This window comes from Sphingomonas sp. RS2018, from assembly GCF_054489605.1.
In genome coordinates, this window is the sequence record NZ_JBTMWL010000005.1 from 1 (window position 1) to 57,193 (window position 57,193).

Here is a 57,193-nt window from a genome sequence, read left to right on the forward strand (position 1 = left end):
GGCAGGCCTTACACGCATCGCGCTGTGGCTGCGATCCTATCGGTCGAATTCGAACGAACCGACCGCGTCATCGCGACGGTGCCGCGAGTTCGGCGCCCAGCAATTCGCCTTCGATCCATGCCAGGCGTAGATGCTGAAGCGCGATCGACAGATCGACACGACGCTGTTCGACGATATCGAGCGTGACCTTATACGCCGCGAGATCGTCGATCTGTCGCTTGATCTCCGACGACAGCGCTTCAAGCCCCGCCACACGCTGAGCCGGGAGAAGTCGATCCCATAGCCCGGAGCGCAGCCTGAACGGGTCGAGGCCGAGACCGGCGGCGCGACGGACGTCGCAAATCCACGTGTCGAGTTTGACGACGCCGTTTCGCGTCAAGGTCAGCGTGCTGGTCCGACGCCCGGCGATCTCTGTCGCGGCCGCGATAAACCCGTGCGCGGTGAGGCGGCGGATCGCCGGATATACCGCGCCCGCGCTGCCGCTCCATTCCAGCGATGGCGATGTCTGAAACGCCCTGCGAACCTGGAACGCCGTTCCCGCACCGCGATGATGGATTTCGGACAGGATCGCGCCTTCGAGTTCGGTCAAGACACCTTCGGGTTCCTCCATTTGACTCCAACGCATAAATTAGTACTAATCGTACTATTGCAGGTGTGGGAGCACATCATGTCACATTCGCCGTGCGATGCCAGCAGGGCCGCAAGCCGACGTTCGTTTCTGACCGCGGCGGCCGGGGCTCCGGTGGTGCTCTCTTCATGGTCGGCTCATGCCCGCGAACCCGTCGCTGACGGTCACTGGGGTGTCGACCTCGACGCCATTAGCCGGACCGTCGCGCCCGGCGATGCCTTCTTCGATTACGTCAACGAGGGCTGGCTTCGTACGACTCAGCGTCCCGCCGGCTACGGGGAGTATGGCGAGATGAACGCCATGTTCCTGCGCACCGAGACTGCGGTGAGAGCCATCATCCAGCGCGACCCGACAGGAAACGGCGACCGCAAGATCGCGAACCTCTATGCCAGCTTCCTCGACACGGCTGCGATCGAACGCGGCGGCCTTACGCCGATCCGGCCGGACTTGAGCGCCATTGCGGCCATCCGGAATCATGCCGACGTGGCGCGGTTCATGGCTCGACCGATGTCTCACAGTATCGTCGGCAGCTACGTCTTCCTCGATGCCGCCGATACGCGCCGCAGCCTGCTCCATCTCGACCAGCAAGTGCTTGGCGCACGGATCGTGGGGCTTCCTACACCAGCCCATTACACCGCCGCGGACGGCGACTATCCCGCGCTGCGCGACGCCTATCGCTCGCATATCGTCAGGTTGCTCGGCATGGCGGCGATGCCGGACGGGGCGCGTCGCGCCGATCGTATCGTGGCGCTCGAAGCCCGGTTGGCAGCCGTCCAGTGGAACGGCGAGCAGTTGCGCGATCGCCGGCTGAACTATCATCCGATGCCTCGCACAGAGCTCCGGCGATACGCGCCGGGCTTCGACTGGGACGCGTTCCTGGTGGCGGTCGGTTTCGCGGCGGTGGAGACGGTCGTCCTCAACACGGACACCGCGATCCGCGACAGTGCCGCCATCTTCGCCCAGACATCGGTGCAGGACTGGCAGTCCTATCTCGCCTTCCACTGGATCCAGAACCACGCGTATCTGCTGCCGGCCGCGGTGCAGGAGGCCAGTTTCGATTTCTACGGCCGCCGGATCGCCAGGCAGGAGGCGCAACGCAGCCGGGAAAGCCGGGGCATACAGTTCGTCAGTCGCAACCTGCCCGACCTGATCGGCAAGGCCTATGTCGCCGATCATTTCTCCGCCGCGCATCGCACTGCGATCACCGGCATGGCGATCGGACTCAAGCGCGCGTTCGCCAAACGCCTGGCCGATGCCGACTGGCTCGATCCGCAGACCCGCGGCGCCGCACTCACGAAGATCGGCAAGATGAAGCTCAATCTCGGCTATCCCGACGATCTGCGCGACTATGCCGAGACCGAGATCATGCCGACCGATCCGATCGGCAATCTGCACCGCTTGCAGGCTGGCCAAGCCGCGCGCGACAACCTGCAACTGGCGCAGCCCAACCGGCCATATCCCTGGCATCTCGCTCCGCATTCGGTCGACGGGAGCTACAGTCCCCAGCTCAATTCGGTGTGCTTTCCCGCCGGCATATTGCAGGCGCCGGCTTTCAGCCTGTCCGCCGATCCTGCCGTCAATTTCGGCGCGATCGGCGCCGTGCTGGGGCATGAGATGGGCCACGGCTTCGACGACCAGGGGTCGCAATTCGACGATGCAGGCAATTTGCGCGATTGGTGGACGGCGGCGAGCCGGGCGGCTTTCGAGCGCCGGGCGGATGCCCTCGTCGCGCAATACGACCGCTACGAGCCGCTACCGGGCCTGAAGCTGAAGGGACGCCAGACGCTGGGTGAGAATTTGGCTGACCTCGTGGGCGTCACGCTCGCGCTGGATGCCTTCCGGCTGTACGCGGCCGAGCATGGGATCGACATGGCCCGGCAGATCGATGGCTTCACCGCCGAGCAACGGTTCTTTCTGGGGTGGGCGCAATTCTGGCGAACGGTCGAAACCGATGACGCGCTCCGCAACCACGTCCAGCGAAACTATCATGCGCCCGCGCGCTACCGGGTGAATGGCGTCGTCCGCAATTTGGATGCCTGGTACGACGCATTCGGTGTCACGGCCGCACACAAGCTGTACCTGCCACCGGAACAGCGGGTCAGGATATGGTAGCCGGCATCGTTCGCTCTCAAGTTCGAGCAGCAACGGGCGGGCTCCCAACCCGCCCGTCGCTTTATTTGCGACACCTACCAGCCCTTTAGAATGTCGCGCGAACGCCGAGCGCGTAGCGTGGCCCGTAGGTTTCGTAGGTGATGACGCGCTCCGGGAAGACCGAATAGCTGAAGGTCTTCTCGTTGAAGATGTTCAGCCCCTGCGCGAACACGGTGAGGTTCGGCGTGATCGCGTAGTTGATGCTCGCGTCGGCGATGCCATAGGACGCGATGTTGACTGGCTGGCCGCGGTTGCCGCGGTCGGTCAGTTCGTAGGACTGCCGGTAGTTGTAGGCGAGCCGCATCTGCAGCGGGCCCTTTTCGTAGAAGCCGACCGCGTTGTAGGTGTTGCCCTCTTCGCCGACGAAGCTGGCATTGCCTTGGATGCCGAAGCCGTCGAACGGCGCGGGCAGGCCGGAGAAGGTGTACTGCCCGCCGATCTCGATGCCGCGGATGCGGTCGTCGCCGACGTTTTCGGGGCGGGTGCGGCGGAAGTCGAGACCGAGGATCTGGATCGTGCTGGTGACCGATTCTGTCAGGTTGCGCAGGTCCTTCTGGAACGCCGCCACGCTGATGTAGCTCGACCGGTCGATGTACCACGTCAGCGCCGCGTCATAGTTCCAGCCCACCAGCGGCAGCAGCCCCGGATTGCCGTCGCTGATCGCCCGTTCGCGCGGGCGCGGATTGATGTTGCGGATGAGCAGCAGGTCGCTGAGCGTCGCGCGGGTCAGCGTGCGCGCTGCCGCCGCCTGGAAGACCACGTTCTTGACGACGTCGATCTTGAAGTTGGCGCTCGGCAGCCACTCGCTGTAGCTGCCCGTCTGGCTGATCGGCTGCGCCGGCGACAGGTTGACGACGGGGTCGAGACCCGGCCCCGGCTGCGTGATGCTCAGGATCTCCTGACCGAAGCCGGTGGAGACCACGTCGGTCTTCGTCCAGCGCACGCCGAGGTTGCCCGACCAGCTGCGCGAGCCGAAGTCGCCGCCGAGCGACGCCTGCGCGAAGGTGCTGACCGTCTTTTCGTTCGCGGTGCCGCTGTTGCTCGGCACCAGCACGACGTCGAGCGTCCCGCCATTGGCGGCGAGCGCCGCGCGCGTCGCGGCCGGATCGCGCGTCTGGTTGATGGCGGTATCGGTCAGCAGGTAGCGCGCGATGTCGCCCGCCGAATAGGCGGGGAAGCCGTTCGGAAACATGTTGATGCCGAGGAAGTCCTTCGCATCGGCGGGCTCGCCGAACAGGTTCTGCGGCACGCGGATGCCGCCGAACACGCTCTGCAGCGCATCGGGCGTCTTGGTCGACGTGCGGCCCTTCGTCCGGTCGGAATAGTTCACGCCGGCGGCGACGGCGCGCAGGATGCCGCCGTCGGTCTCGTACTTGCCCTGCGTGTTGACCTGGAAGATCTCGTCGTCGACGCTCACCCCTTCATAGGTGATGTAGCCGAGCCGCGCGTTGGACGTGTCGTTGAAATTGCCGAGATTGGAATAGACCGGCTTGTTGTTCTCGCTGAGGCTGAACGTCGCGGTGGCGGGCGAATAGCCGACACCGGACAGGTTCGATTCGAACCACGCCTGGTTGCCGCCGGTGTCGTCGGTCGCGCGCGACCACGACACGTCGACGAAGCCCGACAGGCCGTTCCCCGGCTTCCACTCCAGATTGCCGCCGACCTGATAGGTTTCGGCAAGGCGCGGGCGCACCTGATTGGTGATGAACGGGCCGGAGGCGATGCCGGTGTAGCTGGTGATGCTGTTGTTCGCGTTCACCGTCGCCGCGGTGATCTCGCCGGGGCCGCCGTAGACGAAGAACACCTTGTTGTCGTCGTTGACGTCCAGCTTCGAATAGAGCCCGTCGACGGTCAGCAGCAGCGTGTCCGACGCTTTCCACTGGAGCGTGGTCAGCCCCGACATGCGCTTGCGCGCCGTGCTGTTGACGCCGTATTCGACATAGGTCGGCAGCGACACACCGGTGAATTCGTTGCGACCGTCCTTGTTCAGGTCGAGGTTCTGGTTCGCTTCCCAGCCATCGGTGAAGATGCGCTGGCCCGCGATCTTGCGGTCGATATAGGAGAAGGCCGCCAATATGCCGAAGGTGTCGTCGGCGAAGGTGGTGCTGAACAGGCCCGATACCTGCGGGGACACCGCGCCGCGCAGATCGTCGTAGTTCGCCTGTGCGGACAGCACCGCGCGGGTCTTGCCGTAATCGAACGGCCGCGCGGTATACATGTCGACGGTGGAGGCGATGCCGCCCTCGAACTGCGCCGCGGTCGGCGTCTTCGACACATCGACGCGGTTGATGAGTTCGGCCGGCAGGATGTCGAACGAGAATTCGCGGCCCTGGTTCTCGGTCGCGAGGACGCGGCCGTTGTACAGCGCGGTGCTGAACGCCGGCCCCAGGCCGCGGACGGTGATGAACTGGCCCTCGCCGTTGTCGCGTGAGATGGTGACGCCCGGGATGCGCTGGATCGCCTCGGCGATGTTCTGGTCGGGCAGTTTGCCGATGTCGTCGGCGACGATGGAATCGACGATGTTGGGGGCGGAGCGCTTGATGTCGGTTGCGCGGCGCAGGCTTTCGCGCAGGCCGGTGACGACGATGTCGGCGCTGCTGTCTTCGGTGAGTGTGGTGCCGGCGGCGGTCTGATCGGCCGGCTGGTCCTTGATCTGGGCGTCCTGCGGTTCGGCGCGCCGCTCCTGTGCGCCGGCTCCGCTAGTACCCATGGCGACGAAAACCGTCGCCAGCCCCGTCATGCAGACGCGCGACCAACCCTTTGCCATGTCCATCCTCTCCTCATGCCTCCGTCCGTCCCGTCTTCGGCAGGTATCGGACTGGATAAGGAGTCGTGTTTAACGATCAACCTGTCGCTAGGCAATGGCTTCGCCGGCGTGATCAAACAGCAGCGCGCGCGCCGGGTCGGCGAAGAGCGACAGCGTGCCCGGCACCGTCACCTCATGATGCCCGTCGAGCTTCGCGCGAAACTCACCGGCATCCGGCAGCGTGCCGTACAGGAATGTGGAGTGGCCGAGCGCCTCGACCGCATCGACCGTCATCGTCAGCGCGATTCCGTCCGCCCCCGCCTCGCGCCGCAGATGCTCGGGACGCAGGCCGACCGTCAGCCGGTCGCCCGGCATCGCCCGTCCGGCCGGTGCGGCGAACCGAGCCCCGCCGGCCAGTTCGATCAGCCCCGTCGCCCCATCGCGCGATACGACGATGGCATCGAGCAGGTTGATCCGCGGGCTGCCGATGAACCCGGCGGTAAAGACGTTCGCCGGTCGCTCATAGACCTCCAGCGGCGTGCCGACCTGCGCGATCCGTCCGCTATCGAGTACGACCAGCCGGTCGGCCAGCGTCATCGCCTCGACCTGGTCGTGCGTCACGTAGATCATCGTCGCGCCCAGCCGCTTGTGCAGGGCGGCGAGCTCGTGCCGCATGCGCACGCGCAAATCGGCATCGAGGTTCGATAGCGGTTCGTCGAAGAGAAACAGCGACGGATCGCGCACGATCGCGCGGCCGATCGCGACGCGCTGGCGCTGCCCCCCCGACAGTTGTGCGGGCAGGCGATCGAGCAGAACATCCAGTTCCAGAACCGAAGCGGCGTTCGCGACCTGACGCGCGATCTCGTCACGCGGCACACGCATGTTGCGCAGGCCGAAGCTCAGATTCTCGCGCACCGTCATGTGCGGGTAGAGCGCGTAGGACTGGAACACCATCGCGACGCCGCGCGACGCCGCGGGTACGCGGGTGACGTCGCGGTCGCCGATCCGGATCGTGCCGGACGTCACCTCCTCCAGTCCCGCGATCATGCGCAGCACCGTCGACTTGCCGCAGCCCGAGGAGCCCACCAGCACGACGAATTCGCCGCTCGCCACCGTCAGGTCGATGCCGCGGATCGTGTCCGTGCCGTCATAGGATTTGCGCAGGTCGGTGAGGGTCAGGGTGCTCATCGGGTCTCCGCCTTCGCCGCAGCGCTGCTGTTTCCGATCACGAACTCCGCCGCGATCGCGACCTTGCCGTTGCCGCCGCTTTCGGGGCGCAGCAGAATTTCCGCCGCGCGCCGACCCTTTTCGCACGCGTTCTGCCGCACGGTGGTGAGCCGCAGCGCAGCAGGCGTCCCGCCCGGCGGGTCGATCCCGTCGAATCCGGTGACCGAGAGCTGGCCCGGCACGTCGAGGCCCAACGCCGCCGCTCCCGCGATCGCGCCATAGGCCAGCCGATCGGAGAAGCAGACCAGCGCGGTCAGTTCGGGCCGGCGGCGCATCAGCCATTCGGCGGCGCGCCGTCCGCCGTCCTCGCAGTTCGTCGTCTCGCAGACCAGTACCTCATCTCGCGCGACGCCCGCGGCGTCGACGGCGTCGCGACAACCCTCGATCCGCTCATGAACGACGTAGCTTTCGTCCGAGAAATCGTCCGCGAGCGATCGGATGTCGCCGGTGCCTTCCTGACGGGGGAAGGTCACGATCGCGATATGGCGGTGCCCCAGCTCTAGCAGATGCGCCACCACCGCCTGCATCGCCGCACGATCGTTGGTCAGCACGCTCGACAGATCGGGCGCGTCGAAATCCACCACCACGGTCGGCAACCCGCGCGCCAGCGCCTGGCGGATGGTCGGATGGCTGCGATAGGGGGCGTTGAGGATGAATCCGTCGACGATCGCGGCGAGCTGATCGCGCTGATCGGGTCGCTTGTTCTGAAGCGGGATCAGCACGATGTTCGCGCCCTCGTCCTCGCACACGCTCGATATGCCGCGCAGGAACGCGATGTCATGGGGATCGGTGAAGGCGTAGCTCAGCTGATCGTTGAACAGCACGCCGATCGCGCCGCAACGGCCGGTACGCAGCGACCGGGCGGCCGGGTTCGGCCCGTCATAGTTGACCGAGCGCGCATGCGCGATGATGCGCTCGCGCAACGCCTTCGACACCTTGGCGGGGTTGTTGTACGCGTTGGACACCGATGTGTGCGTGACGCCGAGATCGGTAGCGATCGACTTCAACGTGGCCCGTTTGATCCGCGCCATAATCCTCTCCCGCGGTTCGACCGACCTGCTGCCGCGGCCATAGCGGGCCGGGTTGACACGCACAACCGGCGATGTTTATCGTTAAACGTCCTTCGCAAAGGAGGCGGGAGAGGTGCACCTGATGGCCAGTCTGCGCCAGATCATGCGGCCCCGGATTATGCGGCCGGTATCCGCCCTGCTGTTCGTGGCCTCGGTATCGAGCGCCTGTACCGTCACGCAACAGCCACCGGTCGCGCCCCGCACTCATGTCGCGGCCGAGCGCCAGCGCGTCAATCTCGCCCATTTCGATCACCTGTTCGCCGAAGCCAAGGTCGGTGGCGAGCAGGTCGGCGTGCTGCGCATCTATAGCGAGGCGCCAGACTACAGCTTCGCGATCGAGCCGAACGAGGGCTATGCCTGCGTCGACGATGTCGCGCGCGGCATGGTGTTGCTGGCGGCGATGCCGACGCTGAACCCGGCGCGGATGCGGCAGCTCGACCTGATGACCCGCTTCGTGATTCGACTGCAGGCCGACAACGGCTATTTCCACAATTTCATCTGGGCGGGTGGCCGTATCAATCGCGAGTATCGCACGTCGCTCGCCGAACTGAACTGGTGGTCGCTGCGCGCGCTGTGGGGGCTGGAAGCGGCGGTACAGAAACTGCCGAAAGATTCCGATATCGCCCGACGTGCGCGGGCGGCGGCGGATCGGCTCGTCGTCAACCTGAAGCGCGACCTGCCGGTCGCCAACGCCGCGGTGACCACGGTCGAGGGCGTAACGGTGCCCGACTGGCTCCCGTTCGGATCTGGCGCGGACGCCGCCTCGACCGCGCTGCTGGGACTGATGCCGCACTACCGGCGCACGCAGGACGCGGGCACGCGCGCGCTGATCGCGCGGGTGGCGGAGGGGCTGGTGAGGATGCAGGCGGGCGATGCCGCGACCTTCCCGCACGGCGCGCATCTCAGCTGGCGGAACCAGTGGCATGGCTGGGGCAATGCGCAGTCCTATGCGCTGCTGCGCGCCGGTGCATTGCTCGATCGCCCGGACTTTACGCGGAGCGCGCTGGCCGGGATCGATGGCTTCTACCCGCACCTGTTGCGCACGGGCATGTTGTCCAGCTTCGCGCTGCGCCGCGACGGCGATCGGCTGATGGCGGTCGATGTGCAGCGCTTTCCCCAGATCGCGTACGGCATCAGCCCGATGGTGCTCGCCGCGAACGAGGCGTACCGTGTGACCGGTGACGCCCGCTACCGCGACCTCGCCCGACGCCTTGCGGCCTGGTTCGCCGGCGACAATGCCGCCGGACGCCCCATGTACGATCCGGCGACCGGCCGGGCCTTCGACGGCATCGTCGATGCGGCGAAGGTCAACTTGAATTCGGGCGCGGAGTCGACCGTGGAGGCATTGCTGGCGCTGACCGCGTTGCAGGGCACGCCGCTGCCGTGACCGTGCGGCGCGATCTGCTCCGTTACGGCGTGGCCGGCGCCGCCGCGCTGCTCGGCGGCTGCTCGGCGGGGAAGGCTGAACGCCGCACCGACCGCATTCGCCTGTGGGTCGGGCCGAACGCCGCGGAGGAAGGCTTCTGGAAGATTGCCGTGGCGCGGTGGAACGCGGAAAAGCGCGGCCTGCCGGTAACGTTCACGACCATCCCGACCGCCGGCAATTCGGAGGACACCGTCCTCTCGGCGCTGGTCGCGGGGACCGAGCCGGATCTGTCGACCAACATCTTCTCCGGCTTCGCGGTGCAGTTGGCCGTTCTCGGCCAGGTCGAGAATCTGGCCGCGATGCCGGGCTATGCCGAACTGGTCGAGCGCCGCCACATGGGCACGATCATGCCCGGCTGGACGGAAGGCGGGCGCGTCTCCGCCCTGCCGATCTATTCCAGCCCGACCCTGCTATGGTGGCGCGCCGATCTGCTGGAGGCGAACGGCCTGTCCGCGCCGCCGCGCACGTATGACGAGGTCTATGCCTTTTCCGAACGTTACGGGCACGGGAAGGGCAACGCACGCTACGGCATGCAGGTCATCGCGGGGCGCGCGTGGCAGGATCGCTGGTTCGACTTCATCCCCTTCTACTACGCCGCCTCGCATGGGCAGCCGTATCTCGACGACAAACGCGCCCTGTATGACAATGCGCCGGGGCTACAGGTCGCAACCTTCGTCGACAGGATGTTCCGGAAGCGTTGGACCGCGATGGACTTCGATGCCGAAGAACCTCTCGTCTCCGGCCTCGCCGCCGGCGCCGTGCGCGGGCCGTGGGATGTCGAGCGGTTCGCCAACATCTACCCCGAAACTTTGGCCCGGATCGCAGTCGGTCCGATGGTTGCCGCCACCCCGACGCACGGTCCGGCCGCAACCTTTTCCGACAGCAAGGGCGTGGTTATCTTTCGGAAAAGCCTCGTAAAACGGCAGGCGTTCGACTTCCTCGCCTGGGTGCTCGGCGACGAGGCGATGAACCTGCTCTGGCTCGAACGGACCGGGCTGTCGCCCGCACGATCCGACCTGCTGCAGAACCCGCGCTTCGCCGCCTACTACCGCTCCAGCGCCATCGGCCGCGCCTATGCCGAGCACGTCGCCAGCGCCCGCCCGCCGGCGCTGTCGGAACATACCATCGACGTACAAAAGATCATGAGCTCCCAACTAATCGAACCGCTGATGACCGGTCAGCGCGCTCCCGGCGTCGCGCTCGCCGCTGCCGCCGCGCAAACCGACCGCATGCTGGCGGCGCAGGCATGATCCGCTGGTCGAACGCACGCGGCGGCCTCTCGCGGGAAGCGATCGTCGGCCTGTCGCTGACCGGCGCGTATCTGATCTACACCGCCGTGTTCTGGGCCTATCCCTTCGTCTGGCTGGCCAGGCTGTCCGTGATCCAGTGGCGCTTCTTCGACGAACCGGTCTTCATCGGCGCGCGCAACTTCATCCGGACGGTGCAGGATCCGCAATTCCTGCTGTCGCTGTGGAACGTGGTGCGCTTCCTCGCCTTCTACCTGCCGCTCGCGTTCGGCGGCGCGCTGTTGGTTGCCTTCGGTCTGCAGCATGTCGGGCGGGGGCGGGCGTTCGTGGCGCTGTGCTTTCTCCTGTCCAACGTCTCGTCCGGCGTCGCGCTGAGCCTCGTGTTCCTGAAGATCTTCAGTTCGACGGGGCCGCTCAACAACGCGCTCGATGCCGCGATCGGGGTGCGCATTCCGTGGACCAATCACCCGACGCTGGCGATGCTCGCCATCGCGCTGGTCGTCGCGTGGAAGTTCGTCGGCTACTACGGCCTCATCATCTATTCGGGGCTGTTGACCGTGCCGAAGGAGCTGTACGACGCGGCGCGGCTCGACAACGCCGGGTGGTGGACGCGACTGGTCCGGATCACGCTGCCGATGCTCAATCCGCAGCTGATGATGGTGCTGACCTTCGCGATCCTGGTCGCTTTCGGACTGTTCACCGAACCGTTCCTGATTACCGGTGGCGGCCCCGCAGACAGCACCGTGACGCCGCAGATGATTATCTACGAAACCGCCTTCCGCCGCTTGCAGCCGAGTCACGCCGCGACGATGAGCATCGTGATCTCGCTTGCCTCCTACCTGCTGGTCCTGCTCGCACGGCGGCTGTTCGAGACGAAGGTCGCGATTGCATGACAACGCGTCTGTCCGCCTTTCTCCGGTCCAAGACGCCCGGCGGCTGGGTGGCGACGATCGGCATCTATGCGCTGGCGCTCACCTGGCTCTATCCCTTCGCCTGGATGGTCACGGCATCGCTCAAGCCGACAGCGCAGATCTACAACACCGCGCTGTTCGCCGGCGACTGGACACTCGACAACTTCCGCTTCCTGTTCGCGACCGCCGACAAGCTCGACCGGCCGTTTCTTCAGGCGCTCGGCATCTCGGCGCTGGTGACGCTGAGCGTGACGGCATCGGTGCTCGTTTCATCCGCCTTCATCGCCTTCGCCCTCGCGCGGCTGCGCTTTCCGGGGCGCAAACTGTTCGGCGACTTCCTGCTGCTCCAGATGGTCATCCCGACGGCCATGTTCATCCTGCCGTTGTTCGTGCTCGTGAAGGAACTCGGGCTGCTCAACTCGATCGCCGCGCTTATCCTGCCGTTCATGATGTCGGGCTGGGGCATCTACATGATGTCGCAGTCGTTCCGGGCGATGCCGGAGGAGTATTTCGACGCGGCCCGCCTCGACCGCGCCAGCCTGTGGCAGACGGTGACCCGGGTGGTCGTGCCGCTCAACAGCTCGATCATCGCGATCGTCGCGCTGTTTACCTTCACCGGCACGTGGGACAATTTCCTGTGGCCGCTGATCGCGATCTCGGATGCGGAGCGGATGCCGCTGTCCGTGCTGCTCGCGACCTTCAGCAAGCAATATGGCGGCTATGCGGGGCCGGTGATGGCCGGTGCGGTGCTGCAGACGCTGCCGCTCGCCCTGCTGTTCCTCCTGTTCCGCCGCCAGTTCCTTCAGGGCATGGCCCTGAGCCTGAAGTGAGTTCCATGACGAAAGACATCTCGCGCGACCTGCTGACGCGTTCGCCGGCCAACCCCCTCATCACGCCAGAACAGGTGCGGCCGAGTCGACCGGACTGGAAGGTCGATTGCACCTTCAACGCCGGCGTCGTGCAGGTCGGCGATGAGACGATCATGCTGGTGCGCGTGGCGGAAAGCGTCGCCGGTGCGGCGCCGGGCGAGCTGCGCGTCCCGCTGCTCGAGGCGGCGGGCGACACATGGCGGGTCACGGTGGAGACCCTGCGTCTCGACGATCCGGCCTACGACTTCGCCGATCCGCGCATGGTCGTGCTGCGGGCGGACCCGGCACAGGTCTATCTCACCTCGATGTCGCATCTGCGCCTCGCCCGCAGCACGAACGGGACCGACTTTGCGGTCGACGACACGCCCTTCCTGTTCCCCGCTGATCGCTACGAGCGCTTCGGATGCGAGGACGCGCGGATCACGGCCATCGAAGGGCGCTACTACATCAACTATACCGCAGTGTCGGATCTGGGCATCGCGACGGCGCTGGCGGTTAGCGATGATTTTCGCACCGTCGAGCGGCTGGGGCTCATCTTCTCGCCCGACAATCGCGACGTGTGCCTGTTTCCGCGCCGGATCGACGGCGCCTATTGGTGCCTGCATCGTCCGGCGCCGCGGCATCTCGGCACGCCCGAGATCTGGATCGCGCGCTCGCCCGACCTGATGCACTGGGGTCATCATCAACGGCTGGCCGGCGCGCTGGCCGGCGGGTGGGAATCGAGCAAGATCGGTGGCGGCGCGCCAATGCTGGAAACCGACAGGGGCTGGCTGCAGATCTACCACGGCGTCGATGCGCATCAGCGCTACAGCCTGGGTGCGCTGCTGCTCGACCTGGACGATCCGCGCATCGTACGTGCCCGGCTCGATCGCCCGCTCGCCGAACCGCGGGAGCCGTACGAAGTGACGGGCTTTTTCGACAACGTCGTGTTCGCCTGCGGCGCGGTGATCGTGGGCGACGACCTGCGCGTCTACTACGGCGCCGCCGACCGCGTCATGGCGCTGGGCGCCATGCCGCTGACCGACCTGTGGACGGCGATGGGCGTGTAACGCCCTCCCGTACGCCTCGACCTATCAGGAGACTGACTTGACCCGCGAGAACATCATTCGCGTGAAGACGCTCGCCGACACCTTCGCGGCCGATGTCGTGGGCGAATCCCCCGCCACCGGGAAACTCCGCTTCACCGGCGTCGGCGACTGCGACGTGTACAATATCTCCGCGCCGTTCCATTCGGCCGGGCGGCGCGTGATCGCCGGGCGCGTGGAGCTGCGCGACAGTGAGGACTCGACCGCCGTCTTCTTCGAGGAGTTGGACGGCGTCTGGCACCCGATCGAGGGTGCGCCGCATTTCCGGCTGCAGGACCCGTTCGTGACCCGGATCGCGGGCGAGCTCGTATTCGGCGGCGTGGAGGTCGACCTGCGCCCGGCGCAGCCGATATGGCATACCGTCTTCTACCGCGGGGCCGACATCTTCGACCTTCGCCCTTTCTTCGCCGGGCCGATCGGCATGAAGGACATCCGGCTGTGCGAGCTCGCCGACGGCCGCGTCGCGATCTTCACCCGGCCGCGCGGGACCAGAGGCGGGCGCGGCACGATAGGCTACACCGAAGTCGCGTCGCTCGATGCGCTGACCATCGATGCGATCGACGCGGCGCCCATGCTCGACGACATGTTCCATCCCCTCGATTGGGGCGGCGCGAACGAGGCGCATCTCCTGACCTCCGGCGAGATCGGTGTGATCGCGCACGCAGCGTTCTTCGAACAGGACATCCTGTACGGCACGCGGCGCTATTATGCCGTGTCCTTCGTCTTCGATCCCGCTGAACATGCCTGGCGTGACTATCGCATTATCGCATCCCGCGATCAGTTCGCACCCGGCCCCGCCAAGCGCGCGGACTTGATCGATGTCGTGTTCTCCTCGGGCATCGAGCAGGTCGATGGCCGCACGCGGCTCTACGCCGGCACGTCGGATGCCGAGGCGCAGTGGGTGGAGATCGCCTACCCCTTCGATGCGCCAGTTGCCGAAGCGATGACGTCGCAGGGCGGATCCGCTTAAACAGCGACCGTTTGGACGCGACATGCGACCAACGGGGCCACGCTTCGCTCCGCCCGCTCAGCCGTTCCAGCCGCCGCCAAGGGCTCGAAAAACATCGATCTGGCGGCGCGTGATGTCGGCATCGGCCAGGGCGAGTGTCGCTTCGGTGTCGGCGAAGGTGCGTTCGGCATCAAGTTGGGCGAGGCTGTCGATCTGTCCCTCGCGCTGCTGCGCGCGGGTGATGCGGGTGGCCACCGCCGCCTGATCGCGCGCGGCTTGCAGCGCGGTGCGCCGGTCGAGCGCGCGGGCGTAGTTGGAGAGCGCCGTCTCGGTTTCCTCCAGCGCGGTCAGCACGGTGCCGTCGAACGTCGCGAGCGCGGCCTGGCTGTCCGCTTCCGCCCCGGCGATACGCGCACGGGCCTTGGCCGGATTGACGGTCCAGTTGATGAGCGGGCCGAGCAGCCAGTTGAGCGGCCCCGCACCGAACAGGTTGCCAAGACCCGTGCCCGTCGAGCCGACCGAGCCGCCCAGGCTGATCTTCGGATAGAGATCGGCGGTCGCCACGCCGATCCGCGCGGTCGCGGCGGCGAGGCGGCGCTCCGCCGCACGGACATCCGGGCGGCGTGCGAGCAACGCGGCGCCGTCACCGACCGGGATCGGCTGGGTCAGCCGCAGTGTCGTCATGCGTGCCGCGGCGATCGGCGGCAATTCAGCGGGGGTGTGACCGGTCAGCGTCGCCAGCCGGAACAGCGCCGCCTGCCGCTCCGCGATGAGCGCCGGCACATCGGCCTCGCGCTGGTTACGCAGGGCGGCGATCCGGGCGGTATCGAGGCCGGTGGTCAGGCCGACGCGCGCGCGCCCTTGCGTCACGCGCAGCGCGCGATCGAGCAGCGCGACGATGCGGTTCGCCACCGCTATCCGTTCGGCGGCCGAGGCGGCATCGGCATAGGCCCGCGTCGTCTCTGCGACGACGGCGACGCGCAGCGCATCGGCATCCGCCTGCGCCGCGCCGATATCGCCGCGCGCCGCCTCGACGTTGCGCGCGATGCGGCCGAACAGATCGACCTCATAGGCGACATCGAGTCCCGTATCGATCGTCCAGCTCTCACGCGCGACGCCGGGTGGGCGCTGGATCGCCGAGAGGCGGCCATAGGTCGCGCCGGCGCCAGCGGTCGCCTGCGGCAGCTGGTCGCCGCGAACTTCGCGCAAGCTCGCCCGCGCGCGCGCCAGTCGTGCCGCGGCGACCCGGATGTCGGTGTTGGCGGCGAGCGCATCGGCGATCAGGGCGTCGAGGGTGGGATCGCGGTATAGCTGCCACCAGCGGTCGCTGGTGGCCTTTGACGCGACGACCGCCGGGCTGGTGGTGATGAAGGCGCCGGCCGCGGTCTGCGGCGTGGCGGGACGGCTGTAGTCGGGGCCGACGGCGCAGGCGGCAAGCGCTAGCGCAGACGCGGAGGCGAGGACGATGCGGATCATGGCAGGACTTCCTATTCGGCCGGCTGCAACTGCGTCGGCGGAGCGGCACGGCGACGCCGCAGCCGATCGCCCAGCGCGCGGCAGACGACGTAGAAGGTGGGGGTGAAGATCAGGCCGAAGCCGGTGACGCCGAGCATGCCGAAGAACACCGCGGTCCCCAGCGCCTGACGCAGTTCCGCGCCTGCCCCGCTAGCGACCAGCAGCGGCACCGCGCCGAGCACGAAGGCGAAGCTGGTCATGAGGATCGGGCGGAGGCGATCGCCCGCGGCGCGGACCGCCGCCTCGACCGGCGACAGGCCGTCCTGCGCCTCCGCCTGCCGCGCGAATTCGACCACCAGGATCGCATTCTTGGCGGCGAGCGCGATCAGCACGACGAGGCCGATCTGCGTCAGCACGTTGTTGTCCATCTCGCGCAAATTCACGCCGATCATCGCCGCGAGCAGGCACATCGGCACGATCATGATGATCGACAGCGGCAGGACGAGGCTTTCATACTGCGCCGCGAGCACCAGGAAGACGAACACGACCGCGAGCGCGAAAACGACCGCCGCCGTATTGCCGGCCAGCCGCTGCTGGAAGGCGATGTCGGTCCATTCGGTGCTGTAGCCGGCGGGCAGCGTTTCGGCGGCGAGCTTTTCCATCGTCACCAGCGACTGGCCCGAGGAGAAGCCCGGAGCGGTGTTGCCGTCGACCTCGACCGCCGGGAACATGTTGTAACGCACGACGCGGTACGGCCCGGTCCGGTCCTGGAAAGTCGCCACCGATCCGATCGGTACCATGCCGCCGGTATTCGACCGGGTCTTGAGGTTGGCGATATCGGCTTCGTTCGCGCGGAACGGCGCGTCGGCCTGCGCGGTGACGCGGTAGGTGCGCCCGAGCAGGTTGAAGTCGTTCACGAACGCCGAACCGAGATAGACGTTCAGCGCCTCGAAGACGCGTTCCGGCGGCACGCCGAGCAGATCCGCCTTCGCACGATCGATGTCGGCGAAGACGCGCGGCGTCGCGGTGTCGAAGAAGGTATAGGCGCCGGCGAGGCCGGGTGCCTGATTGGCCTTGGCGATCAGGGCATAGGCTTCCTTGCCCAGCGCCCGATAGCCCTGTCCGCTGCGGTCCTGGACCATCATGCGGAAACCGCCGGCGGCGCCGATGCCCTGGATGACGGGCGGCGGAACGATCATCAGCCGCGCTTCGGTGATGTCGGCGGTCGCCTTCTGCGCCTCGGCCATGATCTGGCTGACGTGGATGCCCTTGCGGTCCTTGAAGTCCTTGAGCGGGATGTAGGCGGCGGCCGCATTGGGGGCGAGCGTCTGCGACGGACCGTCGAACCCGGCGAGCATCACCGCGCCCTTCACGCCAGCGATCGGGAGGATACGGCTGGCGACCTTGCGCATGACCGCGTCGGTACGTTCGACCGAGGCGCCGGACGGCAACTGGATGACGGTCAGGAAATAGCCCTGGTCCTGCTGCGGAATGAAACCGGTCGGCGTCGTCCATAGCATGCCGACGGTCGCCGCGATCAGGCCGACGTAGGTCAGCATCACGCGCTTGGGCCGCGTGACGAGCGCGAGCGTGAGCCGGCCGTAGCGCTCGCTCATCGCCTCGAACCCGCGATTGAACGCGTCGCCCGCCGCGCGCACACGGCGCATCACCAGTCCTTGCCCGTCATGATCCTCGACGTGATCCTTCAACAGGATTGCCGCGAGCGCGGGCGACAGCGTGAGCGACACGACGAGCGAGATGATCGTTGCGGTCGAGATCGTCGCGGCGAACTGCTGATAGAAGGCGCCCGAGATGCCGTTCATGAAGAGCGTCGGGATGAACACCGCGCACAGCACCGCGACGATTGCCACCAATGCGCCCGCGACCTCGTCCATCGACGTGAAGGCGGCCTGCAGCGGCGTCATGCCGCGCGCCAGATTGCGCTCGACATTCTCGACGACGACGATTGCGTCGTCGACGACGATGCCGATCGCGAGCACCAGCCCGAACAGCGACAGGTTGTTGAGCGAATAGCCGACGAGCAGCAGCACCGCGAACGTACCGATCAGCGACACCGGGATCGCCACGACCGGGATGATCGCCGCGCGCCAGCGCTGAAGAAACACGATGATGACCAGCACGACCAGCACGATCGCCTCGATCAGCGTCTTCATCACCTCGTCGATCGACTGGGCGATGAAGTCGGTCGGGTTGTAGATGACCCGGTATTCGAGCCCCTTGGGAAACGTCTTCTGCAGCGTGTCCATCTCCGCCGTGATCGCTTCGGCGGCGGCAAGCGCGTTGGAACCCGGGCGCTGGAACACGCCGAGCAGCACGGTCGGCTCGCCCGACAGATAGGTGTTGGTAGAATAGTCGGCGGCGCCCAGCTCGACGCGGGCGACGTCGCGCACACGGACCTGCCGCCCGTCGGCGTCGGTGCGGATGACGATGTCGGCGAACTGCTGCGGCTCGGTCAGCCGGCCCTGCGTCTCGACGTTCAGCTGAAAGGCATTGCCCTGTGCATAAGGCGGCTGGCCGAGCGTGCCGGCGGCGACCTGCACGTTCTGCGCGCGGAGCGCCTGGACGATGTCGCCCGCGGTCAGGTCCAGCGCGGCGGCGCGACCGGGATCGATCCACACCCGCATCGCATAGTCGCGCGCGCCGAACAGCTGGACATCGCCGACGCCCTCGATCCGCGCGAGGCGATCCTTCACCTGCGTCAGCGCATAGTTCGACAGATACTGGGTATCGAGGGACCGGTCCGGCGACACGAGGTTCACGACCATCAGGAAGTCGGGCGTCGTCTTCTTCGTGACGATCCCCAGCCGCTGCACCTCCTGCGGCAAACGCGGGGTGGCGATGGCGACGCGGTTCTGGACGAGCACCTGCGCGGCGTCGAGGTCGGTGCCGGGCTTGAACGTGACAGTGATCGTCACGCGGCCGTCGCCGGTCGACTGCGACGACTGATAGAGCATGCCGTCGACGCCGTTGATTTCCTGCTCGATCGGCGCGGCGACCGTCTCAGCGACGGTCTCGGCCGCCGCGCCGGGATAGGTCGCGGCGATCGTCACCGTCGGCGGCACGATGTTGGGATATTGCGAGACCGGTAGTCCGAGATAGGCGAGGCCGCCGACGATCGTGATGACGATCGCGATGACCGCGGCGAAGATCGGCCGCGTGATGAAGAAGCGCGACAGGCGCATGAAAGGCCTCCTCGCCCAAGGGCGACGATGAGAGAAATGCAGAAACGTGGCCGCGGTGCGCCCGCGGGCGAACCGCGTTACCGGGCGAAGGTCGCCTCGCCGATCGTCGCGGCCGGGCGCGGCGCGGCGGCGATGCGCGCGGCGAAGATGCGGCCAGGCCGGATCGTCACCTTCGCACCCGGCATCGCCATCTGGATACCGCTGACGACGATGCGGTCGTCCGACCTGAGGCCGGTGCGGATGATGCGCAGCCCGTCGACGACCGGCCCCAGCGTCACCGCCTTGGCCGCAACGGTGCCGTCGCGCGCGACCGTCAGCACGGTCTTGCGCGCCTGATCGGTCTGGATCGCGGCATCGGGCACCAGCAGCGCTTTTACGACGCCGCCGTTCGCCAGGCGCATGTTGCCGAACATCCCCGGCGTCAGGAACAGGTCCGGATTGGCGAGCACCGCGCGACCGCGGACCGTGCCCGAGCGCGGATCGAGGCCATTGTCAGTGAAGTCGAGCCGACCGGTGCGCGTATAGGCCGTCTCGTCTTGCAAGCGTACCTCGACTGCGGAGCCTTCGGCATCCGCACGCTTCGATTTCAGAAACAGCCCCTCCGACGCATCGAACGCGAAGTAGACGGGGTCGAGCGCGTTGATCGTCGTCAGCAGCGTGCCGTTGGTGTCGCCGGCGGACACGAGATTGCCGGCGTCGATGCGACGATCGGAGATGCGGCCGGAGATCGGCGCGCGAACCTCGGTGAATTCGACGTCGAGCGCCCGCGCCTGCACGCGCGCTTGTGCGGCGACGAGCGCGGCCTGCGCGGCACGGACCCGCGCCGCAAGCTGGTCGAGATCGCTCTTCGACACCGCATCGTCGGCGGCGAGGCGATTGGCGCGATCGAGGTTGGCGCGGGCCAGGGCAAGATCGCTCGACGCGCCGGCGACGCTCGCCCGCGCCTCCGCCAGACTCGCGGCGTAGGGTCGCGGATCGATGGTGAACAGGCGCTGCCCCTTGTGGACGATCGCGCCGTCGGTGAAGTGCACCGCGGTGATCGCGCCCGATACGCGCGGGCGGACCTCGACGGATTTCGACGCCTCGAACCGCCCGACATAATCGTCCCATTCGGTGATCTCGCGCATCAGCGGCTGCGCCACCTCGACCGTCGGCGCGGCGATCGCGGCGGCGGCGGGGGCTTCGCGGTGCAGGACGCCCCATGCGGCCCCGAGCGCGACCACCGGCAAGGCGATCCAGCCGGCGCGTCGCCAGCGGTCCTTCGGGTGCACGGACGTCACGTCCTTACCGTCCGGTGCCGCTTCTATTTTGGTAATCATGTTCATGCGCGCGACCCCATCCGCGACCGTGCCGCGCCGATGCTGGTGAGCATCGTTTCATACTGATCGGAGGAAAAACCGGCGCGGAAGAACGCCTTCAGCTCATGAACCGGGACCGCGAAGCCGCGGTGCCAGCTGAGCACGGCCATGCGGCGCAACGCCTCCAGCTTCGGGTCGGCCAGGTGCGGGCTGCGGCGGCGCGTGCCGAAGACTTTGTCGAGCGCGATGGGCAGCCGTCCCGGCTGGTCGAGCGACGATATCCGGTCGCGCTGCGCGAGCGCCACGACCGACCATTCGAGAGCGCTCAGCCCGGTGCGGGTCGGCATGGCCGGTTCCGCAGCGCTCGCCCCGACATAGGCGGCGAGGGCGGGATCGCCCGAGAAATCGACATAGGCCATGAAAGTCCTCCCTTTCGAATATCGCGGCAGGCAGCGTTCGGACGCGACGGGGCGGCCGCCGCGACCCGTGCAGGGGCCGCGTCGCTGATGCGCAGGGCACAGAGCGTCATCGCCGGCGACGAAGGTGTCGGGCGCAAGCGGGTATGCCGATGGTTGGTAAGCGGGTTCGAGGCGCCCGAACTACGGGCCGAGCACCACGGTGAAATTAGGTTCGAGCATAGCGGCGTCCTTTGGAGACCCGAGACACCAAGGCGGCGCCCTCTTCTATACTGACTGGTATATTAACGCCGGATCGTTACGTCAACGTCTTTTGTACCGGTCGGTAGAGATTTTTTTAGCGGCCCGGCCACATCAGCAGGCTGGTCTCGACGATACGCTCGAGCTCGGCGCGGCTCACGCCCGATCCCGCCTGCACGGCCATGCCCTGCAGGATGGCGAAGAGGTACCCGGTCAGACCCGGGATATCGACATGATCGGGCAAGTCGCCGTCGCGCTTGGCCTGTTCGAACCGGGCGACGAGCGCGGCCTGCGACGAGGCGCGGCGCTGGATCACGTCCGCCTTGATAGACGCTGCCTCGGCACCGCAGGCGGTGGCGCTGATGACGCCCAAACAGCCCTTGGGATCGCAGCTGCTCATCTGCGCATCGATCGCGCCGCGCATGAAATATTCCGCGACCGCCCGCGCCGTCGGCTGCTCCAGCGCCGCGCGGGTGTAATACAGCTTCTCGGCCTCGTAGAGGTCCAGCGCCTTGTGAAACAGCGCCTCCTTGTTGCCGAACGCAGCATAGAGGCTGGGCTTGGAAATGCCCATCGCCTCGGTCAGGTCGGCCATCGACGCGCCCTCATAGCCTTTCGACCAGAAGACCCCGAGCGCGGCGGCCAGCGCCCGATCGAGACAGAACTCGCGCGGGCGGCCCTTCGCGGCGGTGGTGGCGTCAATTTCCATAACGGGTGGTATATAAATCACGTGTACCGGTGATGCAAGTCGTTGAGATCGGTGAACGTGCGTGGCGTTACGCCAGATCGACGCGGCGCGCCCAGGTCATCCAGAGCTCCGGCCAAGCGGCGACCGGTTTGCCGGCGATGTTCCACAGGCCGAAGCCGTGGCCGCCCTCGGCGAACAGATGCGTGTCCACCGAAACGCCCGCAGCCCTCAACGCGGCGCGCAGGCGCAGACTATTGTCGACGGGGACGTTGTCGTCATCCTCGGCATGGACGAGGAAGTGGGGCGGGGACGCCTTCGTGACGTTGCCATCGACCGACAATGCCGCGACTGCGGCCGGCGTGGGGTTCGGGCCGAGCAGCTTGTCGCGTGATCCGGCGTGGGCGATCGCCGGATCCATGCTGACCACCGGATAGATGGGGGCGGCGCAGTGCGGTCGGGCCGACAGCGTGTCCGCCGCGTCGATGGGGGCGTAGCAGCGCGTGGCGAAGCGACTCGCGACATCGGCGCACAGGTGGCCGCCCGCAGACAGGCCCATCACGCCGATCCGCTCCGGCGACACGCCCCAGGATTTCGCATCGCGCCGGATGATCCGCATCGCGCGCTGTGCATCGGCGAGCGGGGTATTGCCGCGATCGGCCCAGCCTTCGCCGGGGAGGCGGGAGATCAGGACGAAGGCGGTGAAGCCGTGATCGACGAGCCAGCTCGCGACCTGATAGCCGCCCTTGTCCACCGCCAGCCAACGATAGCCGCCGCCGGGCATGACCAGCACCGCGGCGCCGTTCGGCCGCTCGGGCCGGAACGCGATCATGCGCGGGCGGGCGATGCCGTAGGCGACCCGGTCCGGACGGTCGGGAATCGTGGTGCGGTCGTCAAGGACTTCGGTCGGCAGCGTGGAGGGCGATCCCGGCGGACGCCCCGGCCACAGGTCGATCGATATCCCCGAGTTGGCGAAGGCCAGCGGAGTCGTCGTCGCCGCGGCACGCGCGACCGCCGGCGCGACGAGCGCACCGGCGACCAATGTGCGGCGGCTGAGCCTCATGCGGCGGCGCTGAGCGGCTGCTGCGCTCGCTCGACCAACGCGCCGAGCATACGCAGTTCCTCGCCGTCCAGATCGGTCAAAGGCAGGCGCACCGGGCCGGCGTCGCGGCCGACGACCTTCATACCCGCCTTCACGATCGATACCGCATAGCCCGCCTTGCGGTTGCGGATGGCGATGTAGGGCAGCACGAAGTCGCCCAGCTGCGCCATCACCGTTTTCGCATCGCGCGCGCGGACGGCGGCGTAGAAGGACAGCGCCCATTCGGGCATGAAGTTGAAGATCGCCGACGAATAGGTGGTGACCCCCATCTCCAGATAGGCGGGGGCGAACGTCTCCGCGGTCGGCAGCCCGCCGATATAGGTCAGCCGGTCGCCCATCCGCGCGTAGATACGCATCATCAGCTCGACGTCGCCGACGCCGTCCTTGTACCCGATCAGGTTCGGATTGCGTTCGCACAGCCGGGCCAGCGTGTCCTCGTTCACGATCGCATTGTCACGGTTGTAGACGATGACGCCGAGCGACGTCGCCTTGCACACCGCCTCGATGTGCGCGGCCAGGCCATCCTGAGACGGCTGCACCAGATAGGGCGGCAGCAGCAGGATGCCTGCCGCGCCGGCGTTCTCGACATCGCGCGCCATTTCGGTCGCGATCGTCGTGCCATAGCCGCAGCCGGACAGCACGGGCACCTTGCCACCCGCCTCCGCCACCGCGGCGGCGACGACGCGCGGCACCTCGCGAGGGGTCAGCGAGAAGAACTCGCCGGTGCCGCCCGCCGCGAACAGGCCGGCGACGTCATACTGGCTGAGCCAGGTCAGATGCGCGCGATACGCGCTCTCGTCGAACGCCATGTCGCGGTCGAAATGCGTGACGGGGAACGACAGCAGGCCGCTCCCGATCTTGGCGGCCAGATCCTGAGGCGACATCGCTTGTGCTCCAACGTGAGATTATGTCCACCGTGGTAGCGGCGTCGCCCCTCGTAACCCACCGCTTAGACTGGATCATATGATGTGCGCGCGGCATCGATCCCGTGATACGCTGTCGCCCATGTTCGAGCTCACGCACCTGCGCTGCTTCGTCGTCCTGGCGGAAGAACTGCACTTCGGCCGCGCCGCCGAACGGCTGCACATGACCCAGTCGCCGCTCAGCCGGCAGATCCAGGTGCTTGAGCGCATCCTCGGCGTCGAGCTGTTCAACCGGGCCAGCCGACGGGTGACGCTGACGCTGGCCGGGGAGACGTTCCTGCAAGAAGCCAAGCGCATCGTCCGACTGTCCGAAAGTGCTGCGCTGGCAGCGCGACGGGTGTGGAAGGGGGAGGCGGGGCGCGTATCGATCGGCTTCACCGCCGTCTCCGGCTATGTCCTGCTGCCGCGCATCGTCAAGCAGGCGGCAGCCGCGATGCCCGATGTCGAGCTGCAACTGCACGAACTGGTGTCGGGCGACCAGTTCGAGGCGCTGCATACGGGGCTTATCGACCTCGCTCTGGTGCGTCCGCCGGTCGACCGCGTGCGCTTCGATTCCGTGCCGCTGCTGCTGGAGCGGCTGCTGGTCGCGTTGCCGGAGGCCGACCCGCGTGCGGCGCGCGACCGCTTCGTGCCGGGCGATTTCGACGGGCAGGATCTGGTGATGTATACGCAGCGCGGCGCCGGCTATTTCCACGCGCTGTTGCAGAATCTGTTCGAACGCGCGGGCGCGTCGCCCAACTATGTGCAGCATGTGACCCAGATCCATTCGCTGCTGGGGCTGGTCGGCGCGGAACTGGCGCCGGGGATCGTGCCGGAGGCGGCGGCGGGCCTCGCCCCGCGCGGCGTCGTGTTCCGTCCGCTCGATTGCGAGCCGGAGACGCCGGTCGAACTCTATCTGGCGTGGCGGCGCGAGAGCGAGAATGCCGCGCTGCCGGCGTTTCGGGAGCTGTGTCTGAAGGCGGTGGCGGGGTGAAAACGTCTCCACTCCGTTCGCCCTGAGCCTGTCGAAGGGCAGGGCTTCGACAAGCTCAGCCCGAGCCAGGAGGGTTTATATGCCCTCTGGCCAATCCAGCGTCGGCACCTGGCTATGCCGCCGCATCTCCAGCACCAGCCGCGCACCCGCCCCCGGTGCCAAGAGGATCGCAACATCGCGACTCCCCACCGCGATGCGGCGGTCGCCGATGCGCACCGCCTCGATCCGGTGCTCGCCATAGCCGCCGCCGCGCACGATCATGCGGCGCGCTTCCGCAGGGTTCAGGTTCACCAGCGACAGCGTGGTGCCGGTGTCGTCGAGCTTCTCGACCAGCGCGGCGACATCCTGCGGCAGGCCGGGGCGCCGGCGATCCGCGTCGAAATGCCGCAGCCGCGCGAACAGCAACGTGCCGCCCTGATTGGGGGAGGTGGGCGACCATGGCGGGCGGGCGATGTGGATCGCGCCCATCGTCTGGTGCATCAGCGCGGTGACCGACACCGGATTGCGCTCGATCGGGTTGTCGGCGAGCCGCGTCTGCGGCGTCGAACGATCCTCGCGCACCTTCACCATCTGCGTTCGCACCCGGTCCATGTCGGCGAGCAGCGATGTTTCCGCCCAGTCTGGCGCGGTGCCGGACAGGAAGTTCGTCCATGGCGACGGCGCCATCTGGGCGCGATCGGCCTCGCGCATCGACAGATACCAGATCTCGCCGGTGTTGGCGCGGTAGGGACCGGGCTTGAAGCCATACCAGCCGCCGTCGCCGTGCATGGTCGGCGCGGACAGCTTCCCGTCGACCATCTTCGCCTGCGCGTTGATCCGCGCGTTCTGGTCGCGCCAGACCTGCAGATAGCGGTCGTCGCCGGTGGCGAGATAGGCGTTCATGAACCCCATGATCGCGCGCGGGATGCGGTTGCGATCCTCGCGCTTGCCGGTCACCGGATTGACCGGGCTGAACCCCCAGCCATAGGTGCCGCCGTACCAGCGCCCGCCGGCCCCGCCGCCGACGACGCCATCGGGTCCGATGTTGCTCGGCAGGATGCCGCCGTTCGCCTTCGCGCGCGCGCCCCACGCCTCGACATAGTCCAGCATCCAGTCGCGGAACCGTGCATGTCCGGTCAGCATCCAGGCGTTCAGGCCCAGCGCGGTCGAATGCAGGTTCAGCGGATTGTCGCCGACCGTCTCGGTATATTCGCGGTAATGGTCGAGCGTCTGCTGATAGGTCGATTCGCCGTGTACCATTTCGAACCGGCTGGCGTCGAACGGATCGCCCGCCCAGTCGAGCGGGGTGGCGGGGCGCATCAGCGGGCCGATGCTGCCGTTGAACATCGACCGGATCAGGCGGCGCTGCGGATCGTAGTTGGGCGCCTTCGGGTCGCGCCCGGTATAGAAATCGGCGAAGCGGCGGGTGCGCTCGATCAGCTTGCGATCGTTCGGCGTAGCGAGCCCGAGTTGGTTGAAGGTCGTCAGCCCCTCGCTGATATGCTGCCAGTCCATCTGCGGCGGGAAGTCGCGGACGTACATGCCCTGACGCCCCATCGGGACATCGACGGTGCGGACGCGCGAGAACTGTCGGAAATGCGCCTCCTGCACCGCCTGGGCGAGGCCGAGCATGTCGGCGTCGCCGCCGATCAGATAGAGATAGGGCCAGTCGTTGATCGCCTCGATCGCGTCGTCCGGGCCGTCGTTGGCGCCCCAGCGCAGGAACGCCTGTATCTTGTGCCTGCGATCGAAATAGCGGGCGTGGAACGCGCGGGCGGCGTCGGTCTGCATCTCGATCAGGTGCCGTTGCAGCACGGCCCAGCGCGGCGGCGGCATCGGCGTGTCGATCGCGATTTCCGGGCGCGTCGGCTGCGCTGCGGCGGGCAGGGCGGCGGCGAGCGCGGTGGTGCCGCCGGCCACCAGCAGCGTGCGTCGGTCGAGGGTCATGCCGTCAACTCCAGCCGTTCCAGTTTCTGCACGATGACGAAATAGGCGACGATCGTCAGCAGGCAGTGCGCGCCGACGAAGACGAGCGCGGTGTCGAACGATCCCGCCCGCGCGACGAGGATGCCGACGACGATCGGCGTGACGATGCCCGCCGCATTGCCGAAGGTGTTGAACACGCCGCCCGCCAGCCCCGCCAGCTTGCGCGGCGCGACGTCGGACATCACCGCCCAGCCGAGCGAGGCGACCCCCTTGCCGAAGAAGGCGAGCGACATCAGCGCGATCACGCCGACCTGGCTGTCGACCTTCGCCGCGACCATGATGAGGCTGGCGAGCAGCATGCCGACCAGCAGCGGTGCCTTGCGCGCCAGCGTCACCGACCCGGTCCGCGCGAGGATCAGGTCCGACATCAGCCCGCCGGCGATCCCTCCGGCGAACCCGCACAATGCCGGCACCGCCGCGACGAACCCCGCCTGCAGGATGTCGAATCCGCGGTCGCGGACGAGGTAGATCGGGAACCACGTCACGAAGAAATAGGTCAGTACGTTGATGCAATATTGGCCAAGATAGATGCCGATCATCATGCGGCTGGTCAGCAGCTGTCTGACATTGGCCCAGGTGAATGTCGGATCGCCGCCCTTGCCGCGATCGGTGTCCAGCTCGACCAGCCCGCCGCCTTCGCGGATCAGATCGACCTCGGCTTTGTTGGCCCAGCGATGGCGGACCGGATCGTGGATGAACGCGGAGAACGCGACCATCGCCATCAGCCCGAGCGCACCCATCACGAAGAACACGCTGCGCCACCCCGCGACATGGACCAGCCACCCCATCAGCGGGGCGAAGGCGACCAGCGAGAAATATTGCGCGGAGTTGAAGATGGCCGATGCCGTGCCGCGCTCGCGCGCCGGAAACCACGCCGCGACGATGCGCGCGTTGCCGGGAAAGGACGGCGCCTCGCACAGCCCGACCATGAAGCGCAGCACGAACAGCTGCACGACGACGGTCGCGCCAAGGAAGAAGCCGGCGAATCCCTGTAGCGCAGTGAACACCGACCAGGTCGCGATGGCGGCGATGTAGATCGGCCGCGTGCCGAACCGGTCGAGCAGCGCGCCGCCCGGGATCTGCGCGGCGGCATAGGACCAGGCGAAGGCCGACAGGATGAAACCGGTCTGCACCGCGCTCAGCCCCAGCTCGTCCGACGCCGAGGCGCCCGCGATCGAGAAAGTCGCGCGGTCGGCGTAGTTCAGCGAGGTGATGACGAAGATCAGCGCGATGATGAGATAGCGGACGCGGGTGGGCGGCATGGCGGTGGTAGTGCTGTCGGACATGGCGCTTCTCTCCCCGCGGTGGACCAGTCGGTCTCTGTCGGCATCTTCTCTAGGCCAGCGGGGGCGGGTGCTTCCATGCCGCAAAGGAACTCGACCGATGCGGCAGGCGCATCGATCGATCCCCGATTCGCCCGCGAACGTGACCGCGGGCACGCCTATCGTCGGTGGATCACAAGACCATCGGCGGCGGCGCGCGTATCTCGCGGGTCCGACACGGCCGGGAAATCAGGGGAGATGACTATGGTTTCGTCCGCAATCGCGCTTCGCCGCAGCCTGGCCCGCAGCGCCTCCGCCACCGTTCTGGCCATCGCCTGCATCGTCCCCGCCGCGGCGCAGACCGCGCCCCCCGCCGAACCGCAGACGACCGACGTCTCGGAGCCCGAGGCCGCCGACATCGTCGTCACCGGCTTTCGCAGCTCGATCCAGGATGCGCAGAACGACAAGCGGCTGGCGACCGGATCGGTCGACGTCATCAAGTCGGAGGACATCGCCAAATTCCCCGACAACAACCTCGCCGAATCGCTGCAGCGCATCCCCGGCGTCGCCATCTCGCGTGAAGGTGGCGAGGGGCGGGCGATCGCGGTGCGCGGCCTCGGCCCTGAATACACCCGCGTGCGGATCAACGGCATGGAGGCGGTCGCGACGACCGGCGGGTCGGACGCGGGCGGCGCGGTGAACCGCGGGCGCGGGTTCGACTTCAACGTGTTCGCATCCGAACTGTTCAACTCGCTGACCGTGCGCAAGACCGCCTCGGCCTCGGTGGAGGAAGGCTCGCTCGGCGCGACCGTCGATCTTCAGGCGGCACGCCCGCTCGACTATCGCGACCGGTTCGTGATCGCCGGGTCGGCGCGCGCAGGCTACAACGACCTGTCGAAGTCCTGGGACCCGCGCCTCGCCGGCCTCGTCGGTTGGCAGAACGCGGCCGGCACGATCGGCGCACTGTTCTCCGCCGCCTATTCGACCCGCACGATCGACGAGGAGGGGCATTCGACCGTCCGCTGGAGCCCGACCGGCGCCAACGGCGGGTTCAGCGCCGCCTCCACCCTGCCGGGCGTCAGCGTCGCGCGGATCAACACCGTGCCGGCGAACGACGGGTCGAACTGGAGCAACCTGATCTATCACCCGCGCATCCCGCGCTATGACACATGGTCGAACAACATCGAGCGGCTGGGGCTGACCGGCGCGGTGCAGTTCAAGCCGACCGACCGGACCGAGATCGTGATCGAGGGGCTGTACGCGAAGTCGGACACGACGCGTGACGAGAACTACATCGAGGCGCTGTCGTTCAGCCGCGCCGGTGCCGCCGGCAAGCCGCAGACGATCATCCGCACGGGTGAGGTCAACGCCGACAACGAGTTGGTCTACGGCGTGTTCGACAACGTCGACGCACGCATCGAATCGCGCCACGACGAATTCACCACGACGTTCCAGCAGTACAACACCGTGGTCACCCAGGCGCTGTCCGACAGCGTCCGGCTGAACGGCTATGCCGGCTATTCGAAATCGAAATTCTTCAGCCCCGTGCAGACGACCGTCGTGCTGGACCGGCTGAACACCAACGGCTTCAGCTGGGATTACCGCGACAATGATCGCCAGCCGGTCATCAACTGGGGCTTCGACACCGCCAGCCCGGCGAGCTGGTCGTTCATCAACGGCACGTCGGACATCCGCATCCGCCAGAACGAAGTCACCAACGACTTCCTGTCGACGAAGCTCGGCGGAGAGTGGGACGTGGCGGAAGGGTTCAAGCTGTCGCTCGGCGGCGAATATCGCCGCTTCCGCTACGCGACGTTCGAATCGCGCCGCTTCGTCGCGGAAACCACGTCGGGCACGCTGACCGCGGCGCAGGTCGCCGCGCTGACGACGCCCTTCAACGGCGTGACCGGCGATCCGCAGCGCAGCAGCTATGTCATCCCGAATTTGCAGGGCTTCGTCGATACGCTTGGCATCTATTGCAACTGCGTCACGACCATCAACGGCCAGTCGGTCGACTTCCGCGTCAACGGACGGGACGTGGCGGGCACCAATCCGAACACGACCGCCGCGAGCAACACCGGCAACATCCGGGAAGCCGACAAGGCGATCTGGTTCATGGCCGATTTCTCGCGGCAGTTCGGCGACATCACCATTCGCGGCGATGCCGGCGTGCGCTATGTGAAGACCGACCAGACCTCGTTCGGCTATGGTCTGGCGAGCGGCGTCGCCAATCCGATCACGGTCGAGCGCAGCTACACCAACTGGCTGCCGTCGATGAACCTCGTCGCCGAACTGACGCCCAACTTCCAGCTGCGCTTTGGTGCGGCCGACGTCATCACCCGGCCGGGGCTGGGCGCGCTGTCGCCGGGCGGCAGCCTGACGTTGCAGGCGGCGAACCAGGTATTCAATCAGGGCAATCCGTTCCTGAACCCGACGTCGGCATTCAACCTCGACCTGTCGGCCGAATGGTATTTCGCACGCGGTTCGCTGCTCGCGGTCAGCGTGTTCCAGAAGGATATCGGCTCGCTCAGCGGCACGCAGATCTCGACGCTGATCCCGTTCAACGAACTCGGTTTCCCGCTGAACCTCGCCACCGACCAGGGGCTGTCGCCGACCATCCCCGTGACCGTGCGCCGGACGATCAACGGCGAGGGCGGCAAGCTGCGCGGGTTCGAGATCAACTACCAGCATCAGCTGAACTTCCTGCCGGGCTTCCTCCACAACCTCGGCATCCTGACGAACTACACCTATGTGAAGGCGGACCTGCGCTATCCGGGACCTGGGGGCACGGGGACGGTCATCGGGCCGCTGACCAACCTGTCGCGCCACACCGCCAACGGCACCCTGTTCTATGAGGACAAGTTGTTCAGCCTGCGCGGATCGGTGTCCTACCGCTCGAAATACGTCGAGGCGTTCGGCGGCGGCGCGCGCGAGCAGAGCAGCGAGGAGGGCGTGAACGGATCGACCAACGTCGACGCCTCGATCGGCATCAATATCACCAAGTCGATCACGCTGACGGCGGAGGGCAACAACCTGACCGACGAGCCGAAGGACCAGTATATCGATGCCCGCAACCGCGTCGTGCTGAACCACCGGTTCGGACGGCAGTTCTACTTCGGCGCGCGGTTCCGCTACTGATGGCGCGGGTTCCGTCGTTCGATCGCCGGGCGGTCCTGGCCGGCGGCATCGCGCTGGCCGGCACCGGCTCCAGCCTCTTCGCGCAGCAGCCGGTGCGGCGACCGCCGTTCCCGATCGAGGACGACGTCGGTCGCCCGGTGCCGCCGCCGCCCGCCGGCTATTACGACGTGGCGCGGCGCAGTGGCCCCGGCGAGCGCGTCACCCCCGCCACCGAGCGTGGCGGCTGGGTAACGAGCGAGGCGGCGGTCGATCGCAAGGGCGTGCGCTACAAGGGGCCGGGCAAGCCGCCCGCCAACCTGCTGCCCTGGGGCGACTCCGACTCCGGCCGCGTCGTCACGCAGGGTCTGATCCCGCCGGTGAAGCCGTTGCTGCACCTCCACCTGCGTGACACGATCGTGTGTCTGGGCGGCGACGGCAACTATTATATGACCGGGTCGACCGGCGACGACATCTGGAAGGCAAACGACGGCGTCGAACTGTGGCGCTCGCCCGACCTGAAGCGCTGGGACTATCTGGGCCTCGTCTGGAGCATCGAGCGCGACGGCGGCTGGGAAAAGCGCTGGACGGTGCGCAAGGGCGAGTATTTCCGCGCGGTGTGGGCGCCGGAAATCCACTTCATCAACGGCAACTACTATATCTGCCACTCGATCAGCCGCTCGGGCATCGCGGTGTTGCGCAGCACGACCGGCCGCGCGGAGGGGCCGTACGTCCACGCCTTCTCGCCCGACGCTCCTTTACGCAACGGTATCGACGCGACGCTGTTCGGCGACGACGACGGCTCGGTCTACCTGACCTACGGCGGCGCGTTCGAGATGGTGAAGCTGAAGAAGGACCTGTCGGGCTATGACGGCGACTGGCGGCCGGTGACGCTCGCGACGCCCGATCCCGATCCGGCGCATCACAACAAGAAATGCGTGCGCCATGGTTACAAGGACATCGGCTTCGAAGGCGCGACGATGTTCAAGCATGACGGGCGCTATTATCTGGGTGCCGTCGATCGCTTCGTGCCCAACCGCTATTCCTTCGCGCTGGCGACGTCGAACAATCCGTTCGGGCCGTACACCGACCGCTACGAAAGCGTTCCGTGCGCGGGCGGCGGCAACATCTTCCGCGACAAGCAGGGCCGGTGGTGGTGCACGATCTTCGGCAACGACGACGAAGCACCGTTCCGCGAGAAGCCCGGCATCGTGCCCGCGCGGATGGACGAGAAGGGGCACCTCGTCGCCGATTTCGCACCGCGGCGGCTGTAGCAAACGATTCCTCAGAACAGCCGCCCGCCATCCGGCACGCCATGCGTCGGTGTCACGAGCACGACGCGGCCTTCGGCGTCGGGGAAGCCGAGCGTGAGCACCTCCGACATCATCGGACCGATCTGGCGCGGCGGGAGGTTGACGACGGCGGCGACCTGACGGCCAACGAGCTCTTCCAGCGTGTAGTGTTCGGTGATCTGCGCGGAGGACTGGCGTCGACCGATGACCGGGCCGAAGTCGATGGTGAGGCGATACGCCGGCTTGCGCGCTTCCGGGAAGGGCAGGGCCACGACGATCGTCCCGACGCGAATGTCGGTGGCGAGGAAGGTCGCGAAGTCGGTCTGTGCGGCGATCGGCGCGGCGGGGTCGTGGGTCATGTGCATTCCCGCGGTTTGCCATGGCGGCGGGCGGTGGCATAGCCGGTCGCGATGACCGCTTCTGCCATCTCTCGAGACGATCCGCTCGGCCTGCCGCCGGGCTGGGCGGAGATCGTCGCTAAAGCGGTGCCATATGAGCGACGCGTGGCGCTGGCCGCCTTCGTGGTGGCGGCGGAGCGGGCCGGCGCGGTCTATCCGCCCGCTGCCGATCGGTTTCGTGCGCTGGAGCTGACACCGCCCGATGCGGTGCGCGTCGTCATCCTCGGGCAGGATCCCTATCACGGGCCGCGGCAGGCGCATGGCCTCGCCTTTTCCGTGCCGACTGGCGTGCGCCCGCCGCCGAGCCTTGCCAACATCCACAAGGAACTGGCGAGCGACATCGGTATCACACGCCCGGCGAGCGGGAGCCTCGACCATTGGGCGCGGCAGGGGGTGCTGCTGCTCAACACGGTGCTGAGCGTCGCGCACGGGCAGGCGGGATCGCATGCGCGGCAGGGCTGGGAGGCAGTGACAGACGCGATCGTCGCGCATGTCGCCGCCGGACCGCGGCCGGTCGCCTTCCTGCTGTGGGGCAGCCACGCGCAGGCCAAGGCGGACGCGATTCCCGCGCTCGCCGACCCACGCCATCTCGTGCTGCGGTCGGTGCATCCCTCGCCCCTGTCGGCGTATCGCGGTTTCTTCGGGAGCCGGCCCTTTTCGCAGGTCGACGCGTTCCTGACCGCGCACGGCGACCCGCCGATCGATTGGTGACGGAGAACGCATGGCCCTGACCGAGATCGCGCGGGTCGACCGCAACCTCGCCAACATCCTGGTCGGGCGGCTGGAGAGCGAGGGCATTCCGGGGGTCGCGTTCGATGGCGGGGCGAGCATCGTCGAGGGCAGCTGGCTGCTGATCCCGGTGCGGGTGATGGTCGACGAGGACGATGAACACGCGGCGAGGGCGATCATAGACGCTGCCTGATTTTCGGGCAGATGTTCGCAACTGCACAATTTATTACCGCATCGTTACCGGGCACGCCAATGGCAACCCGTTGAAAAGCAACGCCTGACCCGGCTGGCACGACGCTTGCGACGCTGTCCTCACGTAAAGTCGTGAAGGGGGCGCGCATGAAACTCATCATCGCCATCATCAAGCCGTTCAAGCTGGACGAAGTGCGCGAGGCGCTGACCGAGGTCGGCGTCGCGGGCATGACCGTCAGCGAAGTGAAGGGCTTCGGCCGGCAGAAGGGCCAGACCGAGATATATCGGGGGGCCGAATACAGCACCAACATGGTGCCCAAGATCAAGATCGAGGTCGTCTGCGCATCCGAGATCGCAGGTCGCGTGGTCGAGGCGATCCAGGCATCGGCCAACACCGGCGCGATCGGCGACGGCAAGATCTTCGTGCTCGATGTCGGGCAGGCGGTGCGTATCCGCACCGGCGAAACCGACCAGACCGCGCTGTGAGGGGGGAGATGATGAAGAACGCCATGAAGACTGCGGCCAAGACGGCGGCCGGACTGGGCATCGGCCTGTTCGCCGCACTGCCCGCCTGGGCGCAGACCGCCGCCACCGCGCCCGCCGCCGCGCCGTTCGTGCCGACCGCCGAGATGGTCAACAAGGGCGACGTCGCCTGGATGCTGGTCGCATCGGCCTTCGTGCTGATGATGTCGGTGCCGGCACTCGCACTGTTCTACGGCGGTCTCGTCCGCACGAAGAACATGCTGTCGGTGCTGATGCAGGTGCTGACCATCGTGTGCGTCGCCGCGCTGGTGTGGTTCGCGTGGGGCTATTCGATGGCCTTCACCTCCACCGGCACGCCCTTCCCGAAACTGTTCGGCGGTCTGGACAAGATGTTCCTGAAGGGGGTCGACCCGACGACGTTCGCGGCGACCTTCTCCAACGGCGTCTACCTGCCCGAATATGTCTTCATCATCTTCCAGATGACGTTCGCCTGCATCACGCCGGCGCTGATCGTCGGTGCGTTCGCGGAACGCGTGAAGTTCACCCCGCTCATCATCTTCGTGGTGGCATGGCTGACGCTCGCCTATTTCCCGCTGGCGCACATGGTGTGGTACTGGGCCGGCCCGGACTTCCTGCCGGCCGCTCCCAACGACAGCGGCCTGCTGTGGGGCTGGGGCGCGCTCGACTTCGCCGGCGGCACCGTCGTGCACATCAATGCGGGCATCGCCGGCCTGATCGGCTGCATCGTGATCGGTCCGCGCCGTGGCTACAAGTCCGAGCCGATGCCGCCGCACAGCCTGGTGATGACCATGATCGGCGCCAGCCTGCTGTGGATCGGCTGGTTCGGGTTCAACGCCGGCTCCGGCCTCGAAGCCAATGCCTTCGGCGCGCTCGCCTTCATCAACACCTTCACCGCCACCGCGGCGGCGGGCGTGACCTGGGCGGTGATCGAGCAGATCGTGCACAAGAAGCCGTCGCTGCTGGGTGCGGCATCGGGCGTCGTCGCCGGGCTGGTCGCGATCACCCCGGCGGCGGGCTTCGCCCACCCCGGCACCGCGATCCTGCTGGGCGCGGTCGCCAGCCTCGTCTGCTTCTTCTTCGTGACCACGGTGAAGAACAAGCTGAAGTACGACGACACGCTGGACGTGTTCGGCATCCACTGCGTCGGCGGCATCATCGGCGCGATCGGCACCGGCATCGTCGCGGCACCGTCGCTCGGCGGGCAGGGCTGGATCGACTATACCGCCCCCGTCGCCAAGGCCGGCGAATATGATCTGGTCGGCCAGGTCATCACCCAGATCTGGGCGGTCGGCACCACCGTGGTCTGGACCGGCGTCGTCTCGCTCGTCCTGTTCCTGGTGCTCAAGCACACCATCGGCCTGCGCCCGTCGGCAGAGGTCGAGACCGAGGGTCTCGACATCAACGAACACGGCGAGCGCGCCTACAACTACTGATTTCGAAGAGGTTCCTCCTGCGGACGACTGGCCGGTGTGGCGACACACCGGCCATTTTTTGTGCGCGCGCCGGGCGATGCTCAATCGGATGGTTGAGCGTGAACGTTGAGAAAGTTGAGACGTGCGGCGCGTCGCAGGCACGGAAATCCGCCGTTTTTGGCGCGCGATGCTCAACCGGTTGGTTGAGCGTCACGCTGAATGTTGAGAACGTCGCAACCTGCGGACGGGGCGCCGCCTGTACAGCGCGCAAAGGGCGACGCTGTACAGCGGGGGGCGAGATGCGCGAGTTTCGAGGCAGCGTCCGGACCATGGCTCGGCATGGCAGATCACCAGGCTTGTAGGACAGACTCCGCTGGTCAGTATCGAACCGGCCGGCGGCGCCGGCCTGCTATTCGAAGGTGACGCCGGTCGTGCGGCGGCGGTGGCGCAAGGAGCCACCGATCGCGCCGAAGCCGATCATGAGCAATGCCCGGGTTTGCGGTTTAGGCAGGCCCGACGCCGGCGCTTGACCTAGGCCAGCAGGTCGCGCTCGCCGGGATGCTTGTCGATATAGGCCGCGACGAACGCGCATTGCGGGACGACCTTCAGCCCGCGCGTGCGCACGTCCGCCAGCGCGGCGGCGATCAGGCGGGAGGCGACGCCGCGGCCGCCGATCGCCTTCGGCACGATCGTGTGGGTGAAGGTGACCGTGTCGCCCGATCGGTCGTAGGCGGCGAAGGCGGTCTCGCCGTCCTCAACCAGTTCGTAGCGCGCGCCCGTATCGCGAACCTCACACATCGAGGTTGGCGACCGTGAGCGCGTTTTCCTGAATGAATTCGCGGCGCGGCTCGACCACGTCGCCCATCAGGCGGGTGAAGATCTCGTCCGCGACATCGGCCTGATCGACCTGCACGATCAGCATCGAGCGGTTTTCCGGGTCCAGCGTGGTTTCCCACAGCTGGTCGGCGTTCATTTCGCCCAGCCCCTTGTAGCGCTGGATCGACAGGCCCTTGCGGCCGCTGGTCAGGATCGCGTCGAGCAGCTGCGACGGGCGGTAGACGAGCACCTCGCCCTTGGCGGCGGCGACGGGGGCGGCACTCTCACCGTCCTCGTCGGCTTCGGCCGGCGCTTCCTCGACCGGCTGCGCGACTTTCAGCGGCACCAGCTTGGCGAGGCCGGCGTAGCTGTCGGCGGCCTCCATCGCCAGCACGTGGAGCTTGCGCCCCTCGGCCGAGCCGGCGAACGCCCCCTCGATCACGTGATGGTCGGTGACGCCGCGCCACAGGCGTTCGAAGTGGAAGCCGCCCTCTTCGGTGACGCGCGCGGTCCAGCGGGCGCCCTCGTCGGTCTGTTCGAGGCGGCGGGTGACAGCGGCGAGGCTGGCGGTGCGGCTGTCCTGCGAGGCGTCGGGCGCGAGCGCGCCGCCCAGCGCCAGCGCCTCGACGATGCCGGCGTCGTAGCGGCGCGGCACGAAGCGCATCAGCGTGCGCATCCGCCGCGCATGTTCGACCAGCACCCGCAGATCCTCGCCCGAGCGGGCACCGCCGACGCCCTCCAGCACCGACAGGCCGACGCCGGCATCGACCAGATACTGGTCGAGCGCCGCATCGTCCTTGAGGTAGACTTCTGAGCGCGCCTTGGTCGCTTTGTAGAGCGGCGGCTGGGCGATGTAGAGGTGACCGGCCGAGATGATCTGCGGCATGTGGCGGTAGAAGAAGGTCAGCAGCAGCGTGCGGATATGCGCGCCGTCGACGTCGGCGTCGGTCATGATGACAATCTTGTGATAGCGCAGCTTCTCGAGGTTGAATTCGTCGAGGATGCCGGTGCCCATCGCCTGGATCAGCGTGCCGATCTCCCGGCTGGAGATCATCCGGTCGAAGCGAGCGCGCTCGACATTCAGGATCTTGCCGCGCAGGGGGAGGATCGCCTGATAATGGCGGTCGCGGCCCTGCTTGGCCGAGCCACCGGCGGAATCGCCCTCGACCAGGAACAGTTCGGACTTGGCGGGGTCACGCTCCTGGCAGTCGGCGAGCTTGCCGGGGAGGGAGGCGATGTCCATCGCGCCCTTGCGCCGGGTCAGCTCGCGCGCCTTCTTCGCGGCTTCGCGCGCGGCGGCAGCGTCTATCACCTTCTGGATGATCTGGCGCGCGACCTGGGGGTTTTCCTCCAGCCATTCGGCGAGCTTGTCGGCCATCAGGCTTTCGAGCGGCTGGCGGACCTCGGAACTGACCAGCTTGTCCTTGGTCTGGCTGCTGAACTTCGGATCGGGCAGCTTCACGCTGACGATCGCGGTCAGCCCCTCGCGCATGTCGTCGCCGGTGAGGGTGACCTTCTCCTTCTTCAGCATGCCCGACTTGTCGGCATAGTTGTTCAGCGTGCGCGTCAGCGCGGCGCGGAACGCGGCGATGTGGGTGCCGCCGTCGCGTTGGGGGATGTTGTTGGTAAAGGCGAGGACGTTCTCGTAATAGCTGTCGTTCCATTCCAGCGCGACGTCGATCGTCACGTCGTCGCGGGTGCCGCCGATCGCGACGGGATCGGGCATCAGCGGGGTCTTGTTGCGATCGAGATACTTCACGAACGCGGCGATGCCGCCTTCGTAATAGAGCTCGACCTCCTTCACCTCCTCATGCCGCGCATCGCGCAGGAACAGGCGCACGCCCGAGTTTAGGAAGGCCAGTTCGCGGTAGCGATGCTCGAGCTTCTCGAAGTCGTATTCGGTGATCTTGAAGGTCGACGGGCTGGCGAGGAAGGTGACCTTCGTGCCCTTGCGGCCGTTCGACGGGCCGGTGACCTTCAAGGGCGCGACCGCGTCGCCGTGGGCGAAGCGCATGTAATTCTCTTCGCCGTCGCGCCAGATCGTCAGGTCGAGCCATTCGCTCAGCGCATTGACGACCGAGACGCCGACGCCGTGCAGGCCGCCCGACACCTTGTAGGCGTTGTCGTCCGACGTGTTCTCGAACTTTCCGCCGGCGTGGAGCTGGGTCATGATGACCTCGGCCGCCGAGACGCCTTCCTCCGGATGGATGCCGGTCGGGATGCCGCGGCCGTTGTCCTCGACGCTGACCGAGCCGTCGGCATTCAGCTGGATGACGATGCGGTCGCAATGCCCGGCCAGCGCCTCGTCGATCGCATTGTCCGACACTTCGAACACCATGTGGTGGAGGCCCGAGCCGTCGTCGGTGTCGCCGATGTACATGCCCGGCCGCTTGCGCACGGCGTCGAGGCCCTTGAGCACCTTGATCGAGGAGGCGCCATAGTCGTTGGTGTTCGGCGTGTTTTCGGGTGTTTCGTCCATGCCGCGCATATAGGGATGCGCGCGATGTAACGAAAGCGAAATGGGGCGGCGTGGCCGGTCGGCCTGCCCGGCGACGGAGCGCCCCGCGGCAGCGGCGGATCGCGTGGACGGCGGGCGCATCTTTACCATTTGTTAAGGGTGCGGGAGCGATCTTTAAGTCCTTGTTAACGCGTATGACCGGGCCATTCCCATGAAGATCGCCGCCGCCCTGCCCGCCCTGTTCCTGCTGCTCGCCGCCTGCGCTGGACGTACCGGCCCGGTGCCGGGCGCAAGCGTCACGCTGGCCCCCGGCGAGCCGTGGCGGGAGGCGGCGCGGGCCGAGGATGCCGCGCGGATCGATGCGCTGGCGACGAGCTGGACGGCGGCGATGGCGCGGATGCCGGCGCGCGGAGCGAAGGCGGTTGCTGCCGCCGGGCCGCTGCTGGTGGCCGGCGCGGCGCTCGACCATCCCGAACTGCCGCCGGGGTCCTATGATTGCCGCGTGCACAGGCTGGGCGCGGCGGCGGGGGCGGCGCGGCTCCGCAGCTTTCCGGCGGGCTTCTGCTACGTGCGCGGCGAGGGCGCCGATGGGCTGAGCCTGACCAAGCAGACCGGCAGCGACCTGCCCGCCGGGCGGCTCTTTCCCGCGGGGCCGACCCGCTATGTCTTCCTCGGCGCGCGGTCGCGGCGGCCGGGCGGCGCGGCGCCGGCCTATGGCACGCAGCCCGATCGCGATGTCGCCGGCGTGGTCGAGCGGGTGGCGCCGTTCCGCTGGCGGATGGTGGTGCCGGCGACGGACGGGCGGAGCATCGATGTGTATGAGCTGACGCCGGTGCCGACGGATCGGCAGCCGGGGTAGATTTCGAACCTTCGCCGCTTAACCCCATCATCCCGGAACAAGTCCGGGGTGACAGGGAGGGTCTGACTAGACTGCAAGCCGTTCGCAACAAGGCCGATATGCTTGCATCCGCCCATGCGGCGCGCCAAGGGACGCTGCTAAAGATTCCCGAGTTAAGGACTATCCGCTTGGCAACCGCGCATACGCCGTCCCGCCCACGCGCCCCGCACCTGCAGGTGTATAAATGGGGGCCGCACATGCTGGTCTCGATCCTCCACCGGGCGACCGGTTCGGGGATGGCGACGGTGGGCACGATCCTGTTCGTCTGGTGGCTGGCCGCCGCGGCGAGCGGGGTCGAGAGCTATATGTGGTTCCTGTCGTGGTTCACCGGGCCGTGGGCGCCGCTCGGCTATGTGCTGGGCGTGGGGCTGACCTGGGCGTTCTTCCAGCATATGGCGAACGGCGTGCGCCACCTGTTCATGGACATGGGCGCGAATTTCGAGCTGCGCGCCAATCGCGCGTCGTCGATCGCGACCCTGGTGTTTTCGGTCGTCGCGACCGTCGCCTTCTGGGCCTATCTGGTGGGAGGACGCTGATGCGCGGCGGCACCGAGCTGGGTCGCGTTCGCGGTCTGGGCAGCGCCAAGGAAGGCGCGCATCACTGGTGGCACCAGCGCGTGACGGCGGGGACGAACATCCTGCTGATGCTGTGGTTCTTCCTCAGCATCGCGCGGATGCCGACGTACGAGCATGCCGACATCGTCCGCTGGCTGTCGAGCCCGTGGGGCGCGGTGCCGATGGTGCTGCTGATCCTGTCGGTGTTCTACCACTTCCGCCTCGGGCTGCAGGTGGTGATCGAGGATTATCAGAAGGACGTCAGCCGCATCGCGATGCTGCTGGCGCTGAACGTCTTTACGATCGGCCTGGGCGCCATCGCCATCTTCTCGGTGCTTCGCATCGCTCTTACCGGAACGGCAAAGTAATGGCCGACAGCTACAAGATCATCGACCACACCTATGACGCCGTCGTCGTCGGCGCGGGCGGGTCTGGCCTGCGCGCCGCGATGGGCATCGCCGAGAGCGGCCTGAAGACCGCGTGCATCACCAAGGTGTTCCCGACGCGCAGCCACACCGTCGCGGCGCAGGGCGGCATCGCCGCGTCGCTGGGCAACATGGGGCCGGACCACTGGACGTGGCACATGTACGATACCGTCAAGGGATCGGACTGGCTGGGCGATCAGGACGCGATCGAATATCTGTGCCGCGAGGCGCCACAGGCGGTGTACGAGCTGGAGCACGCCGGCGTGCCGTTCAGCCGCACCGAAGAGGGCAAGATCTATCAGCGCCCGTTCGGCGGCATGATGCAGAACATGGGCGAGGGCCCGCCTGCGCAGCGCACCTGCGCCGCCGCCGACCGCACCGGCCATGCGATGCTGCACGCGCTGTACCAGCAGAGCCTGAAGTACGACACCGACTTCTACATCGAATATTTCGCGCTCGACCTCATCATGGAGGATGGCCCGAACGGTCCCGAATGCCGCGGCGTGATCGCGCTGTGCATGGCGGACGGCAGCATCCACCGCTTCCGCAGCCATCACGTCGTGCTGGCGACGGGCGGATACGGCCGCTGCTATTTCTCGGCGACCAGCGCCCATACCTGCACCGGCGACGGCGGCGGGATGGTGCTGCGCGCCGGCCTGCCGATGCAGGATATGGAGTTCGTGCAGTTCCATCCGACCGGCATCTATGGCGCAGGCGTGCTCATCACCGAGGGCGCGCGCGGCGAGGGCGGGTATCTGACCAATTCGGAGGGCGAACGCTTCATGGAGCGCTATGCCCCGAGCGCGAAGGACCTCGCCTCGCGCGACGTCGTGTCGCGGTCGATGGCGGCGGAGATTCGCGAGGGGCGCGGCGTGGGGCCGAACAAGGACCACATCTACCTCCACCTCGACCATATCGATCCAAAGGTGCTGGCCGAGCGCCTGCCGGGTATCACCGAGACCGGCAAGATCTTCGCCGGCGTCGACCTGACGCGCCAGCCGCTGCCGGTGACGCCGACCGTGCACTACAACATGGGCGGCATTCCCTGTAACTATCACGGCGAGGTCGTGACGCTGAAGGACGGCAACCCCGATACCGTCGTGCCGGGCCTGTTCGCGGTGGGCGAGGCGGCGTGCGTTTCGGTTCATGGCGCCAATCGCCTCGGCTCCAACTCGCTGATTGATCTGGTCGTGTTCGGCCGCGCGACCGGCAAGCGCATCGCCGAGATCACCAAGCGCGACGTGGCGCACCAGCCGCTGCCCGCCGACTCGGCGGATAAGGCGCTGGCGCGGCTCGACAAGTTCCGCAACGCGAACGGCAGCACGCCGACCGCCGACATCCGCCGCGACATGCAGCACACGATGCAGAAGCATGCCGCGGTGTTCCGCGACACCGGCCTGCTCGACGAGGGCAAGGTGAAGATCGACGCGATCGCCGCGCAGATCGCCGACGTGAAGGTGACCGACCGGTCGCTGATCTGGAACACCGACCTGATCGAGACGCTGGAACTCGACAACATGCTGCCGCAGGCGCAGGTGACGATGCACGCCGCATCGAATCGCCACGAGAGCCGCGGCGCGCACATGCACGAGGATTATCCGGATCGTCACGATGACGAATGGATGAAGCACACGTTGCTGTGGATCGACGGTGCGGGCGTGAAGATCGATTATCGCCCGGTGCACGACTACACGCTGACCGACGATATCGACTATATCAAGCCGAAGAAGCGGGTGTACTAATGCTTGGACGGAGCGCGGCCATCGCCATGATGGTCGCACTCCCGTTGCTGCCTGCGCGTTCCGTCGCCGCCGATGCGCGCATGCCCGCCGTCATGGTGGTGCCGGCGCGGGCCGGGTACGCGTGGTGGGCGCGCGAGCCGGTGTTCAAGCCCGCATCGACTGCGATCGGCCCGATCACGCTGGCGCAGATCGATGCCGTCATCGCCGCCAAGTCACCCGCCGGCAGGGCGATGCGAATCTGTCAGGTCGACCTGCTCCGCGCGGGCGCCATCGCCAGCGCCGACCGCCAGACGCAGCGCGAGATCGACGCGACGCTGGCCAAGCACCCGTCCGCCTTCGCTCAGCCGTTTCGCAGCGGGCCGTTCTTCTTCGTGGTGCGGGTCGTCGTCTATCGGACGTGCGGGATCGGCCAGACCGGGACGGCATTGCTCATCACCGATCGGGACGGAGCGCTCGCCGGGTTCGAGATGCAGGATTTCGCCTTCACCTGGCTCTATCTGCGCGACGATGGCGGGCTGAACGTGCTGGCTTGTTTCGAGTGCGGCGACATCAGCGAGCTGGGCTATGATTCCGATCGCCGCCGCTTCTACCAGACGTGGATCGGGCATTGATGCGACGGAAGCAGTGGGCGCTCTCGACGCTGTTGCTCCTTTCGGCAGCGACGTCGGCGTCCGACCGCATCGGTGCGCCGCCGGCGGCGCTGCGTGTCGATCCCTTCTACACGCGGCATGTCGAGGCGCGAGGCATTCCGATCCTGTCGTCGGACAAGGTGCCGCACGCGGCATTGGCGGCTGCGCGGTCGATCGTGCTCGGCATGACCGCGCATCGGCCCGAACTGGCGCGCAATCTGGCGAAGCGGGGGTTTCGCGTCGCCATCATGGGGGTGGACGAGGCAACGACCGACCTGCCCGAGCAGCGCCACTGGACGCGGCCGACGCGCGACGATCCGCGGCTGACGCGCTGCGAGCGCAAGCATTACGACACCCGGATCGGCGCGATGACCGACCGCGCCTATTGGAACGCGAGGGCGCGGGGCATGTCGGGGCCGCTGACCAGCGGCGCAACCGAGGATGTGCTTGGGCTGCGGTCGTCGCGCTACTGGGGCGAGACGATCTTCGTCCATGAATTCTCGCACGACATATTGGTGGCGCTGGAGCAGGTCGATCCCGCTCTGCATGCGGCGGTGGGCCGTGCCTATCGATCGGCGATGGCCCGCGGGCTGTGGCGCGGCGAATATGCCTCGACCACTGTCGACGAATATTGGGCGGAAGGGTCGCAGTTCTGGTTCGAATCGAACCGGCTGGCGGTGTTCGATGGGCGGCGCATCCTGAATGCCGACGACCTGGAGGCATACGACCCGACGCTCCATGCGCTGCTGGGCCGCGTCTACGGTGCGCGGCATCGGCTGGCGGGCGATCCTTCCCATCGCTCGGCTGCGCGCGTGCCGCCGGGACCGCCGCCGACGAACACTGCCGAGGTATGCTGACGGGCGGAACCCGGGCGCGGCGTCGCCGGTTTCGCCGCGCATGATCGACACCGAGACGCAGACGCAGACGCAGCCCCGCCGCGGCAACGCCGCCGATTATCCGCTGCTCGCCCGGCCGCACGTGCAGATGCACGGGCCGATCGACGACGCGACCTACACCTCGTTTCACGACCAGCTGCGCGCCGCGCCGGCCGAGGGGACGCTGGTGTTCGCGATCACGACGCTGGGCGGCGATCCGGAAATCGCGCGGGCGATGGGGCACGACGTGCGCCTGATCCGCGAATATACCGGCCGCGAGACGCTGTTCCTTGGCAAGGTCGCCGTCTATTCGGCGGGCGCGACGTTCATGTCGTTCTTCCCGGCCGACAAGCGCTTCCTGACGCGCGGCACGCGGCTGATGATCCACGAGCGGCAGATGACGGCGCAGATCGCACTGAACGGGCCGCTGAAGATGCAGGTCGCGCCGCTGAAGGCGAAGCTGCACGAGATCGAGCACAGCATCGGAATCGAGGAGGAAGGCTTCCGCGCGCTGGTGGCGGGAAGCAGCGTTTCGTTCGACGAGGTGCGCGAGAAGGCGCCCTATAACTGGTACATCGATTGCGAAGAGGCGCGCAGCCGCGGCCTGGTGCTCGACGTGATCTGACCCGCGGACGGTTGACGCGGACGCCCGGCCCTGTTTTGGGGAAGGCAGGTATTTCAGGAACGTGACGCGATGGCCGAGTTCACCCTCCCCAAGAACAGCAGGATCACCGGCAAGGGGCAGGTGCACAAGGCGCCGGCCGATGCGAAGCGGATCAAGAACTTCAAAATCTATCGCTACGATCCCGATTCGGGCGAGAACCCGCGCTATGACCGGTTCGAGATCGATCTCGACGATTGCGGTCCGATGGTGCTCGACGCGCTCATCAAGATCAAGGCGGAGGCCGATCCGTCGCTGACGTTCCGCCGCTCGTGCCGCGAGGGCATCTGCGGATCGTGTTCGATGAACATGGACGGCAAGAACGGCCTCGCCTGCACCACCGCGATCGAGGACATCAAGGGCGAGGTGCGCATCACGCCGCTGCCCGCGATGGACGTCGTCAAGGATCTGGTGCCCGACTTCACGCACTTCTACGCGCAATACGCTTCGATCAAGCCGTGGCTCCAGACCGTCACGCCGACGCCGGCGGGCAAGGAGCGGCTGCAGTCGCCCGAGGATCGCGCGAAGCTGGATGGACTCTACGAGTGCATCCTGTGCGCGTGCTGTTCGACGTCGTGCCCCAGCTATTGGTGGAACAGCGACAAGTTCCTCGGCCCGGCGATCCTATTGCAGGCCTATCGCTGGCTGGCCGACAGCCGCGACGAGATGACCGGCGAGCGGCTCGACGAGCTGGAGGATCCGTTCCGCCTGTATCGCTGCCACACGATCATGAACTGCGCGAACGCGTGCCCGAAGGGGCTGTCGCCGGCGAAGGCGATTTCCGAGATCAAGAAGATGGAAGCCGAGCGGATCCTCTGATCCGGTTCGCGCGACGACGTCCCGGTTCGTGACCGACCTGCTCGCCCGCTACGACGCGCTCGTCGCGTCGGGCGAACTCCGCCCGGATGCGGCGCAGGCCGATGCCGCGCGCCGGCTGGCGGCGCTCGCCGATGCGCTGGAATCGCAGAAAGCGCCCGGCCGGATCGCGCGCCTGTTTGGCCGCTCTGCCGAGCCGCTGCGCGGCGTCTACCTGTGGGGCGGGGTGGGTCGCGGCAAGTCGATGCTGATGGACCTGTTCTTCGGGTGCGTCGATATTGCGCACAAGCGCCGCGTGCATTTCCACGAATTCATGGCCGAGGTGCACGACCGGCTGCGCATCGAGCGGCAGAAGGAAGCGGGCGACCCGATCGCGCCGGTCGCCGCGGCGCTGGCCGAAGAGGCGCGGCTGCTGGCGTTCGACGAGCTGGTCGTCACCAACATGGCCGACGCCGCAATCCTGTCGCGCCTGTTCACCGCGCTGTTCGATGCGGGCGTGACGATCGTGTCGACATCGAACCGCCCGCCGGCCGACCTGTACAAGAACGGGCTGAACCGCCAGCTCTTCCTGCCCTTCATCGACTTGATCGGGCAGCGGATGGACGTGGTCGCGCTGAACGGGCCAACCGATTATCGGCTCGACCGGCTGGGCGGGGGCGAGACGTGGCACGTGCCGCTCGGCGATGCGGCCACGGCGGCGGTGACGGATGCGTTCTTCCGCCTGACCGACTTCGATCCCGCCGACCGCGCCCATGTGCCCTCCGAAGAGCTGGCGGTGGCGGGCGGGCGGACGCTGCATGTGCCCAAAAGCCTGAAGGGTGTCGGCGTCTTTTCGTTCAAGCGACTGTGCGGCGAGCCGCGCGGCGTGCCCGACTATCTCGCGATCGCGCGGCATTTCCATACCGTGATCGTCGTCGGCATCCCAGCGATGGGGCCAGAGAATCGCAACGAGGCGGCTCGGTTCGTGACGCTGATCGACACGCTGTACGAGCATAAGGTGAAGTTGATCGCGACCGCAGCAGCGCAGCCCGAGGCGCTGTACGTGGCCGGCGACGGCGCTTTCGAGTTCGAGCGGACGGTCAGCCGGCTGATGGAGATGCGGTCGGCGCACTATCTGGCGTTGGGGCATGGGATGACGGAAGACGCACGATGACGCTCTAATGATATTGAGAACAGTTATCAGTTAAATCCTTGACCCTGGCGCTTTACGGGTTGCCGCGTCGGCGGGATCGGCCTATGCCGCCCCGGACTTCGCGCGTCTGGTCAAGGTTTTGGGCGCGCCCGACCTCAACGGAAACGGAGACGGACTTGGCTCGCAAGAAGATCGCGCTGATCGGCGCCGGCAACATCGGCGGCACGCTCGCGCACCTCGCCGCCCTGAAGGGGCTGGGCGACATCGTCCTGTTCGACGTGGCCGAGGGTGTGCCGCAGGGCAAGGCGCTGGACTTGTCGCAGTGCGGACCCGTCGAGGGCTTCGACGCGAGCATCACCGGTTCCAACGACTATGCTGACATCGCTGGCGCCGACGTCATCATCGTCACCGCGGGCGTGGCGCGCAAGCCGGGCATGAGCCGTGACGACCTGCTCGGCATCAACCTAAAGGTGATGAAGGCGGTCGGCGAAGGCATCGCTGCCAATGCGCCCGACGCGTTCGTGATCTGCATCACCAACCCGCTCGACGCGATGGTGTGGGCGCTGCGCGAGTTCTCCGGCCTGCCGCACCAGAAGGTCGTCGGCATGGCTGGCGTGCTCGATTCGGCGCGGTTCAGCCACTTCCTCGCCGACGAGTTCAAGGTGTCGGTGAAGGACGTGAACAGCTTCGTGCTGGGCGGCCACGGCGACACGATGGTGCCGGTGCTCGAATATTCGACCGTCAGCGGCATCCCGGTCACCGACCTGATCGAGATGGGCATGTCGACGAAGGAGCGCGTGGACGAGATCGTTAAGCGCACCCGCGGCGGCGGCGGCGAGATCGTCGCGCTGCTGAAGACGGGTTCCGCCTATTACGCCCCCGCGACCAGCGGCATCGCGATGGCCGAGGCCTATCTCTACGACAAGAAGCGCGTGCTGCCGGCGGCGGCGCACCTGACCGGCCAGTACGGCATCGACGACCTGTACGTCGGCGTGCCGGTGGTGATCGGCAAGGACGGCGTCGAGAAGGTCGTCGAGGTCAAGCTGTCGGACGAGGCGAAGGCGAATTTGCAGGTGTCGGTGAATGCGGTGAAGGAGCTGCTGGTGGCGTGCAAGGGGATCGACGGGTCGCTCTCCTAAGTCCCGCCGTGCACCCGCGCAGGCGGGTGCCCAGGGTTATTGAGCGACGTCCTTCGTAACCCTAGGCTCCCGCCTTCGCGGGAGCACGGGAGGGCGGAATGAAGGCGGGCTTTGTCTACATCGTGGCGAGCCGGCGTAACGGAACGATCTATACCGGATCGACCAGCAATCTGATCCAGCGAGTCTGGCAGCATCGCAACGGGGTCGGCGGAGAGTTCACGAGCGAGACGAGGTGCACGCTCCTCGTCTGGTACGAAGCACATGACGATCTGCAGGAAGCGCGGTTGCGCGAGCGGCGGATCAAGAAATGGAACAGGCCGTGGAAGCTACGGCTGATCGAAGAGATGAACCCGCGGTGGGATGATCTGTTCGGTTCGATAGTTGGGAACGAGACACAGGCATGAGCATCCTCGTCGACAAGAACACCCGGGTCATCACCCAGGGCATGACCGGTGAGACCGGCAGCTTCCACACGCAGGCGGCGCTGGATTACGGCACGCAGATGGTCGGTGGCGTGACGCCGGGCAAGGGCGGGACCGAGCATCTCGGCCTGCCGGTGTTCAACACGGTGCACGAGGCGGTCAGCAAGACCGGCGCGGATGCATCGGTGATCTACGTGCCGCCGCCCTTCGCCGCGGATTCGATCCTGGAGGCGATCGACGCGGAAGTGCCGCTGATCGTCTGCATCACCGAGGGCATTCCGGTGCTCGACATGGTCAAGGTAAAGCGCGCGCTGTCGGGATCGAAGTCGCGGCTGATCGGGCCGAACTGCCCGGGCGTGTTGACGCCGGGTCAGTGCAAGATCGGCATCATGCCGGGTTCGATCTTCTCGAACGGATCGGTCGGCGTCGTGTCGCGCTCGGGCACGCTGACCTATGAGGCGGTGTTCCAGACGACCAATGCGGGTCTGGGCCAGACCACCGCGGTCGGCATCGGCGGCGATCCCGTCAACGGCACCAACTTCATCGACGTGCTGGAGCTGTTCCTGGCCGACGACGCGACCCAGTCGATCATCATGATCGGCGAGATCGGCGGATCGGCCGAAGAGGAAGCTTCCCAGTTCCTGCGCGACGAGGCCAAGCGTGGCCGGTCGAAGCCGATGGCGGGCTTCATCGCCGGCCGCACGGCGCCTCCGGGGCGTCGCATGGGCCATGCCGGTGCGATCGTCTCGGGCGGCCAGGGCGGTGCGGAAGACAAGATCGCGGCGATGGAAGCCGCGGGCATCAAGGTCGCGGATTCGCCCAGCCTGCTGGGTGAGACGCTGGTCGCGGTGTTGAAGGGTTGAGAGTGGGCCTTCTCCAGAGGGAGAAGGATACTGGAGCTTGGCAGCTTGCTGTCTAGCGGAAGTTGGATGAGGAGATGCGCTCTCGATAGCGTGATCCCCTCACCCAGCTCCGACTAAGGCCTTTCAGGCCTAAGTCTGCGCAACCCTCTCCCGACGGGAGAGGGGAATGAGGTGCAAGATGGGCTACGAAGGCCAGGATTTCTCGGATATCGCCGGTGGCGTCAGCCCGGCGTTCGTCGACACACTCTACGCGAAGTTCAAGCGCGATCCGGGCGGGCTGGAGCCCGGCTGGCGTGCGTTCTTCGAGGGGTTGGAGGGGACGGCGACGGGTCCGTCCTGGGCGAAGCCGAACTGGCCGTTGTCGGAAACGGATTCGCTGACCGCGGGCCTCGACCCGACTCAGATGGAGCCGGCGCCCAAGCCCGCGAAGGGCAGCGGCAAGCCCGCGCTCGCCGCTGCACCCGCGCCGTCGCAGGACGATATCCGCAAGGCCGCTGACGCCTCGATCCGTGCGATGACGCTGATCCGCACCTACCGCGTGCGCGGGCATCTGGCGGCGCAGCTCGACCCGCTCGGGCTGATGACGCGCGACCTGCCGGACGATCTGCGTACCGAATATCACGGCTTCACCGACGACCAGATCGACACGCCGGTGTATCTGGGCGGCGTGCTGGGACTGGAAAGCGCGACGATCCGCGAACTCGTGCAGATCCTGCGCGCCAACTACTGCGGCAAGGTCGGGCTGGAGTATATGCACATCTCGGACGTGGAGGAGCGCAAGTTCCTGCAGGACCGGATGGAGGGCCAGGGCAAGGCGATCGAATTCACCACCGACGGCAAGAAGGCGATCCTGAGCAAGGTGATCGCCGCCGAAGGCTATGAGAAGTTCCTTGGCCGCAAGTACGTCGGCACCAAGCGCTTCGGCCTGGACGGCGGCGAGAGCATGATCCCGGCGCTGGAAAGCGTCATCAAATACGGCGGCCAGTACGGCGTGCGCGAGATCGTGTTCGGCATGGCGCACCGCGGCCGGCTGAACACGCTCGCGAACGTGATGGGCAAGCCGTACCGCGCGATCTTCCACGAATTTTCGGGCGGCTCGTCCAACCCCGAGGATGTCGGCGGATCGGGTGACGTGAAATATCACCTCGGCACGTCGACCGACCGCGAGTTCGACGGAATCAAGGTCCATATGTCGCTGGTCGCCAACCCCAGCCATCTGGAGGCGGCGGATCCGGTCGTGCTGGGCAAGATCCGCGCGATCCAGACGGTGGCGAACGACCTGAAGGAGCATAAGGCGTCGTTGCCGGTGCTGATCCACGGCGACGCCGCGTTCGCGGGGCAGGGCATCGTGTGGGAGTGCCTCGGCTTCTCGGGCATCCGCGGCTACAACACCGGGGGCTGCGTCCACTTCGTCATCAACAACCAGGTCGGCTTCACGACCAGTCCGCAGTTCGCGCGCTCATCGCCCTATCCGAGCGATGTGGCGAAGGGCGTGCAGGCGCCCGTGTTCCATGTGAACGGCGACGATCCCGAGGCGGTGACCTTCGCCACCAAGATGGCGATCGAGTTCCGCCAGACCTTCCACCGCGACGTTGTGATCGACATGTGGTGCTATCGCCGCTTCGGCCACAACGAGGGCGACGAGCCGTCGTTCACCCAGCCGCTGATGTATGCCGCGATCAAAACGCATCCGGGTGTTGCCGAGATCTATGCCAAGCGGCTGATCGCCGAGGGCGTGGTCGACCAGGCGTGGGTCGACGATCAGTGGAAGCAGTTCGACACGATGATGGAAGGCGAGTTCGAGGCGGGCGCTTCGTACAAGCCGAACAAGGCGGACTGGTTCGCGGGTCGCTGGTCGGGGCTGCACGCCCCCGCCGATGCCGAGAGCGCACGTCGTAACGTCGAGACGGGCATCGACCGCAAGCTGTTCGACGCGCTGGGTCGGACGCTGACCACCATCCCGGACAGCGTGAAGGTCCACAAGACGCTGGCGCGCGTGCTCGACGCCAAGGCCACCATGTTCAAGTCGGGCGAGAATTTCGACTGGGCGACCGGCGAGGCGCTGGCGTTCGGGTCGCTACTGTCGGAGGGCTACGGCGTCCGCCTGTCGGGACAGGATTCGGGTCGCGGGACGTTTTCGCAGCGGCATGCGGTGTGGGTCGATCAGACCGACGAGCACAAGTACGTGCCGTTGCAGACGGTCGAGCATGGCCGGTTCGAGGTGCTCGATTCACCGCTCAGCGAATATGGCGTACTCGGGTTCGAATATGGCTATGCGCTCGCCGATCCGAAGACGCTGGTGCTGTGGGAGGCGCAGTTCGGCGACTTCGTGAACGGCGCGCAGATCATGATCGACCAGTTCATCACGTCGGGCGAGTCCAAGTGGCTGCGTGCCAACGGTCTCGTCATGCTGTTGCCGCACGGATACGAAGGGCAGGGGCCGGAGCATTCGTCGGCGCGTCCCGAACGCTTCCTGCAGGCGTGCGCGCAGGACAATATCCAGGTCGCCAACTGCACGACGCCGGCCAACTACTTCCACCTGCTGCGCCGGCAGATGCACCGCAATTTCCGCAAGCCCTTGATCGTGATGACGCCCAAGTCGTTGCTGCGGCACAAGCTGGCGGTCAGCAAGGCGGCGGATTTCCAGACCGACAGCCACTTCATGCGCATCCTGTCCGACCCGAAGGCGCCGGCGGATACGGAGACGAAGCGGCTGGTGCTGTGCACGGGCAAGGTCGCCTACGACCTGATGGAAGCGCGCGACGCCGCCGGCGACACCGCGACGCAGATCGTCCGAATCGAGCAGCTCTATCCCTTCCCCGGCGATCCGCTGGCGAAGCGGGTGGCTCGCATGCCGAACCTGGAGGAGATCGTCTGGGCGCAGGAAGAGCCGAAGAACAATGGCTACTGGTTCTTCGTCGAGCCGCTGATCGAGGAGGCGCTGGCGGCCGCGGGCAGCCGCATCCCGCGCGCGCGCTACGCCGGGCGTTCGGCCTCCGCCTCGCCCGCGACCGGCCTGATGAAGCGTCACCAGCTGGAGCAGGGCGCGCTGGTCGCGGACGCGCTGGGCCACAGCGTGCGCGAGGAAGTGCGTCGGGCCCGCGTGACCGAAGACGAAAAGACGGCCGGTAAGGCCGGCGCGTAACCGTTTGAACCCGACGACTGAATTCCGTTCGCCCGAACGGCTGTGAGGACCGAATATATGTCGACCGAAATCAAAGTCCCCGTGCTGGGCGAATCGATCACCGAAGCGACGCTCGGCGAATGGCTGAAGCAGCCGGGCGACGCGGTGAAGGCCGACGAGCCGATCGCGAGTCTCGAAACCGACAAGGTGTCGATCGAGGTGCCGGCGCCGGTCGCGGGCGTGATGGGCGCGCATGGCGTGAACGTCGGCGATACCGTCGCGGTCGGCGCGACGATCGGTTCGATCGAGGCCGGCGATGGCGCCGCCACCAGCCCGGCGCCTGCCGCCGCGCCGGCTGCCGCGCCCGCGCCCGCCGAGACGCAGTCGCCCGCGCAGACCGCCGGGCAGCAGGCGCCGGCATCGGGCGACGCCCCCGCCGCGCTGAGCCCGTCGGTGCGCCGCGCCGTGCTCGAAACCGGCGTGGATCCCGCGACGATCAAGGGTACCGGGCGTGACGGCCGGCTGACCAAGGACGATGTGTTCGCTGCCAAGACCGACGCGCCGGCGGCAAAGCCGCCGTCGGACGGGGGCGCAGCCCCCGCCGTCCGTGCGGACGCTGCGCCCGCCGACGCGGCTTCGCCGCGCCGCGAGGAACGCGTCCGCATGACCCGCCTGCGCCAGACCATCGCCAAGCGGCTGAAGGACGCGCAGGACACCGCCGCGCTGCTCACCACCTTCAACGACGTCGACATGACCGCCGTCATCGAGGCGCGGACGAAGTACAAGGACTTGTTCGAGAAGAAGCATGGCGTGCGGCTGGGCTTCATGGGCTTCTTCGTGAAGGCCGCGACGATGGCGCTGAAGGATATCCCGTCCGTCAACGCATCGATCGAGGGCGACGAGATCGTCTACCACGACTATGCCGACATCTCGGTCGCGGTGTCGGCGCCCGGCGGCCTCGTCGTCCCCGTCATCCGCGATGCCGACCAGCTGACCGTCGCCGGCATCGAGAAGACGATCGGCGACTTCGGCAAGCGCGCCAAGGAGGGCACGCTGAAGATGGACGAGATGAAGGGCGGCACCTTCACCATCTCCAACGGCGGCGTGTTCGGGTCGCTGATGTCGACGCCGATCATCAACCCGCCGCAGTCGGCCGTGCTCGGCCTGCACCGCATCGAGGACCGCCCGGTCGTGCGCGACGGCCAGATCGTCATCCGCCCGATGATGTACCTGGCGCTTAGCTACGACCACCGCCTGATCGACGGGCGCGAGGCGGTGACATTCCTCGTCGCGTTGAAGAATGCTATCGAGGACCCGACGCGGATATTGATCGATTTGTGAGGCAGGCGATGAACTGGCGCGACCACATCCATTCCGATGCCGGCATCCTCGGCGGCAAGCCGGTAGTGCGGGGCACGCGGATATCGGTCGAACTGATCCTCGAATATTTCGAGGACGGCGCGTCGGTCGCGGACATTCTGGACGCTTACTCGCATATCACCGAGACGGATGTGCGGGCCGCCGTCGCGTTCGCGCGCGACCTCTTGCACGAGGAAGCGACCGCCGCGCAGCGTCGCGCGGCCTGATAGATGCGTCTGCTTGCCGACGAAAATCAGCATCCGGCTGTCGTCGCACGGTTGAGAGCAGCAGGATATGCGGTGGAGTTCGTCAGGGAAACGTCGCCGGGGACGCAGGATGTTGATATCCTCGCAGGGGCAGACATCGGCACGCTGGTTCTGATTACCTACGATCGCGATTTCGGAGACCTGATCTTCAATCGCGGTCTGCCGCCACCTGCCGCGATCCTGTATACGCGCCTCAGTCGCGCCGATCCCGAATTTGTTGCCGTGCGGCTGCTGGCATTGCTTGAAGCTGGCGTGGCCGCTGATCACATGACCACCATCACGAAGGACGGCGTGCGTCGCAGGCCGTTTCCGACCGGAGAAGACAATGGCTGAATACGACTATGACGTCCTCGTGATCGGTGCCGGCCCCGGCGGTTATGTCGCGGCGATCCGGGCGGCGCAGCTGGGGTTGCGCGTGGCGTGTGCCGAAGCCCGGGAGACGCTGGGCGGCACCTGCCTGAACGTCGGGTGCATCCCGTCGAAGGCGATGCTGCATGCGTCGGAGTATTTCGATGCGGCGGCGAACGGCGCGATGGCGAAGATGGGGATCAAGGTCACGCCCGAGCTGGACCTGGACACCATGCACGGCCAGCGGCTGGATGCGGTGAAGCAGCTGACCGGCGGCATCGAATTCCTGTTCAAGAAGAACAAGGTCACCTGGCTGAAGGGCAAGGCGCACTTCACCGACGCGCATACCGTCGTGGTCGGCGAGCAGAGCGTCACCGCCAAGGATGTCGTGATCGCCACCGGATCGTCGGTCACCCCGCTGCCGGGCGTGACGATCGACCAGAAGGTCATCGTCGATTCGACCGGCGCGCTGGAACTGGCGAAGGTGCCGGAACATATGGTCGTCATCGGCGGCGGCGTGATCGGGCTGGAGCTGGGCAGCGTGTGGCGCCGGCTGGGCGCTAAGGTGACGTGCGTCGAATTCCTCGACCAGATCCTGCCGGGCTTCGACGGCGAAATCCGCAAGGAGGCCAACCGCATCTTCAAGAAGCAGGGCATCGACTTCCTGCTGTCGACCAAGGTCGCGAAGGTCGAGAGCGACGGTACGAAGGCGACGCTGACGCTGGAACCCGCGCAGGGCGGTGAGGCAACGACGCTGGAGGCGGACGTCGTGCTGGTGTCGATCGGGCGGCGGCCGAACACCGATGGCCTGGGCCTCGAAGCGATCGGCCTGACACCGAACCAGCGCGGTCAGATCGAGACGGGTCACGACTTCCGCACGAAGGTCGACGGCGTCTGGGCGATCGGCGATGTCGTGCCCGGCCCGATGCTGGCGCACAAGGCGGAGGACGAGGGGATCGCGGTCGCCGAGAACATCGCCGGGCTGACCGGCATCGTGAACCACGATATCATCCCGAGCGTCGTCTACACTTGGCCCGAGATTTCCGGCGTCGGGCTGACCGAGGAAGCCGCGAAGGAAAAGGCCAAGGAATCGGGTGGAGACATCAAGGTCGGCAAGTTCCCGATGGCGGGCAACAGCCGCGCGAAGACCAACCACGAGGAGGGCGGCTTCGTAAAGATTATCGCGGACGCCAAGACCGATCGCGTGCTCGGCGTGTGGGCGATTGCGGTGCCCGCCGGCACGATGATCGCGCAGGCGGCGCAGGCGATGGAGTTCGGCGCCACGTCCGAGGACATCGCCTACACCTGCCACGCGCATCCGACGCACAGCGAGGCGATCAAGGAAGCGGCGATGGCGGTGCGGGGCAAGGCGATCCACGTCTGACAAACGGGGTCGGCGCGGCGGTGCGTGCGTGGTGATAGAAGCGCCACCACCGCCGTCGCCGAAGAACGGAGCCGTCGCGAGCGATGATCGCGCTTTGCTGGAGGCCCGCTGGCTGACGCTGACGCGCGAGGTTCTGCCGGGCCTTGCGGTCGCGCGCGACTTTCCGGTGCGTGCCGACCACTGCTTCCAGCGTATCCTGCTCGACCATGCCTGCGGTGGGGTGTGGTACGATGCGATTGCGGGGCGTCCTGCGTACGCCTGTGCGGATCAGGCGATCCTCGCCTGTGCGGTCGCCACAGGGGAAGCGGTGGTGCGCGGCGATGTGGATGTGGCGCTGCTCAACCGGCGCTCGCTTGCGTGGCGGCGTACGCGTAAGGGCGGCGCATGACGCCGCTGCCGACCGAACTGACCCCCGTGCTGCCGTTCCTCGACCTGTTCGGTATCGCCGTCTTCGCCGCGTCGGGGGCGCTGGCGGCGACGAAGGCTGGGCAGACGCTGGTGACGGCGACCTTCTTCGCGCTGGTGACGGGCGTGGGCGGGGGATCGGTGCGCGACCTGCTGATCGGCGCGCCGGTGTTCTGGACGCATGACGCGCATGTCGCCGGGGTCTGTCTGGCGGCGGCAGGAGTGATCTGGGTGACGCCGCAGCGATGGTGGGCGGGGCAGGCGCTCGACTGGCTGGATGCGGTGGGGCTGGCGGCGTACGCGGTGTTCGGCGCGGCGAAGGCGACCGCTTATGGCATACCGCCGGTGCCGGCGGCGCTGATGGGGGTGATGACCGCGTGCGTCGGCGGGATCATCCGCGACGTGCTGGCCGGCGAGCCGTCGATCCTGATGCGGCCAGAGCTTTACGTCACGGCGGCGGCGCTGGCGTCGGGGCTGTATGTGCTGCTGAGCCTCGCCGGATTGCCGGTCGTCGTCGCGGCGGGGGTTGCAGCTGGCGCGGGCTTTACGCTCCGGGCCGCGGCGATCCGCTGGCAGATCAGGCTACCGGCGTATCGGGGTCTGCGCTGAGCAGCCAGGCGAGCGCGGCGGTGCGACCCGGGAAGACGCCGATGTCGGCCCGCCCCTGACGCAGCCGGGCCAGCTGCAGGCGGCCAAGCGCCGATGGGCTGCAATAGGCGACGCGGCGCGCGGCCAGTCGGATCGCCTCCGGATCACGCCAGCTTTCCTGCATCGCCGTAATCGTCGCGGGCGGGGCGACGGTGATGTCGGTGGTGTCGTAGAGGGTGACGTGCTCGCCGATCCGCGGCCCCAGCGTCCGGATCGCGGTGCGGATGGCGCGCACCGCCGACAGGGCGGCTTCGGGTTCGAACAAGCCGGACAGGCGGACGTCGACGAGCGGGCAGGCGTGGCCGTGGTCGATATGAATGACGTGCGTGGTCATACGACGGATAAACGTCGCGTTGGATACGTTCGTTGCTGCGATCAGCCGCGGACGATACCCACTTCGGCGAACGGCCGGATGTCGCCGGGCGCCTCGCGCACGTCGTGCAGCTCGCACTGCCAGAAGCCGACGTCGATCCAGCGGCCCTGCTTGAACCCGATCTCGCGCAGCACGCCGGTGCGGCGGAAGCCGGCGTGCTCGTGCGCGCGGATCGACTGTTCGTTGGGCAGCGCGACCACACCGATCGCCTGGCGGAAGCCCTGCGCGCGCAAGGTCGCGACCAGCGCGGCATAGAGCAGCCGGCCGACGCCCTGTCCCTGCACGGCGCCGGCGACATAGACCGAGGTCTCGACGGTCCATTTATATGCCGGGCGATCGCGGAACTTCGTCGCATAGGCGTAGGCGAGCACACCGCCGTCCTCC

At 67.1% G+C, this 57,193-nt stretch carries 51 protein-coding genes (1 of these 51 cut by a window edge); 33 read left to right on the top strand and 18 right to left on the bottom strand.

What is annotated here, in order from left to right; all coding sequences use genetic code 11:
* Positions 1 to 67 precede the first annotated feature (67 nt).
* On the bottom strand, positions 68 to 589 hold the full coding sequence (locus ACX40P_RS13745; RefSeq protein WP_459126927.1) for a hypothetical protein: 522 nt from the start codon (positions 587 to 589) through the stop codon (positions 68 to 70).
* Here ACX40P_RS13745 and ACX40P_RS13750 point away from each other — a divergent pair.
* Positions 551 to 2,740 carry a M13 family metallopeptidase gene (locus ACX40P_RS13750; protein WP_459126928.1) on the top strand — a complete coding sequence of 730 codons (2,190 nt, stop codon included), beginning with the start codon at positions 551 to 553 and terminating at the stop codon, positions 2,738 to 2,740. The genes ACX40P_RS13745 and ACX40P_RS13750 overlap by 39 nt on opposite strands.
* A gap of 85 nt (positions 2,741 to 2,825) precedes the next feature.
* On the opposite strand, the gene ACX40P_RS13755 is transcribed toward ACX40P_RS13750, so the two are convergent.
* The 3 genes from ACX40P_RS13755 to ACX40P_RS13765 form a co-directional block, all read right to left on the bottom strand.
* Positions 2,826 to 5,546 (bottom strand): TonB-dependent receptor, encoded by a 2,721-nt coding sequence (locus ACX40P_RS13755; protein WP_459126929.1) that lies wholly within the window; start codon positions 5,544 to 5,546, stop codon positions 2,826 to 2,828.
* Between the two features lie 87 nt (positions 5,547 to 5,633).
* Entirely contained in the window at positions 5,634 to 6,713 is a 1,080-nt protein-coding gene (locus ACX40P_RS13760) for an ABC transporter ATP-binding protein (protein WP_459126930.1), read from the bottom strand.
* Positions 6,710 to 7,783, bottom strand: a complete 1,074-nt coding sequence (locus tag ACX40P_RS13765; protein WP_459126931.1) for a LacI family DNA-binding transcriptional regulator — start codon at positions 7,781 to 7,783, stop codon at positions 6,710 to 6,712. Before ACX40P_RS13765 ends, ACX40P_RS13760 begins: the two co-directional genes overlap by 4 nt.
* A 121-nt stretch (positions 7,784 to 7,904) precedes the next feature.
* Here ACX40P_RS13765 and ACX40P_RS13770 point away from each other — a divergent pair, with 121 nt between their 5' ends.
* Genes ACX40P_RS13770 through ACX40P_RS13795 form a run of 6 tightly spaced genes read left to right on the top strand, consistent with a single transcriptional unit; the run spans position 7,905 to position 14,330 of the window.
* Positions 7,905 to 9,209, top strand: a complete 1,305-nt coding sequence (locus tag ACX40P_RS13770; RefSeq protein ID WP_459126932.1) for a glycoside hydrolase family protein — start codon at positions 7,905 to 7,907, stop codon at positions 9,207 to 9,209.
* The gene (locus ACX40P_RS13775; protein ID WP_459126933.1) at positions 9,206 to 10,498 is read left to right on the top strand and encodes an ABC transporter substrate-binding protein; all 1,293 of its coding nucleotides are present in this window, start codon (positions 9,206 to 9,208) and stop codon (positions 10,496 to 10,498) included. The genes ACX40P_RS13770 and ACX40P_RS13775 overlap by 4 nt, the downstream gene beginning before the upstream one ends.
* Positions 10,495 to 11,388, top strand: coding sequence for a carbohydrate ABC transporter permease (locus ACX40P_RS13780; protein ID WP_459126934.1), 894 nt, complete (start codon positions 10,495 to 10,497; stop codon positions 11,386 to 11,388). The genes ACX40P_RS13775 and ACX40P_RS13780 overlap by 4 nt, the downstream gene beginning before the upstream one ends.
* Positions 11,385 to 12,236, top strand: coding sequence for a carbohydrate ABC transporter permease (locus tag ACX40P_RS13785; protein ID WP_459126935.1), 852 nt, complete (start codon positions 11,385 to 11,387; stop codon positions 12,234 to 12,236). The genes ACX40P_RS13780 and ACX40P_RS13785 overlap by 4 nt, the downstream gene beginning before the upstream one ends.
* A 5-nt stretch (positions 12,237 to 12,241) precedes the next feature.
* Positions 12,242 to 13,324, top strand: a complete 1,083-nt coding sequence (locus ACX40P_RS13790) for a glycoside hydrolase family 130 protein (RefSeq protein ID WP_459126936.1) — start codon at positions 12,242 to 12,244, stop codon at positions 13,322 to 13,324.
* Positions 13,325 to 13,361: 37 nt separating this feature from the next.
* Positions 13,362 to 14,330, top strand: coding sequence for a DUF1861 family protein (locus ACX40P_RS13795; protein WP_459126937.1), 969 nt, complete (start codon positions 13,362 to 13,364; stop codon positions 14,328 to 14,330).
* A 57-nt stretch (positions 14,331 to 14,387) separates the two neighbouring features.
* Here ACX40P_RS13795 and ACX40P_RS13800 read toward each other — a convergent pair whose 3' ends face one another.
* From ACX40P_RS13800 to kdgD, 7 genes are all read right to left on the bottom strand, one after another.
* Complete coding sequence (locus ACX40P_RS13800) at positions 14,388 to 15,785, bottom strand: efflux transporter outer membrane subunit (RefSeq protein WP_459126938.1); 1,398 nt, start codon at positions 15,783 to 15,785, stop codon at positions 14,388 to 14,390.
* An 11-nt stretch (positions 15,786 to 15,796) separates the two neighbouring features.
* Positions 15,797 to 18,967, bottom strand: a complete 3,171-nt coding sequence (locus ACX40P_RS13805; protein ID WP_459126939.1) for an efflux RND transporter permease subunit — start codon at positions 18,965 to 18,967, stop codon at positions 15,797 to 15,799.
* A 77-nt stretch (positions 18,968 to 19,044) separates the two neighbouring features.
* Positions 19,045 to 20,292: an efflux RND transporter periplasmic adaptor subunit gene (locus ACX40P_RS13810; RefSeq protein WP_459126940.1), complete on the bottom strand. Its 1,248-nt coding sequence runs from the start codon at positions 20,290 to 20,292 to the stop codon at positions 19,045 to 19,047.
* Positions 20,289 to 20,684: a hypothetical protein gene (locus ACX40P_RS13815; RefSeq protein WP_459126941.1), complete on the bottom strand. Its 396-nt coding sequence runs from the start codon at positions 20,682 to 20,684 to the stop codon at positions 20,289 to 20,291. Before ACX40P_RS13815 ends, ACX40P_RS13810 begins: the two co-directional genes overlap by 4 nt.
* 334 nt (positions 20,685 to 21,018) lie before the next feature.
* On the bottom strand, positions 21,019 to 21,630 hold the full coding sequence (locus ACX40P_RS13820; protein ID WP_459126942.1) for a TetR/AcrR family transcriptional regulator: 612 nt from the start codon (positions 21,628 to 21,630) through the stop codon (positions 21,019 to 21,021).
* A 67-nt stretch (positions 21,631 to 21,697) separates the two neighbouring features.
* Positions 21,698 to 22,669, bottom strand: coding sequence for an alpha/beta hydrolase (locus ACX40P_RS13825; RefSeq protein ID WP_459126943.1), 972 nt, complete (start codon positions 22,667 to 22,669; stop codon positions 21,698 to 21,700).
* Positions 22,666 to 23,592: a 5-dehydro-4-deoxyglucarate dehydratase gene (kdgD, locus tag ACX40P_RS13830; protein ID WP_459126944.1), complete on the bottom strand. Its 927-nt coding sequence runs from the start codon at positions 23,590 to 23,592 to the stop codon at positions 22,666 to 22,668. The genes ACX40P_RS13825 and kdgD overlap by 4 nt, the downstream gene beginning before the upstream one ends.
* 121 nt (positions 23,593 to 23,713) lie before the next feature.
* Between kdgD and ACX40P_RS13835 the strand changes: the two genes are divergently transcribed.
* Positions 23,714 to 24,604 (top strand): LysR family transcriptional regulator, encoded by an 891-nt coding sequence (locus ACX40P_RS13835; RefSeq protein WP_459126945.1) that lies wholly within the window; start codon positions 23,714 to 23,716, stop codon positions 24,602 to 24,604.
* A 75-nt stretch (positions 24,605 to 24,679) separates the two neighbouring features.
* Here the strand turns inward: ACX40P_RS13835 and ACX40P_RS13840 are convergent, their stop codons facing one another.
* Positions 24,680 to 26,530 (bottom strand): hypothetical protein, encoded by a 1,851-nt coding sequence (locus tag ACX40P_RS13840; protein ID WP_459126946.1) that lies wholly within the window; start codon positions 26,528 to 26,530, stop codon positions 24,680 to 24,682.
* Positions 26,527 to 27,855 (bottom strand): MFS transporter, encoded by a 1,329-nt coding sequence (locus ACX40P_RS13845; protein WP_459126947.1) that lies wholly within the window; start codon positions 27,853 to 27,855, stop codon positions 26,527 to 26,529. The genes ACX40P_RS13840 and ACX40P_RS13845 overlap by 4 nt, the downstream gene beginning before the upstream one ends.
* 240 nt (positions 27,856 to 28,095) lie before the next feature.
* Here ACX40P_RS13845 and ACX40P_RS13850 point away from each other — a divergent pair, with 240 nt between their 5' ends.
* Together ACX40P_RS13850 and ACX40P_RS13855 are read left to right on the top strand one after the other, a co-directional pair.
* Entirely contained in the window at positions 28,096 to 30,969 is a 2,874-nt protein-coding gene (locus tag ACX40P_RS13850) for a TonB-dependent receptor (RefSeq protein WP_459126948.1), read from the top strand.
* Positions 30,969 to 32,219 (top strand): family 43 glycosylhydrolase, encoded by a 1,251-nt coding sequence (locus ACX40P_RS13855; protein WP_459126949.1) that lies wholly within the window; start codon positions 30,969 to 30,971, stop codon positions 32,217 to 32,219. Before ACX40P_RS13850 ends, ACX40P_RS13855 begins: the two co-directional genes overlap by 1 nt.
* An 11-nt stretch (positions 32,220 to 32,230) precedes the next feature.
* Here the strand turns inward: ACX40P_RS13855 and ACX40P_RS13860 are convergent, their stop codons facing one another.
* The gene (locus tag ACX40P_RS13860) at positions 32,231 to 32,602 is read right to left on the bottom strand and encodes a tRNA-binding protein (RefSeq protein WP_459126950.1); all 372 of its coding nucleotides are present in this window, start codon (positions 32,600 to 32,602) and stop codon (positions 32,231 to 32,233) included.
* A gap of 45 nt (positions 32,603 to 32,647) precedes the next feature.
* On the opposite strand from ACX40P_RS13860, the gene ACX40P_RS13865 reads away from it, so the two are divergent.
* From ACX40P_RS13865 to ACX40P_RS13880, 4 genes are all read left to right on the top strand, one after another.
* Positions 32,648 to 33,346, top strand: coding sequence for a uracil-DNA glycosylase (locus ACX40P_RS13865; RefSeq protein ID WP_459126951.1), 699 nt, complete (start codon positions 32,648 to 32,650; stop codon positions 33,344 to 33,346).
* Positions 33,347 to 33,356: 10 nt separating this feature from the next.
* Complete coding sequence (locus ACX40P_RS13870) at positions 33,357 to 33,557, top strand: putative signal transducing protein (protein WP_459126952.1); 201 nt, start codon at positions 33,357 to 33,359, stop codon at positions 33,555 to 33,557.
* A 146-nt stretch (positions 33,558 to 33,703) separates the two neighbouring features.
* Positions 33,704 to 34,042 (top strand): P-II family nitrogen regulator, encoded by a 339-nt coding sequence (locus ACX40P_RS13875; RefSeq protein ID WP_459126953.1) that lies wholly within the window; start codon positions 33,704 to 33,706, stop codon positions 34,040 to 34,042.
* 11 nt (positions 34,043 to 34,053) lie between these two features.
* A complete protein-coding gene (locus ACX40P_RS13880; RefSeq protein WP_459126954.1) occupies positions 34,054 to 35,493 on the top strand; it encodes an ammonium transporter in 1,440 nt (479 codons plus the stop codon).
* Positions 35,494 to 36,003: 510 nt separating this feature from the next.
* On the opposite strand, the gene ACX40P_RS13885 is transcribed toward ACX40P_RS13880, so the two are convergent.
* Positions 36,004 to 36,270 carry a GNAT family N-acetyltransferase gene (locus ACX40P_RS13885; RefSeq protein WP_459126955.1) on the bottom strand — a complete coding sequence of 89 codons (267 nt, stop codon included), beginning with the start codon at positions 36,268 to 36,270 and terminating at the stop codon, positions 36,004 to 36,006.
* Positions 36,263 to 38,776 carry a DNA topoisomerase (ATP-hydrolyzing) subunit B gene (gene gyrB, locus ACX40P_RS13890; protein WP_459126956.1) on the bottom strand — a complete coding sequence of 838 codons (2,514 nt, stop codon included), beginning with the start codon at positions 38,774 to 38,776 and terminating at the stop codon, positions 36,263 to 36,265. The genes ACX40P_RS13885 and gyrB overlap by 8 nt, the downstream gene beginning before the upstream one ends.
* A gap of 181 nt (positions 38,777 to 38,957) precedes the next feature.
* Between gyrB and ACX40P_RS13895 the strand changes: the two genes are divergently transcribed.
* The 19 genes from ACX40P_RS13895 to ACX40P_RS13985 all read left to right on the top strand — a co-directional run bounded on the left by ACX40P_RS13895 (position 38,958) and on the right by ACX40P_RS13985 (position 56,397).
* Positions 38,958 to 39,605 (top strand): DUF4893 domain-containing protein, encoded by a 648-nt coding sequence (locus ACX40P_RS13895; RefSeq protein WP_459126957.1) that lies wholly within the window; start codon positions 38,958 to 38,960, stop codon positions 39,603 to 39,605.
* Positions 39,606 to 39,772: 167 nt separating this feature from the next.
* On the top strand, positions 39,773 to 40,180 hold the full coding sequence (gene sdhC / locus ACX40P_RS13900; RefSeq protein ID WP_459126958.1) for a succinate dehydrogenase, cytochrome b556 subunit: 408 nt from the start codon (positions 39,773 to 39,775) through the stop codon (positions 40,178 to 40,180).
* The gene (gene sdhD / locus ACX40P_RS13905) at positions 40,180 to 40,566 is read left to right on the top strand and encodes a succinate dehydrogenase, hydrophobic membrane anchor protein (RefSeq protein ID WP_459126959.1); all 387 of its coding nucleotides are present in this window, start codon (positions 40,180 to 40,182) and stop codon (positions 40,564 to 40,566) included. The genes sdhC and sdhD overlap by 1 nt, the downstream gene beginning before the upstream one ends.
* On the top strand, positions 40,566 to 42,365 hold the full coding sequence (gene sdhA, locus ACX40P_RS13910) for a succinate dehydrogenase flavoprotein subunit (RefSeq protein WP_459126960.1): 1,800 nt from the start codon (positions 40,566 to 40,568) through the stop codon (positions 42,363 to 42,365). Before sdhD ends, sdhA begins: the two co-directional genes overlap by 1 nt.
* Positions 42,366 to 42,391: 26 nt before the next feature.
* Entirely contained in the window at positions 42,392 to 42,976 is a 585-nt protein-coding gene (locus tag ACX40P_RS13915; protein ID WP_459126961.1) for a hypothetical protein, read from the top strand.
* Positions 42,976 to 43,851 carry a glycoside hydrolase gene (locus tag ACX40P_RS13920; protein ID WP_459126962.1) on the top strand — a complete coding sequence of 292 codons (876 nt, stop codon included), beginning with the start codon at positions 42,976 to 42,978 and terminating at the stop codon, positions 43,849 to 43,851. The genes ACX40P_RS13915 and ACX40P_RS13920 overlap by 1 nt, the downstream gene beginning before the upstream one ends.
* 40 nt (positions 43,852 to 43,891) lie before the next feature.
* A complete protein-coding gene (locus tag ACX40P_RS13925) occupies positions 43,892 to 44,494 on the top strand; it encodes an ATP-dependent Clp protease proteolytic subunit (protein WP_459126963.1) in 603 nt (200 codons plus the stop codon).
* A gap of 69 nt (positions 44,495 to 44,563) precedes the next feature.
* Positions 44,564 to 45,349 (top strand): succinate dehydrogenase iron-sulfur subunit, encoded by a 786-nt coding sequence (locus ACX40P_RS13930; protein WP_459126964.1) that lies wholly within the window; start codon positions 44,564 to 44,566, stop codon positions 45,347 to 45,349.
* A 28-nt stretch (positions 45,350 to 45,377) separates the two neighbouring features.
* A complete protein-coding gene (gene zapE, locus ACX40P_RS13935; RefSeq protein WP_459126965.1) occupies positions 45,378 to 46,499 on the top strand; it encodes a cell division protein ZapE in 1,122 nt (373 codons plus the stop codon).
* A gap of 155 nt (positions 46,500 to 46,654) precedes the next feature.
* Positions 46,655 to 47,617, top strand: coding sequence for a malate dehydrogenase (mdh, locus tag ACX40P_RS13940; protein ID WP_459126966.1), 963 nt, complete (start codon positions 46,655 to 46,657; stop codon positions 47,615 to 47,617).
* A 98-nt stretch (positions 47,618 to 47,715) separates the two neighbouring features.
* Positions 47,716 to 48,021, top strand: a complete 306-nt coding sequence (locus ACX40P_RS13945; protein ID WP_459126967.1) for a GIY-YIG nuclease family protein — start codon at positions 47,716 to 47,718, stop codon at positions 48,019 to 48,021.
* Positions 48,018 to 48,902 (top strand): succinate--CoA ligase subunit alpha, encoded by an 885-nt coding sequence (gene sucD / locus ACX40P_RS13950; protein ID WP_459126968.1) that lies wholly within the window; start codon positions 48,018 to 48,020, stop codon positions 48,900 to 48,902. The genes ACX40P_RS13945 and sucD overlap by 4 nt, the downstream gene beginning before the upstream one ends.
* 178 nt (positions 48,903 to 49,080) lie before the next feature.
* Positions 49,081 to 52,047, top strand: coding sequence for a 2-oxoglutarate dehydrogenase E1 component (locus ACX40P_RS13955; RefSeq protein WP_459127075.1), 2,967 nt, complete (start codon positions 49,081 to 49,083; stop codon positions 52,045 to 52,047).
* Between the two features lie 57 nt (positions 52,048 to 52,104).
* A complete protein-coding gene (odhB, locus tag ACX40P_RS13960; RefSeq protein ID WP_459126969.1) occupies positions 52,105 to 53,367 on the top strand; it encodes a 2-oxoglutarate dehydrogenase complex dihydrolipoyllysine-residue succinyltransferase in 1,263 nt (420 codons plus the stop codon).
* An 8-nt stretch (positions 53,368 to 53,375) separates the two neighbouring features.
* Entirely contained in the window at positions 53,376 to 53,612 is a 237-nt protein-coding gene (locus ACX40P_RS13965; protein ID WP_459126970.1) for a DUF433 domain-containing protein, read from the top strand.
* Positions 53,613 to 53,615: 3 nt separating this feature from the next.
* Positions 53,616 to 53,984, top strand: coding sequence for a DUF5615 family PIN-like protein (locus ACX40P_RS13970; RefSeq protein ID WP_459126971.1), 369 nt, complete (start codon positions 53,616 to 53,618; stop codon positions 53,982 to 53,984).
* Complete coding sequence (gene lpdA / locus ACX40P_RS13975; protein ID WP_459126972.1) at positions 53,977 to 55,383, top strand: dihydrolipoyl dehydrogenase; 1,407 nt, start codon at positions 53,977 to 53,979, stop codon at positions 55,381 to 55,383. Before ACX40P_RS13970 ends, lpdA begins: the two co-directional genes overlap by 8 nt.
* A gap of 94 nt (positions 55,384 to 55,477) precedes the next feature.
* Positions 55,478 to 55,771 carry a GCN5-related N-acetyltransferase gene (locus tag ACX40P_RS13980; RefSeq protein WP_459126973.1) on the top strand — a complete coding sequence of 98 codons (294 nt, stop codon included), beginning with the start codon at positions 55,478 to 55,480 and terminating at the stop codon, positions 55,769 to 55,771.
* Positions 55,768 to 56,397, top strand: a complete 630-nt coding sequence (locus ACX40P_RS13985) for a trimeric intracellular cation channel family protein (RefSeq protein ID WP_459126974.1) — start codon at positions 55,768 to 55,770, stop codon at positions 56,395 to 56,397. The genes ACX40P_RS13980 and ACX40P_RS13985 overlap by 4 nt, the downstream gene beginning before the upstream one ends.
* Here ACX40P_RS13985 and ACX40P_RS13990 read toward each other — a convergent pair.
* Positions 56,366 to 56,770 (bottom strand): hypothetical protein, encoded by a 405-nt coding sequence (locus tag ACX40P_RS13990; protein WP_459126975.1) that lies wholly within the window; start codon positions 56,768 to 56,770, stop codon positions 56,366 to 56,368. The two genes, ACX40P_RS13985 and ACX40P_RS13990, sit on opposite strands and share 32 nt — an antisense overlap.
* Before the next feature lie 41 nt (positions 56,771 to 56,811).
* On the bottom strand, positions 56,812 to 57,193 hold the 3' portion of the coding sequence (locus ACX40P_RS13995; RefSeq protein ID WP_459126976.1) for a GNAT family N-acetyltransferase. The gene runs 179 nt beyond the window's last position; the window shows 382 of its 561 coding nt (coding positions 180-561); its start codon lies off the right edge, out of view; it ends in the stop codon at positions 56,812 to 56,814.

Excerpts from the sequence above, each read along its gene's own strand:
- ACX40P_RS13930 (WP_459126964.1), top strand. The coding sequence starts at position 44,564 with ATGGCCGAGTTCACCCTCCCCAAGAACAGCAGGATCACCGGCAAGGGG.
- ACX40P_RS13820 (WP_459126942.1), bottom strand. The coding sequence starts at position 21,630 with ATGGAAATTGACGCCACCACCGCCGCGAAGGGCCGCCCGCGCGAGTTC.
- ACX40P_RS13870 (WP_459126952.1), top strand. The coding sequence starts at position 33,357 with ATGGCCCTGACCGAGATCGCGCGGGTCGACCGCAACCTCGCCAACATC.
- ACX40P_RS13755 (WP_459126929.1), bottom strand. The coding sequence starts at position 5,546 with ATGGCAAAGGGTTGGTCGCGCGTCTGCATGACGGGGCTGGCGACGGTT.
- ACX40P_RS13970 (WP_459126971.1), top strand. The coding sequence starts at position 53,616 with ATGCGTCTGCTTGCCGACGAAAATCAGCATCCGGCTGTCGTCGCACGG.
- odhB (WP_459126969.1), top strand. The coding sequence starts at position 52,105 with ATGTCGACCGAAATCAAAGTCCCCGTGCTGGGCGAATCGATCACCGAA.
- ACX40P_RS13750 (WP_459126928.1), top strand. The coding sequence starts at position 551 with ATGGATTTCGGACAGGATCGCGCCTTCGAGTTCGGTCAAGACACCTTC.
- ACX40P_RS13825 (WP_459126943.1), bottom strand. The coding sequence starts at position 22,669 with ATGAGGCTCAGCCGCCGCACATTGGTCGCCGGTGCGCTCGTCGCGCCG.
- ACX40P_RS13885 (WP_459126955.1), bottom strand. The coding sequence starts at position 36,270 with ATGTGTGAGGTTCGCGATACGGGCGCGCGCTACGAACTGGTTGAGGAC.
- ACX40P_RS13770 (WP_459126932.1), top strand. The coding sequence starts at position 7,905 with ATGGCCAGTCTGCGCCAGATCATGCGGCCCCGGATTATGCGGCCGGTA.
- sdhD (WP_459126959.1), top strand. The coding sequence starts at position 40,180 with ATGCGCGGCGGCACCGAGCTGGGTCGCGTTCGCGGTCTGGGCAGCGCC.
- gyrB (WP_459126956.1), bottom strand. The coding sequence starts at position 38,776 with ATGCGCGGCATGGACGAAACACCCGAAAACACGCCGAACACCAACGAC.
- ACX40P_RS13880 (WP_459126954.1), top strand. The coding sequence starts at position 34,054 with ATGAAGAACGCCATGAAGACTGCGGCCAAGACGGCGGCCGGACTGGGC.
- ACX40P_RS13805 (WP_459126939.1), bottom strand. The coding sequence starts at position 18,967 with ATGCGCCTGTCGCGCTTCTTCATCACGCGGCCGATCTTCGCCGCGGTC.
- ACX40P_RS13875 (WP_459126953.1), top strand. The coding sequence starts at position 33,704 with ATGAAACTCATCATCGCCATCATCAAGCCGTTCAAGCTGGACGAAGTG.
- ACX40P_RS13760 (WP_459126930.1), bottom strand. The coding sequence starts at position 6,713 with ATGAGCACCCTGACCCTCACCGACCTGCGCAAATCCTATGACGGCACG.
- sdhA (WP_459126960.1), top strand. The coding sequence starts at position 40,566 with ATGGCCGACAGCTACAAGATCATCGACCACACCTATGACGCCGTCGTC.
- ACX40P_RS13955 (WP_459127075.1), top strand. The coding sequence starts at position 49,081 with ATGGGCTACGAAGGCCAGGATTTCTCGGATATCGCCGGTGGCGTCAGC.
- ACX40P_RS13865 (WP_459126951.1), top strand. The coding sequence starts at position 32,648 with ATGACCGCTTCTGCCATCTCTCGAGACGATCCGCTCGGCCTGCCGCCG.
- ACX40P_RS13855 (WP_459126949.1), top strand. The coding sequence starts at position 30,969 with ATGGCGCGGGTTCCGTCGTTCGATCGCCGGGCGGTCCTGGCCGGCGGC.
- lpdA (WP_459126972.1), top strand. The coding sequence starts at position 53,977 with ATGGCTGAATACGACTATGACGTCCTCGTGATCGGTGCCGGCCCCGGC.
- ACX40P_RS13845 (WP_459126947.1), bottom strand. The coding sequence starts at position 27,855 with ATGTCCGACAGCACTACCACCGCCATGCCGCCCACCCGCGTCCGCTAT.
- ACX40P_RS13785 (WP_459126935.1), top strand. The coding sequence starts at position 11,385 with ATGACAACGCGTCTGTCCGCCTTTCTCCGGTCCAAGACGCCCGGCGGC.
- ACX40P_RS13925 (WP_459126963.1), top strand. The coding sequence starts at position 43,892 with ATGATCGACACCGAGACGCAGACGCAGACGCAGCCCCGCCGCGGCAAC.
- ACX40P_RS13790 (WP_459126936.1), top strand. The coding sequence starts at position 12,242 with ATGACGAAAGACATCTCGCGCGACCTGCTGACGCGTTCGCCGGCCAAC.
- ACX40P_RS13920 (WP_459126962.1), top strand. The coding sequence starts at position 42,976 with ATGCGACGGAAGCAGTGGGCGCTCTCGACGCTGTTGCTCCTTTCGGCA.
- ACX40P_RS13835 (WP_459126945.1), top strand. The coding sequence starts at position 23,714 with ATGTTCGAGCTCACGCACCTGCGCTGCTTCGTCGTCCTGGCGGAAGAA.
- ACX40P_RS13850 (WP_459126948.1), top strand. The coding sequence starts at position 28,096 with ATGGTTTCGTCCGCAATCGCGCTTCGCCGCAGCCTGGCCCGCAGCGCC.
- ACX40P_RS13840 (WP_459126946.1), bottom strand. The coding sequence starts at position 26,530 with ATGACCCTCGACCGACGCACGCTGCTGGTGGCCGGCGGCACCACCGCG.
- ACX40P_RS13815 (WP_459126941.1), bottom strand. The coding sequence starts at position 20,684 with ATGGCCTATGTCGATTTCTCGGGCGATCCCGCCCTCGCCGCCTATGTC.
- ACX40P_RS13945 (WP_459126967.1), top strand. The coding sequence starts at position 47,716 with ATGAAGGCGGGCTTTGTCTACATCGTGGCGAGCCGGCGTAACGGAACG.
- sucD (WP_459126968.1), top strand. The coding sequence starts at position 48,018 with ATGAGCATCCTCGTCGACAAGAACACCCGGGTCATCACCCAGGGCATG.
- ACX40P_RS13780 (WP_459126934.1), top strand. The coding sequence starts at position 10,495 with ATGATCCGCTGGTCGAACGCACGCGGCGGCCTCTCGCGGGAAGCGATC.
- kdgD (WP_459126944.1), bottom strand. The coding sequence starts at position 23,592 with ATGTCGCCTCAGGATCTGGCCGCCAAGATCGGGAGCGGCCTGCTGTCG.
- ACX40P_RS13985 (WP_459126974.1), top strand. The coding sequence starts at position 55,768 with ATGACGCCGCTGCCGACCGAACTGACCCCCGTGCTGCCGTTCCTCGAC.
- ACX40P_RS13990 (WP_459126975.1), bottom strand. The coding sequence starts at position 56,770 with ATGACCACGCACGTCATTCATATCGACCACGGCCACGCCTGCCCGCTC.
- ACX40P_RS13810 (WP_459126940.1), bottom strand. The coding sequence starts at position 20,292 with ATGAACATGATTACCAAAATAGAAGCGGCACCGGACGGTAAGGACGTG.
- ACX40P_RS13800 (WP_459126938.1), bottom strand. The coding sequence starts at position 15,785 with ATGATCCGCATCGTCCTCGCCTCCGCGTCTGCGCTAGCGCTTGCCGCC.
- ACX40P_RS13860 (WP_459126950.1), bottom strand. The coding sequence starts at position 32,602 with ATGCACATGACCCACGACCCCGCCGCGCCGATCGCCGCACAGACCGAC.
- ACX40P_RS13895 (WP_459126957.1), top strand. The coding sequence starts at position 38,958 with ATGAAGATCGCCGCCGCCCTGCCCGCCCTGTTCCTGCTGCTCGCCGCC.
- ACX40P_RS13765 (WP_459126931.1), bottom strand. The coding sequence starts at position 7,783 with ATGGCGCGGATCAAACGGGCCACGTTGAAGTCGATCGCTACCGATCTC.
- ACX40P_RS13915 (WP_459126961.1), top strand. The coding sequence starts at position 42,392 with ATGATGGTCGCACTCCCGTTGCTGCCTGCGCGTTCCGTCGCCGCCGAT.
- ACX40P_RS13965 (WP_459126970.1), top strand. The coding sequence starts at position 53,376 with ATGAACTGGCGCGACCACATCCATTCCGATGCCGGCATCCTCGGCGGC.